This is a genomic window from Streptomyces lacaronensis, from assembly GCF_047337785.1.
GTDB classification, from domain to species: domain Bacteria; phylum Actinomycetota; class Actinomycetes; order Streptomycetales; family Streptomycetaceae; genus Streptomyces; species Streptomyces lycopersici.
In genome coordinates, this window is sequence record NZ_JBLHDK010000003.1 from 792,926 (window position 1) to 848,542 (window position 55,617).

General features: G+C 71.7%; 53 protein-coding genes (1 of these 53 running past the window's edge). 21 read left to right on the forward strand and 32 right to left on the reverse strand.

The features are described from left to right. From ACMTAK_RS04690 to ssuE, 6 genes are all read left to right on the forward strand, one after another. Positions 1–762, forward strand: partial view of an ABC transporter substrate-binding protein gene (locus tag ACMTAK_RS04690; protein ID WP_413804951.1) — the 3' portion only. The gene continues 267 nt to the left of window position 1, outside the view; only the last 762 of its 1,029 coding nucleotides appear in the window; its start codon lies beyond the left edge, outside the window; it ends in the stop codon at positions 760–762. An 8-nt stretch (positions 763–770) separates the two neighbouring features. Next, a complete protein-coding gene (locus ACMTAK_RS04695) occupies positions 771–1,871 on the forward strand; it encodes an LLM class flavin-dependent oxidoreductase (RefSeq protein WP_413804952.1) in 1,101 nt (366 codons plus the stop codon). A 50-nt stretch (positions 1,872–1,921) separates the two neighbouring features. Further along, on the forward strand, positions 1,922–2,962 hold the full coding sequence (locus ACMTAK_RS04700; protein ID WP_413804953.1) for a PhnD/SsuA/transferrin family substrate-binding protein: 1,041 nt from the start codon (positions 1,922–1,924) through the stop codon (positions 2,960–2,962). Further along, positions 2,959–4,134, forward strand: coding sequence for an acyl-CoA dehydrogenase family protein (locus tag ACMTAK_RS04705; protein WP_413804954.1), 1,176 nt, complete (start codon positions 2,959–2,961; stop codon positions 4,132–4,134). Before ACMTAK_RS04700 ends, ACMTAK_RS04705 begins: the two co-directional genes overlap by 4 nt. Next, positions 4,131–5,570, forward strand: coding sequence for an FAD-binding oxidoreductase (locus ACMTAK_RS04710; protein WP_413804955.1), 1,440 nt, complete (start codon positions 4,131–4,133; stop codon positions 5,568–5,570). The genes ACMTAK_RS04705 and ACMTAK_RS04710 overlap by 4 nt, the downstream gene beginning before the upstream one ends. An 86-nt stretch (positions 5,571–5,656) precedes the next feature. Then, complete coding sequence (gene ssuE, locus ACMTAK_RS04715; RefSeq protein ID WP_413804956.1) at positions 5,657–6,214, forward strand: NADPH-dependent FMN reductase; 558 nt, start codon at positions 5,657–5,659, stop codon at positions 6,212–6,214. 63 nt (positions 6,215–6,277) lie between these two features. On the opposite strand, the gene ACMTAK_RS04720 is transcribed toward ssuE, so the two are convergent. The 10 genes from ACMTAK_RS04720 to ACMTAK_RS04765 all read right to left on the reverse strand — a co-directional run bounded on the left by ACMTAK_RS04720 (position 6,278) and on the right by ACMTAK_RS04765 (position 15,116). Then, positions 6,278–7,198 (reverse strand): NAD-dependent epimerase/dehydratase family protein, encoded by a 921-nt coding sequence (locus ACMTAK_RS04720; RefSeq protein WP_413804957.1) that lies wholly within the window; start codon positions 7,196–7,198, stop codon positions 6,278–6,280. Further along, on the reverse strand, positions 7,195–7,758 hold the full coding sequence (locus ACMTAK_RS04725) for a hypothetical protein (RefSeq protein WP_413804958.1): 564 nt from the start codon (positions 7,756–7,758) through the stop codon (positions 7,195–7,197). Before ACMTAK_RS04725 ends, ACMTAK_RS04720 begins: the two co-directional genes overlap by 4 nt. Next, on the reverse strand, positions 7,755–9,461 hold the full coding sequence (locus ACMTAK_RS04730) for a class I adenylate-forming enzyme family protein (RefSeq protein WP_413804959.1): 1,707 nt from the start codon (positions 9,459–9,461) through the stop codon (positions 7,755–7,757). The genes ACMTAK_RS04725 and ACMTAK_RS04730 overlap by 4 nt, the downstream gene beginning before the upstream one ends. After that, positions 9,458–10,060, reverse strand: a complete 603-nt coding sequence (locus tag ACMTAK_RS04735; RefSeq protein ID WP_413804960.1) for a hypothetical protein — start codon at positions 10,058–10,060, stop codon at positions 9,458–9,460. The genes ACMTAK_RS04730 and ACMTAK_RS04735 overlap by 4 nt, the downstream gene beginning before the upstream one ends. After that, entirely contained in the window at positions 10,057–11,268 is a 1,212-nt protein-coding gene (locus ACMTAK_RS04740; protein ID WP_413804961.1) for a beta-ketoacyl-[acyl-carrier-protein] synthase family protein, read from the reverse strand. The genes ACMTAK_RS04735 and ACMTAK_RS04740 overlap by 4 nt, the downstream gene beginning before the upstream one ends. Further along, on the reverse strand, positions 11,258–11,521 hold the full coding sequence (locus tag ACMTAK_RS04745; RefSeq protein WP_191063597.1) for a phosphopantetheine-binding protein: 264 nt from the start codon (positions 11,519–11,521) through the stop codon (positions 11,258–11,260). The genes ACMTAK_RS04740 and ACMTAK_RS04745 overlap by 11 nt, the downstream gene beginning before the upstream one ends. Beyond that, positions 11,518–11,796: a phosphopantetheine-binding protein gene (locus tag ACMTAK_RS04750; protein WP_413804962.1), complete on the reverse strand. Its 279-nt coding sequence runs from the start codon at positions 11,794–11,796 to the stop codon at positions 11,518–11,520. Before ACMTAK_RS04750 ends, ACMTAK_RS04745 begins: the two co-directional genes overlap by 4 nt. A 94-nt stretch (positions 11,797–11,890) precedes the next feature. Further along, a complete protein-coding gene (locus tag ACMTAK_RS04755) occupies positions 11,891–13,276 on the reverse strand; it encodes a class I adenylate-forming enzyme family protein (protein ID WP_413804963.1) in 1,386 nt (461 codons plus the stop codon). Next, entirely contained in the window at positions 13,276–14,313 is a 1,038-nt protein-coding gene (locus ACMTAK_RS04760; protein WP_413804964.1) for a 3-dehydroquinate synthase II family protein, read from the reverse strand. Before ACMTAK_RS04760 ends, ACMTAK_RS04755 begins: the two co-directional genes overlap by 1 nt. Continuing rightward, positions 14,310–15,116 carry a 2-amino-3,7-dideoxy-D-threo-hept-6-ulosonate synthase gene (locus ACMTAK_RS04765; RefSeq protein ID WP_413804965.1) on the reverse strand — a complete coding sequence of 269 codons (807 nt, stop codon included), beginning with the start codon at positions 15,114–15,116 and terminating at the stop codon, positions 14,310–14,312. The genes ACMTAK_RS04760 and ACMTAK_RS04765 overlap by 4 nt, the downstream gene beginning before the upstream one ends. Before the next feature lie 210 nt (positions 15,117–15,326). Here ACMTAK_RS04765 and ACMTAK_RS04770 point away from each other — a divergent pair, with 210 nt between their 5' ends. The 3 genes from ACMTAK_RS04770 to ACMTAK_RS04780 are packed head-to-tail and all read left to right on the forward strand — an operon-like array spanning position 15,327 to position 18,389. Then, a complete protein-coding gene (locus tag ACMTAK_RS04770; RefSeq protein WP_413812800.1) occupies positions 15,327–15,923 on the forward strand; it encodes a flavodoxin family protein in 597 nt (198 codons plus the stop codon). Then, a complete protein-coding gene (locus ACMTAK_RS04775; RefSeq protein WP_413804966.1) occupies positions 15,920–17,527 on the forward strand; it encodes an MFS transporter in 1,608 nt (535 codons plus the stop codon). Before ACMTAK_RS04770 ends, ACMTAK_RS04775 begins: the two co-directional genes overlap by 4 nt. Then, the gene (locus tag ACMTAK_RS04780) at positions 17,520–18,389 is read left to right on the forward strand and encodes a LysR family transcriptional regulator (RefSeq protein WP_209469120.1); all 870 of its coding nucleotides are present in this window, start codon (positions 17,520–17,522) and stop codon (positions 18,387–18,389) included. Before ACMTAK_RS04775 ends, ACMTAK_RS04780 begins: the two co-directional genes overlap by 8 nt. A 23-nt stretch (positions 18,390–18,412) precedes the next feature. Here ACMTAK_RS04780 and ACMTAK_RS04785 read toward each other — a convergent pair whose 3' ends face one another. The 4 genes from ACMTAK_RS04785 to ACMTAK_RS04800 all read right to left on the reverse strand — a co-directional run bounded on the left by ACMTAK_RS04785 (position 18,413) and on the right by ACMTAK_RS04800 (position 21,447). Beyond that, positions 18,413–19,723, reverse strand: coding sequence for a sensor histidine kinase (locus tag ACMTAK_RS04785; RefSeq protein ID WP_413804967.1), 1,311 nt, complete (start codon positions 19,721–19,723; stop codon positions 18,413–18,415). 5 nt (positions 19,724–19,728) lie between these two features. Then, positions 19,729–20,424 carry a response regulator transcription factor gene (locus ACMTAK_RS04790; protein WP_413804968.1) on the reverse strand — a complete coding sequence of 232 codons (696 nt, stop codon included), beginning with the start codon at positions 20,422–20,424 and terminating at the stop codon, positions 19,729–19,731. After that, positions 20,421–20,747 (reverse strand): hypothetical protein, encoded by a 327-nt coding sequence (locus ACMTAK_RS04795; RefSeq protein WP_413804969.1) that lies wholly within the window; start codon positions 20,745–20,747, stop codon positions 20,421–20,423. The genes ACMTAK_RS04790 and ACMTAK_RS04795 overlap by 4 nt, the downstream gene beginning before the upstream one ends. A gap of 115 nt (positions 20,748–20,862) precedes the next feature. Beyond that, positions 20,863–21,447, reverse strand: a complete 585-nt coding sequence (locus ACMTAK_RS04800; RefSeq protein WP_413804970.1) for a TetR/AcrR family transcriptional regulator — start codon at positions 21,445–21,447, stop codon at positions 20,863–20,865. A gap of 161 nt (positions 21,448–21,608) precedes the next feature. Here ACMTAK_RS04800 and ACMTAK_RS04805 point away from each other — a divergent pair, with 161 nt between their 5' ends. Next, positions 21,609–22,559: an SDR family NAD(P)-dependent oxidoreductase gene (locus ACMTAK_RS04805; protein ID WP_413804971.1), complete on the forward strand. Its 951-nt coding sequence runs from the start codon at positions 21,609–21,611 to the stop codon at positions 22,557–22,559. A gap of 36 nt (positions 22,560–22,595) precedes the next feature. Here ACMTAK_RS04805 and ACMTAK_RS04810 read toward each other — a convergent pair whose 3' ends face one another. The 5 genes from ACMTAK_RS04810 to ACMTAK_RS04830 form a co-directional block, all read right to left on the reverse strand. After that, positions 22,596–23,519 (reverse strand): LysR family transcriptional regulator, encoded by a 924-nt coding sequence (locus tag ACMTAK_RS04810; RefSeq protein WP_413804972.1) that lies wholly within the window; start codon positions 23,517–23,519, stop codon positions 22,596–22,598. 55 nt (positions 23,520–23,574) lie between these two features. Further along, positions 23,575–24,192: a TetR/AcrR family transcriptional regulator gene (locus ACMTAK_RS04815; RefSeq protein ID WP_413804973.1), complete on the reverse strand. Its 618-nt coding sequence runs from the start codon at positions 24,190–24,192 to the stop codon at positions 23,575–23,577. 139 nt (positions 24,193–24,331) lie between these two features. Next, a complete protein-coding gene (locus ACMTAK_RS04820) occupies positions 24,332–25,045 on the reverse strand; it encodes an SDR family NAD(P)-dependent oxidoreductase (RefSeq protein WP_413804974.1) in 714 nt (237 codons plus the stop codon). A gap of 142 nt (positions 25,046–25,187) precedes the next feature. Next, complete coding sequence (locus tag ACMTAK_RS04825; protein ID WP_413812801.1) at positions 25,188–25,565, reverse strand: mycothiol-dependent nitroreductase Rv2466c family protein; 378 nt, start codon at positions 25,563–25,565, stop codon at positions 25,188–25,190. Between the two features lie 191 nt (positions 25,566–25,756). After that, positions 25,757–26,470, reverse strand: a complete 714-nt coding sequence (locus ACMTAK_RS04830) for an SDR family NAD(P)-dependent oxidoreductase (RefSeq protein WP_413804975.1) — start codon at positions 26,468–26,470, stop codon at positions 25,757–25,759. A gap of 487 nt (positions 26,471–26,957) precedes the next feature. Between ACMTAK_RS04830 and ACMTAK_RS04835 the strand changes: the two genes are divergently transcribed. Further along, positions 26,958–28,145, forward strand: coding sequence for a YbfB/YjiJ family MFS transporter (locus ACMTAK_RS04835; protein ID WP_413812802.1), 1,188 nt, complete (start codon positions 26,958–26,960; stop codon positions 28,143–28,145). Between the two features lie 8 nt (positions 28,146–28,153). Here ACMTAK_RS04835 and ACMTAK_RS04840 read toward each other — a convergent pair whose 3' ends face one another. Continuing rightward, positions 28,154–30,505, reverse strand: coding sequence for a transketolase-like TK C-terminal-containing protein (locus tag ACMTAK_RS04840; protein ID WP_413804976.1), 2,352 nt, complete (start codon positions 30,503–30,505; stop codon positions 28,154–28,156). Between the two features lie 152 nt (positions 30,506–30,657). Between ACMTAK_RS04840 and ACMTAK_RS04845 the strand changes: the two genes are divergently transcribed. Further along, positions 30,658–31,137, forward strand: coding sequence for an Lrp/AsnC family transcriptional regulator (locus tag ACMTAK_RS04845; protein WP_413804977.1), 480 nt, complete (start codon positions 30,658–30,660; stop codon positions 31,135–31,137). 4 nt (positions 31,138–31,141) lie between these two features. Here the strand turns inward: ACMTAK_RS04845 and ACMTAK_RS04850 are convergent, their stop codons facing one another. After that, the gene (locus ACMTAK_RS04850; protein WP_413804978.1) at positions 31,142–33,997 is read right to left on the reverse strand and encodes a helix-turn-helix transcriptional regulator; all 2,856 of its coding nucleotides are present in this window, start codon (positions 33,995–33,997) and stop codon (positions 31,142–31,144) included. A 158-nt stretch (positions 33,998–34,155) separates the two neighbouring features. On the opposite strand from ACMTAK_RS04850, the gene ACMTAK_RS04855 reads away from it, so the two are divergent. After that, positions 34,156–35,670, forward strand: coding sequence for a 4-hydroxyphenylacetate 3-hydroxylase family protein (locus tag ACMTAK_RS04855; protein ID WP_413804979.1), 1,515 nt, complete (start codon positions 34,156–34,158; stop codon positions 35,668–35,670). An 18-nt stretch (positions 35,671–35,688) separates the two neighbouring features. Here ACMTAK_RS04855 and ACMTAK_RS04860 read toward each other — a convergent pair whose 3' ends face one another. The 7 genes from ACMTAK_RS04860 to ACMTAK_RS04890 all read right to left on the reverse strand — a co-directional run bounded on the left by ACMTAK_RS04860 (position 35,689) and on the right by ACMTAK_RS04890 (position 44,929). Further along, positions 35,689–37,908 (reverse strand): helix-turn-helix transcriptional regulator, encoded by a 2,220-nt coding sequence (locus ACMTAK_RS04860; RefSeq protein ID WP_413804980.1) that lies wholly within the window; start codon positions 37,906–37,908, stop codon positions 35,689–35,691. Between the two features lie 132 nt (positions 37,909–38,040). Continuing rightward, positions 38,041–38,523, reverse strand: a complete 483-nt coding sequence (locus tag ACMTAK_RS04865; protein ID WP_413804981.1) for a flavin reductase family protein — start codon at positions 38,521–38,523, stop codon at positions 38,041–38,043. Between the two features lie 127 nt (positions 38,524–38,650). Beyond that, positions 38,651–41,656, reverse strand: a complete 3,006-nt coding sequence (locus ACMTAK_RS04870; protein ID WP_413804982.1) for a BTAD domain-containing putative transcriptional regulator — start codon at positions 41,654–41,656, stop codon at positions 38,651–38,653. A 36-nt stretch (positions 41,657–41,692) separates the two neighbouring features. Then, positions 41,693–42,562: a dioxygenase family protein gene (locus tag ACMTAK_RS04875; RefSeq protein WP_413804983.1), complete on the reverse strand. Its 870-nt coding sequence runs from the start codon at positions 42,560–42,562 to the stop codon at positions 41,693–41,695. A gap of 68 nt (positions 42,563–42,630) precedes the next feature. Then, positions 42,631–43,686: a maleylacetate reductase gene (locus ACMTAK_RS04880; RefSeq protein WP_413804984.1), complete on the reverse strand. Its 1,056-nt coding sequence runs from the start codon at positions 43,684–43,686 to the stop codon at positions 42,631–42,633. A 214-nt stretch (positions 43,687–43,900) separates the two neighbouring features. Next, a complete protein-coding gene (locus ACMTAK_RS04885) occupies positions 43,901–44,302 on the reverse strand; it encodes a cupin domain-containing protein (protein WP_413804985.1) in 402 nt (133 codons plus the stop codon). Between the two features lie 153 nt (positions 44,303–44,455). Continuing rightward, entirely contained in the window at positions 44,456–44,929 is a 474-nt protein-coding gene (locus ACMTAK_RS04890; RefSeq protein WP_413804986.1) for a carboxymuconolactone decarboxylase family protein, read from the reverse strand. Between the two features lie 157 nt (positions 44,930–45,086). Here ACMTAK_RS04890 and ACMTAK_RS04895 point away from each other — a divergent pair, with 157 nt between their 5' ends. The 3 genes from ACMTAK_RS04895 to ACMTAK_RS04905 all read left to right on the forward strand — a co-directional run bounded on the left by ACMTAK_RS04895 (position 45,087) and on the right by ACMTAK_RS04905 (position 48,661). Continuing rightward, positions 45,087–45,743, forward strand: a complete 657-nt coding sequence (locus ACMTAK_RS04895; protein WP_413804987.1) for a hypothetical protein — start codon at positions 45,087–45,089, stop codon at positions 45,741–45,743. 79 nt (positions 45,744–45,822) lie between these two features. Beyond that, on the forward strand, positions 45,823–47,196 hold the full coding sequence (locus ACMTAK_RS04900; RefSeq protein WP_413804988.1) for a WD40 repeat domain-containing protein: 1,374 nt from the start codon (positions 45,823–45,825) through the stop codon (positions 47,194–47,196). 70 nt (positions 47,197–47,266) lie between these two features. Further along, positions 47,267–48,661, forward strand: coding sequence for a WD40 repeat domain-containing protein (locus ACMTAK_RS04905; protein WP_413804989.1), 1,395 nt, complete (start codon positions 47,267–47,269; stop codon positions 48,659–48,661). Positions 48,662–48,747: 86 nt separating this feature from the next. Here ACMTAK_RS04905 and ACMTAK_RS04910 read toward each other — a convergent pair whose 3' ends face one another. Continuing rightward, the gene (locus ACMTAK_RS04910) at positions 48,748–49,155 is read right to left on the reverse strand and encodes an ester cyclase (RefSeq protein WP_413804990.1); all 408 of its coding nucleotides are present in this window, start codon (positions 49,153–49,155) and stop codon (positions 48,748–48,750) included. A gap of 58 nt (positions 49,156–49,213) precedes the next feature. Further along, the gene (locus ACMTAK_RS04915) at positions 49,214–49,804 is read right to left on the reverse strand and encodes a TetR/AcrR family transcriptional regulator (protein ID WP_413804991.1); all 591 of its coding nucleotides are present in this window, start codon (positions 49,802–49,804) and stop codon (positions 49,214–49,216) included. Between the two features lie 161 nt (positions 49,805–49,965). On the opposite strand from ACMTAK_RS04915, the gene ACMTAK_RS04920 reads away from it, so the two are divergent. From ACMTAK_RS04920 to ACMTAK_RS04930, 3 genes are read left to right on the forward strand one after another with little or no spacing between them, the layout of a single operon-like run. Continuing rightward, entirely contained in the window at positions 49,966–51,003 is a 1,038-nt protein-coding gene (locus tag ACMTAK_RS04920) for a zinc-dependent alcohol dehydrogenase (RefSeq protein WP_413804992.1), read from the forward strand. A gap of 36 nt (positions 51,004–51,039) precedes the next feature. Next, positions 51,040–52,173, forward strand: coding sequence for a sensor histidine kinase (locus ACMTAK_RS04925; RefSeq protein ID WP_413812803.1), 1,134 nt, complete (start codon positions 51,040–51,042; stop codon positions 52,171–52,173). Further along, complete coding sequence (locus ACMTAK_RS04930; RefSeq protein WP_413804993.1) at positions 52,170–52,829, forward strand: response regulator; 660 nt, start codon at positions 52,170–52,172, stop codon at positions 52,827–52,829. The genes ACMTAK_RS04925 and ACMTAK_RS04930 overlap by 4 nt, the downstream gene beginning before the upstream one ends. Positions 52,830–52,855: 26 nt before the next feature. Here the strand turns inward: ACMTAK_RS04930 and ACMTAK_RS04935 are convergent, their stop codons facing one another. Then, complete coding sequence (locus tag ACMTAK_RS04935) at positions 52,856–53,137, reverse strand: hypothetical protein (RefSeq protein WP_413804994.1); 282 nt, start codon at positions 53,135–53,137, stop codon at positions 52,856–52,858. Between ACMTAK_RS04935 and ACMTAK_RS04940 the strand changes: the two genes are divergently transcribed. Further along, complete coding sequence (locus tag ACMTAK_RS04940) at positions 53,117–53,512, forward strand: helix-turn-helix transcriptional regulator (RefSeq protein WP_413804995.1); 396 nt, start codon at positions 53,117–53,119, stop codon at positions 53,510–53,512. The two genes, ACMTAK_RS04935 and ACMTAK_RS04940, sit on opposite strands and share 21 nt — an antisense overlap. Positions 53,513–53,614: 102 nt before the next feature. Here ACMTAK_RS04940 and ACMTAK_RS04945 read toward each other — a convergent pair whose 3' ends face one another. After that, entirely contained in the window at positions 53,615–54,478 is an 864-nt protein-coding gene (locus ACMTAK_RS04945; protein WP_413804996.1) for a LysR family transcriptional regulator, read from the reverse strand. A gap of 211 nt (positions 54,479–54,689) precedes the next feature. On the opposite strand from ACMTAK_RS04945, the gene ACMTAK_RS04950 reads away from it, so the two are divergent. Next, on the forward strand, positions 54,690–55,562 hold the full coding sequence (locus ACMTAK_RS04950; RefSeq protein ID WP_413804997.1) for an aldo/keto reductase family oxidoreductase: 873 nt from the start codon (positions 54,690–54,692) through the stop codon (positions 55,560–55,562). Positions 55,563–55,617: the final 55 nt, after the last annotated feature.

Here is a 55,617-nt window from a genome sequence, read left to right on the forward strand (position 1 = left end):
GCCGCACCGCTGTTCCAGGCCGTGCAGGCCGGGGCCGCCGACACCTCGTACGCCGCCGATCTGCCCACGCTCCAGGCGCTGTCCGGCGGAGTGCGGGTAAAGGCCGTCGGGGCGCTGCACAACGACGGCACCCACACCGGGATCGTGGTCCGGAAGAACTCACCGGTGCGCAGCGTCAAGGACCTCAAGGGAAAGCAGGTTGTCGTCTCCTCGGCCAAGGGGTCCATCGCCGAGTATCTGCTGGCGCACGCTCTGGAGCAGGCGGGGCTGAGCTACTCGGACGTCCATGTGCGGTATCTGCTGCCCACCGACGCCCAGGCCGCCTTCACCTCCGGCAAGGTCGAGGTCTGGGCCACGTTCGGCGTGTACAAGACCGTGGCCGAGCAGCACGGGGGCCGTCTCCTGATCAACGGGGCCAACGGGCGGGTGAGCGGCTACGGCTTCATCGGAGCCTCCGAGAAGGCCCTTGAGGTCCCGGCGAAGAAGAAGGCCATCACCGACTATCTGCGCCGCCTCGACAAGGCACTGGCCTGGTCCCGCCGGCACCCCGCGGAATACGCCAAGGCCATCCAGCACGACAACGGAGCCTCGGCCACGGTTGCCAAGGCCCTGGTCGACCAGTCCAACAGCGAACTGCTGCCGGTGCGTGAGCCGGTGATCCGGTCCGTACAGAAGGTCGGCGACACCATGCACGACATCGGTGTTCTCACCCCCAACCCGACCCTCGCCGACCACGTCGACACCAGCCTCGTCAAGGAGTGACCGCAGCCATGCCCGTGGAATTCATCAGCGCCGTCCACCCCAACCCCGCCGCCGAGGGCGACCCCACCGCGGGTTCCGGAATCGATGTGGACTACGCCCGCCGCTACGCCCGAGCCCTGGACGACGGCGGCTTCGACTACACCCTGGTCACCTACCACTCGGCCGCGCCGGACGCGCTGCAACTGGCCCAGTTCGTCGCGCATCACACCGAGCGCATCAAGCCGGTCCTCGCCCATCGCCCCGGGGTGGTCTTCCCCACCCACGCGGCCCGCGCACTGGCCACGTTGGACCGGATCAGCGCCGGACGGCTGGTGGTGCACATCATCTCCGGCGGCAACGACGAGGAGCAGCGCCGCGAGGGCGACTATCTGAGCAAGAGCGAGCGGTACGCCCGCTCGGACGAGTACATCCGGATCCTGCGCGGAGTGTGGGAGGCCGACGGCCCGCTCTCCCACGAGGGCCCGTACTACCGCTTCGAGGGCTTCCGCTCCGATGTCACCCCGTACCACGGCACCATCCCCATCTCGGTGGGCGGTTCCTCAGAGGACGCCTACCGGGTGGGCGGGCAGCAGGGCGACATCTTCGGGCTGTGGGGCGAACCGCTGAAGGAGACCGCCGAGCAGATCGCCTCGGTGAACGCGTACGCGGACGCCGCGGGGCGGCCCCGGCCGCGCATCTGGGTGTCCTTCCGGCCGATCATCGCCCCCACCGACGAGCTGGCCTGGGAGAAAGCCCACCGCACCCTGGGTGCGGTCAAGGCCAACCACGCCGAGCGGGCCAAGCGCCGCCACTACCCGGCGGTCGGCCGGGGCACCCCGGCCAACGTCGGATCACAGCGGCTGCTGGCCGTCGCCGAGCGCGGCGAGGTGCACGACCGCTGCCTGTGGACCGCGCCCGCCGCGGCCACCAACGCCGCCGGTGCCTCCACGGCGCTGGTCGGCTCCCCGGAGACGGTCGCCAAGGCGCTGCTCGACTACGTGGACATCGGCTGCGAGCTGCTGTCCATGCGCGGCTACGACCCGCTCAACGATGCCATCGACTACGGGCGTCACGTACTGCCGCTGGTCCGTCAGGAACTGGCGCACCGCGCCGCCACCTCGGCCGCCTGACGCACCCGCCGCCGTCTCCTTCTCGTTCCCTCATGAAAGGCATTCCCCGCATGTCCAGGCCACCGGCCCGCTCCCGTTTCCGGCGCGCCCGCGCCCGTACCGCTCTCGCCACCGTCGTGGCGCTGGCCGCCGGTGCGCTGAGCGCCTGTGGGGGCTCCGCGGGAGCGGACGGCGGCGGGAAAGGCTCCTCGGTCACTCTGCGGGTCGGTGCGACCGGCTGGAAGAAGGAGGAGGCGCTGCTGAAGTTCGCACATCTGGACGACACTCCGTATCAGGTGAAGTGGAGCCTGTTCCAGGGCGGCGACAGGCAACTGGAGGCGGTGCGCGCCGGTGCGCTGGACGTGGCGAGCTCCAGCGAGATCCCGCCGGTCTTCGCGGCGGCCGACGGAAAGCCGAACTTCAAGGTCGTCGCCGTGGAGCGCGGCAACACCCTCAACCAGGAGGTCGTGACCCCCAAGGGGTCCGCCGTCAACTCGATGTCGCAGCTGCGGGGCAAGAAGGTCGGCTACGTCAAGAACACCACCGCCCACTACTTCCTGTACGAGCTGCTGAAGCGAGCCGGGCTCGGCTGGGACGACATCGAGGCCGCCGCGCTGGATCCCGACAAGGGGATCGCCGCGCTGAACGGCGGTTCCATCGACGCGTTCGCCGGATACGGCAACGCGGTCATCACCGCCCACCAGCGGGGCGCCCGCACCATCGGTTCCGGCAAGGACATTCTCTCCGGCAACTTCCTGTGGACCGCCTCCGCGGACACCCTCGGCAGCGCGGCCGAGCGCAGGGCACTGGCGGATCTGCTGGCCCGTATCGACAAGGCGTACGCCTATGTGCGCGACGAACGCCAGAAGGAGTATGCGAAAGTCATCGCCGCCGCCACCCACCAGCCGGTGGATCAGGCACTGGAGGAGTTCACGGCAGGAGAGGCCCAGCGCAGGACCGGGATCCGGCCGGTGAGCGCCCGGGCCGCCGCCTCCGAGCAGAAGGTCGCCGACGCCTTCGGCGCGCTCGGGGCGGTGAAGCGGAAGCTGACGGTGACCGATTTCTGGAGCGACCGGCTGAGCCCGCGACTGCGCACGGAACTCGCCTCATGACCACCGCCTTTCCGCTTCCCGCCCCGGACCTGACCTCGCTGGCCTCCGTGACGCGACGGCTCGCCGCCACCGCGGCCGCGTACGACCGCGACGGCACGTTTCCGGCCGAGGGGATCCGCACCGCACACGAGGCCGGACTGCTCACCGCCACCGTCGGCGAGCGGTACGGGGGTCCCGCCCTCGGAGTGGCGGCCACCGCGCGCATCCTGCACGCGCTCGGCGAAGGCGATCCGTCGGTGGCGCTGATCGCCGCCATGAGCCTCTCCGTCCACCGCCGCCAGGCCGTGCGGCCGCACTGGCCGGAAGAGCTCTACGGGCAGGTGCTGGCCGACGCCGCTTCGCGGCCGGTGCTGCTCAACCACATCCGTGTCGAGCCCGAACTCGGCTCGCCCGCGCGGGGAGGGCTGCCCTCGACGGTGGCCCGGCACACCCCGGACGGCTGGTCGCTCAGCGGCCACAAGCGCTTCGCGACCGGAGTGGAAGGGCTGGACTGGCTGCTGGTGTGGGCCACCACGGACGAGCCCACGCCGCGGGTCGGCACCTTCCTGGTACCCGGCACCGCACCCGGAATCGAGATCACCCACCGCTGGAACCATCTGGGGCTGCGCGCCAGCGGAAGCCATGACATCGCGCTGCACGACGTCGGGATTCCCAAGGGCAACGTCATCGACCTGGCCGAGCACGGCGCCGCGGCGGAGCAGGACAACCGCGCGGGCGCGGCCCTCCACCTGCCGCTCGCCGCCCTCTACCTGGGCGTGGCGCGGGCCGCCCAGGGTTACGTCCACCGCTTCGCCCTTGAGCGGATCCCCGCCAACCTCGGCCATCCGGTGGCCCGTACCGAGCGCTTCCGGCGCGTGGCCGGTGAGATCGCGCTGCGGCTGGACTCCGCCGAACATCTGGTGTTCACGGGTGCGGAGCGGGTCGATGCGGCCGACGGCTCGTACTCCCCTGAACACGCGCTGGGCGCCCGTGTCCTGGCGGACCGGCATGCCACCGAGGCGGTCGCCCTGGGGTTGCGGCTGCTGGGGAATCCGGGGCTGTCCCGCGACAACCCCCTGGAGCGCCACTTCCGGGACGTCCAGTGCGCCCCGGTACACGCCCCGCAGGAAGACACGGCGCTGCTCGCCATCGGCACGGCCGCGCTCGGCACACAGAGTGAGAGGCCGACATGACCGTCCCGCTCTCCGATCCGGTTACGGCCGACCGCACCGACTCCGCACCCGTGCACGCCACCGATACGGATACCGCCGCCACGCTGCTGGCGGCGCTGCGCCGCGACCTGCCCAACGGGACAGTGGGCACCGGCCCCGAAGCCACCGGCCCGTACGCCACCGACCGCTCCGGCAGCCAGCCGGACGGCGTCCCGCTCGCGGTCGTCCACGCCACGCACACCGCGCACGTCCAGACGGCACTGCGGCACGCCCACGACCTGCGGGTGCCGGTCGTGCCGCGCGGGGCGGGGACGGGGCTGTCCGGAGGGGCGAGCGCGGGGGCGGGCAGTGTCGTACTCGACCTCTCACGGATGAACCGGGTCCTGGAGCTGAGCCCCGAGGAGCAGATCGCCGTCGTCGAACCGGGGGTCATCACGGCCGACCTGGACCGCGCGGCGGGCGAGTTCGGGCTGCGCTACGCGCCCGACCCGGCGAGCGCGGCGATCTCGACCGTCGGCGGGAACATCGCGACCAACGCCGGCGGGCTCCGCTGCGCCAAGTACGGGGTGACCAGGGACGCCGTCCTGGGCCTTGACGCGGTGCTCGCGGACGGGACGCTCGTACGGACCGGGCGGCGCACGGTCAAGGGCGTCACCGGCTATGACCTGACCGGCCTGCTCACCGGCTCCGAAGGCACCCTCGGGGTGATCACCGCAGCGACCGTGCGGCTGCGCCCGGTACCGGAGGAGACCGTCACGGTCGCCGCGTACTTCGCCACCTTCGCCGAAGGGGCCGAGGCCGTCTCCGCGCTCACCACCGCCCGGGTCGAGCCCGCCATGGCCGAACTGCTCGACGGCCCCGTGCTGGGCGCGGTGGACGACGCCCAGGGCACGGATCTGCGGTCGCGCGGCGGCGCCCTGCTGCTCTTGCAGTGCGACGGGCGGGGCGCGGCCGCCGAGGCCGACGCGGCCGTACGGCGCTTGCGCGGACGGGCCGACTCGGTCGAGGTCACCGAGGATCCGGCCGAGGCGGAACGGCTGCTCGCGGCCCGTCGGCTCGCCCTGCCCTCGCTGGAGCGGCTGGGCCGTCCGCTGATCGAGGACATCGCCGTCCCCAGGAGTCAACTGGCGGCCGCCGTACGGGAGATCGACACCGCTGCGGACCGGCACGGCGTGCGGATCTTCACCTTCGCCCATGCCGCCGACGGCAACCTCCACCCCATTCTCGTCCTCGACCCGGCCCTCCCCGCCGTCCCGGAGGCGGCCTGGCGGGCGGCGGGCGACATTTTCACGGCCGCGCTCCGCCTCGGTGGCACGCTCACCGGCGAACACGGCGTGGGCACCCTCAAGCGGCGCTGGCTCGGCGACGAACTCGGTCCGGACCAGCACGCGCTCCAGCGTCGCCTCAAGGCGGCCTTCGATCCGCACGGCATCCTCAACCCGGGCAAGGCGCTGTGAGTTCAGCCGCGGCCGAGGCCATCGTGTCAATCTCTCGCCCTTTGTCTCAACTCTTTCCGTACCGACGATTTCGAGGTGAACCCACCATGCCCACCATCCTCTCCATCTCCGGCAGCCCCTCCCCCACCTCCCGCACCGCCCGGCTCCTGCGCGGTCTGGACTCCCGGCTCACCGCTCAGGGACACCAGGTGATCCCGCTGGACGTCCGCACGCTTCCGGCCGAGGCCCTGCTGCACGCGGACTTCGGGCATCCGGAGATCGTGCGCGCCACGGAGCTCGTCGCCCGGGCCGACGGTGTGGTCATCGGCACCCCGGTCTACAAGGCCGCGTATTCCGGACTGCTGAAGTCGTTGCTCGACCTCCTGCCCCAGTTCGCGCTGGAGGGCAAGACCGTGCTGCCGCTGGCGACCGGCGGCAGCACCGCGCATGTGCTGGCCATCGACTACGGGCTGCGCCCCGTGCTCGCCTCCATGGGCCCCGCGCACATCACACCGGGCTGGTTCGTGCTGGACAAGCACATCGAGGTGGGGAAGGACGGGGGCGTGGTGGTGGACCCCACCACACGGGAAGCGCTCGAACGGCTCGTCGACCAGTTCTCAGCGGCGCTGAGCGGCCCGTACTCCGCGGGCGTGGTCGCCGCATGACCGCGGGCCGGGGTTCCTCCACCGCCGCGCGGCCGGGCCCGTGGTGGGCCCGGCCGCGTCCGGTCAGTCGGCGGCCAGGCGGGTCCGCCAGCTGGGTATCGAGGGCTTCCAGTCGAGCGCCTGCCGTACGCGGTCGTTGGACGCACCGCGCATGGCGGTCAGCTGGTGGGCGGTGAGCCAGCCCAGCATCCGCTCGGCCAGTGACGCCGGCACCGTACGGGGCGGGGGCGCTCCGAGCAGCCGGGCGTACTCGGGCAGCCAGACCGCGGCCTCCGCCGGGTCGTCATCGGCCACGTTGAACACACCGTCGGTATCCGCCTCGACGGCACGGACCGCGGCCCGTGCGGCGTCCTCGACATGGAGGAACGAGGTGACGCCGGTGGCGGGCTCGGGCAGTGGCAGCCTGCCGCGCGCCACCGCACCGCGGATCGCACCGCCGTGGTGGTAGAGGGTGCCCGGCCCGTACAGGGTCCCGTAGCGCAGCACGATGCCGGAGAGGTTCGCGGCGCCCAGTACCCGGCGCTCCAGTTCGGTGATCGCGCGGACGGTGAGCGCCCAGCCCGGATCCGGTGCGTCGACATGGAGCGGTGCGTCCTCGGTGAGCACCGGCCCGCCGCGGGGGGCCGTGGCGAACGCGATGCTCTGGGCCACCATCCGTCGCGCTCCGGCCGCCTCGGCCGCCGCGATCAGATGTGCGGTGCCTTCGGTGCGCAGCCGGGCGGTGTGCTCCAGGCCCTCCGCCGTGGGCCCGCGCAACGCGGTGAGCTGATGCACCACCACCTCGGGCCGGGCCGAGCGCACCGCCGCGTCCACCGCCTCGGCGTCCAGCGCGTCGGCCACCACGACGCCGTCCACGCCCGGCCCGGCCGCCCCGGACGGCTCCCGCACCAGCGCGGTCACATGGTGGCCGCGGGCGCTCAGCAGCGGGACCAGGGTTCGGCCGATCACCCCTGTGGCCCCGGCGACAAGGACCCGCGCCGTCATACCGGGCCTCCCTGAGCCCGCATCAGCAGGCGGCACGCGGGATCGCCGTCCCGCAGACACGCCGTGGCGCAGTTACGGGTGAGTTCGACCCCGAGCCCCTCCGACCAGCCGGCGTGGATGTCGGTGCACGGGCACTCGTAGCCGTCGAGCGAACCGGCCATCCGGACCATGGTCACGGCGAAGTTCTGCCGCATGGTCAGCTCGATGTCGCCGTCCGGGAGCACCGCGGTGCCGCCGTCGCGCAGTTCGTTCGGGAACATCCACTCGGAGCAGGCGTCGTACCGGCGGCGGAGTTCCTCGAGGTCGGCGGCCGGTTTCCCGCCGAACTGGCGGCGGATCCGCTTGCCCACCTGGACGGCCACATACCGCAGCGCCTCGGCGTTGATCTCATTCGCCACGTCGTGTCCGAACCTCTTCGCCACGCCCTGGTACCAGCGCGCGTCGTGCAGCCACCACTGCCGGTACACGTCCATGGTCCTCAAACGGGGGCCCGTGTCGGGGCCCGTACCGGGACTCGTGCCGGGGCTCGTGCCGGGGCTCGTATGGTCGAGCGCGGTCATCGCACCTTCCCGTCCAGCTCGCCGTCGGCCACCCGGGCCCGGAACCGCTCGCGCATCTCCCGCTTGAGCACCTTGCCGGTGGCGCCCTTCACCACTTCGCTCGCGTCCATCCGGAGCGCTCCGGTCAGTTGCGGGAAGCCTTCGGCGGCCAGCACCCGGTTGACGTCGGCCGTCCATCGGGCGTCGTCCCTGTCCGGGTCCCCCACGTTCCCCGCCCCCGCGCGCACCTGAAGCAGGGCGTAGGCGTCGGCGGTCCCGTCGCCGTCCCAGTCCGCGCGTACGCCCTCGGGCGCGACCGCCACCACCGTGCAGTCCTCGAGCTCGGGCAGCTCGCGCAGCAGCAACTCCTCGGTGCGGGTGCTGAACACGATGCCCGCGGGGGTGCGGATCGCGTCCGGCGCGCGGTCCAGGTGGTAGAAGTTTCCTTCCTCGTCCCGATAGGACAGATCGCCGGTGAGCCAGTAGCCACCGAGCCGCAGCCGGTGGAAGGTCAGCGAGTCGTTCCAGTATCCGGGGGTGAGCGTGGGTGAGCGCACACCGAGGCGGCCGATTTCGCCGGGCGGCAGTGGTGTGCCGTCCTCGGAGAGCACCGCCGCCTCGGCGAAGCTCATCGGCTTGCCGACGCAGCGGGAGAACGACGACTTGCCGGGCCGGTGGCCGTTGTGGAAGAGCGAGTAGCCGGTCTCGGAGGAGCCGAGTCCGTCGGTGAAGACGGATCCGGAGACCCGGCGGCGCTTCAGGTCCTGGCCGACCGTCTCATGGCTGCCCTGCTCGATCAGCGCCCTGATGTGGGTCTCGTGCGCCGCGTCCCCGGTGTTGTACCACGCCTCCACGCTGGACAGATCGCGCACGGAGAGATCCTGGGCCGCCATCTCCGCGTAGGTTCCGGCGAACGCGAACACCGTGGTGGGGCGGAACGACTCCATGGCGTCCAGGACGTCGACCCCGCGCTGGCTGGACAGCATGCGGACGGGCGAGCGCAGCAGGAAGCCGAACAGCATGACCGAGACGGCGGCGTTGTGCGAGCCGGGCAGCGCGACCAGCAGTCTGCCCATGGCGGAGCCGACCGACAGCTTCAGCCGGTGCAACTGCGCGTACAGCAGGGTTTCGTGGGTGTGCGGTACGGCCTTGGGCATACCGGTGGTGCCCGAGGAGTGGGAGATGATGATCGGGTCGGTGGCGTGGTGGGCGTACGGGTAGGCCGCGGGGAGGGGCTCGCGGTGCTCCGCGCGGATGTCGGCCGCCGTGACGCAGAAACCGAGGCCCAGTCCGCCCCGGTCGCGGGCCAGGACCGCGTGGTGGGCCTGGTCGGTGATGGCGCCGACCGCGCCCTGGCGCCGTACGTACTCGCGGGCGATCTCCGGGCGGAGGTTGCCGTTGACGAAGGAGGGGATCGCGCCGAGGGAGGTGAGGGCGAGGAAGTTGACGGCGAACTCGGTGCTGGACCAGGTCTGGATCGCCACCGGGTCGCGGGGCCCGACGCCCTGGGCGTGGTACCAGCTCGCGTAGATCTCCACGGCCTCGTGCAGCTCGCCCAGGGTCAGTACCTCGGGGTGGCCGCCGTCCGGGGCCTGCCAGGTGGCGTCGGTCCACAGGACCTGCTCGTCGAGCGATCTGCCGTACGCCTTCAGCCGGTGGATCACATTCCCGGCCCCCAGGGCGGCGTCCTCGCTGATCCGCGCGCGTTCCTGCTTGGTGATCATGGCGTGGCTCCTTGGATGAGGGCGGCCAGCTCGACCAGGCCGCGAAGGGTGCCGTACTCCCCCGAGGGGGCGGGCGGGATGTCGGACGGCGGGCGCGGGAGCGGATCGTCCCGGTCCAGCACGATGGCCACCGCCAGGTCCGCGGCGGGTGGGCCGGTATGAAGCTCGCGGTACGCCGCCGTGGTGCGCTCGGAGCCGGTCAGCTCGACCCCGATCAGCACGACGCGGTCCAGCTCCTCGTCCTCCAGCAGCAGTTCCGCGGCGGCCAGCAGCTCATCGGCCGGGTCCGCCACGGTGGACAGGCAGAGCAGCGGCCCGGTGATGGCGAACTCGCGGCTGAGCTGCCCCAGGACCGCGTTGGCGGTGGACTGCATGAACAGCAGCGGATTGTGCACCTGCCCGGCCACGAGCAGACGGCTGCCGAGGTCGAGGGTGGCGGCGTCCCCCATCGTGCTGGCCAGGGCCATGGCGGTCCTGGAGCCGTCGCCCGGCCGGGCGGTCAGGCATCGCTCGACGGCCTGGTACACCATCGGGTTGAAGGCGGACTCCACGAAACCGGCGACCGGCGGCGCGGAGGGGCCGGACATCGCGGCGATCATGCTCGCTCCAGTACCAGCGCGGTGTTGGCGCCGCCGAACGCGGCGTTGATGGTGAGGGCACGCCGGAGCTCGGCCTTGTGGGGCCGGTTGGGCACATAGTCGAGATCGCAGTGCGGATCCGGTTCGGTGAACCCGGCCGTGGGCGGCAGCACCCCGTCCCGCAGCGCGAGCAGGGTGATCACGAGTTCCACGACTCCGGACGCCTCCAGCAGATGTCCCGTGGTGCTCTTCGTCGAGCTCACCGGCGTCCGGGCGGCCGCCGCGCCGAAGAGCGTGCGCAAGCCCCGAGTCTCGGCGGGGTCGTTGTACCGGGTGGCGGTACCATGCGCGTTCACATAGTCGATCCGCGGGCCGCCCGCACGCCGCAGGGCCCGGCCGGCGGCCATGACCAGCCCGGCACCGTCCGGATGGGGCCGGGCGACGTGGTGGGCGTCGCCGGCGGCGCCCCAGCCGGTCAGCGCGCCGAGCGCGCGCGCTCCCCGGCGCCGGGCGCTCTCTGCGGACTCGAGCACGACGGCGGCGGCTCCGTCCCCGAGCAGCAGACCGCTGCGGTCGGCGCAGAACGGACGCACCATCCCGTCCCGGGAAAGGGCGAATCCCGAGTCGAACTTGGCCAGGTTCTCCTCCTCCACCAGATACGCCCCGGCGCAGATCGCGGTGTCGGCCCGGCCGGAGGCGATGAGCCGGCAGGCGTGTGTGATCGCGGTGGCCGAGGCGACGCACGCGCTGGTGAACGCCAGCCGGGGGCCGCGCAGGCCGAGGGTGTCCGCGAGGGCCTCGGCCTGCCACGCGGGCACGGTCTCCGCGGCGCCGCCGGAGTCCACCGCGCCGGGAGAACCGGGAGAATCGGGTGACCCGGAAGAGCCGGAAGCCCCGGGAGCGCCAGGTGCCCCGGGAGCGTCCGCGGCGCGCCAGAAGCGGGTCAGGCCGGTGAAGTCGCCCGCGGTCCCCACCAGGACGGCGGCCTCGGCACCCGTCGGCAGCCCGGCCATGGCGACCGCCGCCCCGGCGACTTCGGCCAGCACCTCCCGCATCGGGGCTGCCTGGCCGCCGGTGGCGGCCACGCTCGTCCGGTACGGGCCGGTGTCGAAGCGGGTGATCGGCGCGAAGGCGGGCCGCCCGTCGAACACGCCCTCCCGCACGGCGTCCGCCCCGGTGCCGAAGGCCGTGCGCACCCCGAATCCGGTCAGCAGCACCTCACGGCCCATGGACGCCCACCAGGTAGTCGGTGATCCGGCGTATCGAGGTGAATTCGGCGAGGAAGGCGTCGGCCGGCTCGATCTCCAGGCCGTAGCGCAGCTCCAGTTGGTGCAGGAACCACACCAGCCCCAGCGAGTCCAGGGCGAGTTCGGCGTCGTCGTCCAGGCCGGGTGGCAGATCGGCGAAGATCTTGGGGTCGGACAGCAGTTCCCGGACGGCGTCGGTGGTGATCCTCGGCCGGGCTTCGGATTCCGCGGTCATGCCGTGGCGCCCCGCTCCACGACATCGCTGATCAGGTCGCCCAGGTTCATCGCACCGGCCTGCTCGATGTCGCTGTCGGGGAACTTCACATCGAACCGGCGCTCCAGGCGCAGGAGCAGCTCGATCAGGCCCAGTGAGTCGATGTCGATGCCACCGGTGCCCATGGGGCTGTCATCGCTGATCTCGTCCGCGACGAGCGGATGGTTCATCTCCTCACTGATCGTGCTGAGCACGAAATCGCGGATCTCCTTCTGCAAGGCCGTCTGCGTCTCCATGGTGCGCAACCTTTCTGTGCCACAGGGGGTCGATGCGGGGTGGTCGGCAAGGGGTGGTCGGCCAGGGGTGGCCGGCAAGGGGCGATCAGCCGGGTCAGTGGTCGGGAGCGCGGGCGAGCAGGGCATCGCGGCGCCTGACCAGCTTGCCGTTGGAGGTGCGGGGCAGATCCGCCAGGACGTGGACGACGCGGGGCACCTTGTAGTCGGCCAGCCGGTCCCGGCACCAGCGCAGCAACTCCCCCGCCGAGGGGCCGTCCGCCGCGACCGAGACATAGGCTTCGGTGGCACCGGCGTGCACGACCACGGCCCCGCTGACCCCGGGGTGCCGGCGCAGTACGGCCTCCACCTCGGTCAGGTCGACCTTGAGGCCGCCGATGACCACCAGGGAGTCGCCACGGCCCAGCAGCCGCACGGCGCCTGAGGGATCGAGCTCGGCCCGGTCGTGGGTGCGCAGCCAGCCGTCGGCGAACCGGTCGCCGCCGGAGGCGTGCAGATACGGTGAGCCGTCCGGCAGCCAGACGTCCAGCTCGCCCTCGCGGATCCGCAAGCGCACACCCGGCGCCGCCCGGCCGACCGAGGGCCGCGAGGCGCCGCTCACCTCCATCGCGATGACGCCCGTCTCGGTGGTTCCGTACGACTCGCCGACCCCGGTGCCGAACCGTTCGGCGAACCGCGCGGCGGTCTGTGGCGGCATGATCTCGCCACCGGAGACCGCGGCGCGCAGGGCGGGCAGGGCGGGCAGGTCCCGGGCGGTGCTCAGCAGTTCGTAGTGGAACGGGGTACCGAAGATCACGTGGACGTCGTGGCCCCCGGCGGCGGCGAGGATGTCCTTGGCCGACACCCGTCGCGCGAAGACCGCGGAGACGCCCGCGGCGAGGGAGTGCAGCACCCCGGCGATCAGACCGAAACTGTGCGCGGTCGAGCTCAGCAGCAGCATCCGCTCGCCCAGGACCGGCATCCCCTCGATCCGGGTGAACCGCTCGATCTCGGCCGACAGGGAGGCCGCGGTCCGTCCGATCACCTTGGGGAGCCCGGTGGAACCCGAGCTGAACTGCACCAGCCGGTGCTCGGTCGTCGCCGGGCGGCCGTCCGGGTACCGGGAGGTGACCACCTCGTACCTGGGCTCGAACTTGAGCGGTGAGCGGCCCGCCGTACCCGCGCCGACCAGGAACTGCGGGTGGCACAGCGAGCGCAGGGCGTCCACTTCGGACGGTTTGAGCCGGTGGTCGACCAGCATCACCTGGGCGCCCAGCCGCCACAGCGCGAGCAGCACCTCTATCTGGGTGCAGCTCGGCGGGCTCTGGAGCATCACCGTATGCCCCTCGCCGATGCCGTGCCCGGCGAAGACCGCCGCCTCCATGTCCACGGCGGCCCGGACCTCGCCACGGCTCACCGGGTGGTCGCCGTGGACGAGGTAGGGCAGCTCGTCGGGATGGGCGTCGAACAGCGTGTCGAGGAGCTCCCGCATCGGTGCGCTCATCAGTGTTCCTTGCAGAACTCGCCGATGGGGAAGCCCACATGGCGCTGGTCCGTGGCCAGATAGCCGAGCAGCTCGTCGCCGCGCCGCAGCTCGGTGACGTTGTGGACCTTGCCGCCGGGCCCGAGCACCCGCACATGCCAGTCGTCCTGGACGGTCAGGCTCACCACGGTGTCGTCGGCGGCCCGCGCGGTGATGGTCAGCAGCGGACGGGACTCCAGCTTGGCCCGGCCGACCGTGACCGGCCGGGTCCGGCCCTCGGAGTTGACGGCCAGGGTCGTGCTGCCCGAGCCCAGCTCGCTCAGGTAGTTGGTCCGGTTCTCCGGGCCGAGCACATAGGAGTGCAGGGCGCCGGCGTTGACCCGGAACGGACGGGTCGGCATGTACGGCAGCGGATGGGTCTCGCTGCAGCACAGGATGAAGCCGGTCGAGTACGAGCCGACCAGGATGCCCTCGTCCTCGGCGAAGTGGGTGCAGGTGTCCACGCACACCCGGTCGCCGAGCCCGTGGTGCTCGATGCGGTCGACGGTCAGCGTGGTCAGCTCCAGCGGAGAGGTTCCGGCCTCCAGCAGCCGGGCCAGCGCAAACACCTCGCCGGCGTCGGAGGGCGCCAACAGGACTCCGTCCGAGCCGCGTTCGAGGACATCCAGCACGGTGGCGGCCTCGTCCAGGTCCGCGCAGACGGTGATCAGCTTTCCGGCGGAGCGGTCCGCCGCGGCCAGCACGATTTCCAGGGGGATCTTGGTCGGGTCGGCGAAGCGGACCACGGTGTGGGGCAGCGCGACCGCGGCGGCGCACGCCAGCCGCAGCGACGGTTCGTCGTGCACCTCGACCCAGGCCGCGTCGGCGTCGAGGCCGTACAGCTGCTTCTCCTCGGTCACCGCCGCGGTGGTGACGGCGGTGACGGTGGGGGGCAGCGCCTTGAGGACGGATTCGTCATCGCAGAGCACACCCTGCATCCGGGTGTGGATGGCGGCGTCCACGACGGACTCGAGCCGGGCCTGCGGAACGGTGCGGAGGTCGATCCATGCGAACTTCATGCGGCTCCTGTCGCGATCGTCGAGGGGTGGGGGGTCGTTCCGGCTTCGGCGGCGTGCACAACGGCGGCGAGCCGTGCCACCAGCGAGGAGGGTGAGGGCGAGGAGAAGATCCGGCGGCCCACCGCGAGGCCGCGGCAGCCCGCGAGCATCAACGAGGTCCCGTGGCTGACCAGGTCCGAGCCGTCGGGCGGGCCGCCCGCGGCGAGGATCGGCAGCGGACAGCTGTTCACCACCTCGGCCATCCGCTCCATCGGCAGGGCGATCGAGGTCTTCACGAGGTCGGCACCGAGATCCGCGGCGATGTTGACGGCATGGGCGAGCAGCGCCGGGTCGTGCGGATCGGCGATCCGCGGCCCCCTCGGGTAGATCATCACGAGCAGCGGCATGTTCCAGAGGTCGCACGAGGCCGCGACGGTCCCGAGATCCTTGAGTTGCCGGTGCTCGGTGTCCGAGCCGAGGTTCACATGCACGCTCACCGCGTCCGCGCCCAGCCGTACGGCCTCTTCCACGTCGCCGACGAGCACCTTGGCGTCGGTGTCGGCGGCGTGCACTGTTCCCGCGCTCAAGTGGACCACCAGGGCGCAGTGGCGCAGGATGTCCGGTGCGATCGCCCGCGCCCGGCCCTTGTGGACGACGACCGCGTCCGCGCCGCCGTCCACCAGTGCCCTGAGCAGCCCGTTCCAGCGGGCCTGGGACACCACCGGGCCATCGGACACACTGTGGTCGAGCGGGACGAAAAGATATCTTCCGTCCCCCGCGACCGAGAGCCTCCGCATCCGGAATGATTTACCAATATCGGTCATGTGCCAGGCACACCTCTCCCAAGGGGGCGAACCACGCAGAGGATTGCGGAGACAGAATGGCACGGCTATGCGATAGCGAGCGGATATCGAATCTCCATAACTCTGCGGTTATGCGGCTCTGAGGAATTTCTGAGAATGCTCTGACAGGCTGTCCGACGCCTATTCCGCCGGAGCCGAAACCGCGTTTTCCAGGAGGCTGGTTTGACCGCCTTGACCGACCCGGTTCGCATCTCGATCGCCTGTCACGGCGGACGTGGTCACACCGCCAGGCTGGGTGAGGCCGTACGAGCCGGCGCCAGCCGGGTTCCGCACACCGAGGTCACCTCTGTCCAGGTCGACCGGATCACCGATCAGGAATGGCATCGGCTCGACGACGCCGACGCGATCATCTTCGGGGCCCCGACCTATATGGGCACGGCCTCATCGGCCTTCCACACCTTCGCGGAGGCGAGCGCCAGGCGCTGGCTCACCCGCCGCTGGCAGGACAAACTGGCTGCCGGATTCACCAACTCCGGCTCGATGGCCGGGGACAAGGCCGGCACCCTGGGTTATTTCGCCACCCTCGCCGCGCAGCATGGCATGCTCTGGGTCAGCCTCGGGCTGGCCCCCGGCTGGAACTCCTCCTCCGGCAGCGAGTTCGACCTGAACCGGCTCGGTTTCTACCAGGGCGCCGCCGCACAGTCCCCCGTGGACGACAGAACGGGGACGGTGCACAAGTCCGATCTCGCCACCGCGGAACATCTCGGGCACCGGGTCGCGGAGCTCACCCGGACCGTGGTCGCGGGTCGACGAGCGCTGGAGTCGTGAGCCACCGGCCCGCCGCGTCGGCCGCGGCCGGGGACGAGGACCGTGCCGTGGCGGCCCCCGCCCGGCAGTGGTGGACCGTGGCCGTGGCGGTCCTGGCACAGACGCTGGTCCTGCTGGACAACACGGTCCTCAACGTGGCGATGGAAACCCTCGCCGATCCGGTCCACGGGCTCGGCGCGAGCGCGGCGGACCTGGCGTGGGCCAACGCCTCGTACTCGCTGGTCTTCGCCGCGGGCAGCTTCGCCGGTGGCGCTCTCGCCGACCGCTACGGGCCGCGCCGCACCCTGGTCGCCGGGCTGATGCTGCTGGCCTGTGCCTCCTCGCTGGCCGCGTTCTCGGACGGGGCCACGGAGCTGATCGTCACCCGCGGTTTCATGGGCGCGGGCGGGGCGCTGATCACACCGGCGACGCTGGCGATCGTCACCCGAGGTACCGCGCCGGCCGACCGGACCCGGGCGATCGCGGTCTGGGCTTCCGCGGGCGGCGCCGCCGTCGCGCTCGGACCGGTGGTGGGCGGTGCGCTGCTCACCCGGTTCTGGTGGGGCTCGGTGTTCCTGGTCAACCTTCCGGTGGTGGCGGTGTGCCTGGCCGGCGCGGCTCTCCTGGTGCCCGAGCTGCGCTACGCCGAGCGCAGGGTGCTCGACCCCCTGGGCCTGGCGCTCTCCGTACTGGGGCTGGGCCTCGTGGTGTACGGCGTCATCCAGGGTGGCCGCCCGTCCGGCTGGACGAGCCCGGCCGCACTGCTGCCCATGGCGCTCGGCCTCGTCCTGCTGGCGGCGTTCGTGGTGTCGCAGAGCCGCCGGGCGGTACCGGGCTTCGATGTGCGCCTGTTCACCGAGGCGCGCTTCGCGGGCGGCAGCGTGACCCTGTTGCTGCTCTTCTTCGGCCTGGCGGGGCAGCTCTTCTACTGCGCCTTCTATCTGCAGGGGGTGCACGGACTGTCGACGCTGGCCGCGGGGGCCGTGATGTCGGCCGCCGCGGGCGGCATCGTCCTCGGCAACCAGGTCTCCCCCGCGCTGTCCCGGCTGTTGACCGTCCGTTGGTGCGCGGTCGCCGGGATACTCCTGTCGAGCGCCACCTTCGGCGGCTATCTGCTCTTCGACGCGGAGACCCCGGTGGCCTGGATCGCCGGGACGCTGTTCGCGCAGGGCGTCGGGATCGGGCTGGTGGTCGCGCCGATGACGGCGGAGATGATGGCCGCTCTGCCACCGCGGTACACCGGCGCCGGCGCGGCGATCAACGCCGCGGCCCGGCCGGTGGGCAGCACGCTCGGGGTCGCGGTGCTCGGCTCGGTCCTCGCCACCGCCTATCGCGGGGCCGTCCGGCCCGCGCTCACCGATCTGCCTCCCGGGCCACGGGGCCGGGCCCTGGACTCCGCGGAGGCCGCCCGTGCGGTGGCGAGGTCGCTGAACCGGCCCGAGCTCCTCGCCGCGGCGGACCGGGCCTATCTGCACGCCATGTACGTCACCGCCGCGTGGACGGCGCTGCTGTCCCTGGCCGGTGCCGTCCTCGTCATCGGATATTTCCGGCCGCGACCATCAACGACGGAGGCAGGAAGTGGATATGGGGCTGCGCCATCTTCGAATCGTGCTCACCGTGGCTGAATCGGGCAGCATCAGCCATGCGGCCGCCACCTTGAAGATCGCCCAATCCGGCCTGTCCACACAGCTCAGACGCATCGAGCAGGAATTCGGCGGGCCGCTGTTCCGCCGCCGCCCGAACGGCGTGGTGCCGACCGAGCTCGGCGTCCATGTTCTGGGGAGGGCCAGGCAGTTGCTCGACGAGTTCGGCGATCTGCTCTCCACGGCGCGGGCACTGGCCCAGCCGGCCGAACCGCCGCGGGCCGTCGGGCTGGGCGGAGTGGACAACCCCTGGGTGCCTCTGATCGCCGCGCTCGTCCGGGAGCGGCTGCCGCACCATGAGCAGCTGACCTATCTGGAGCCGTCGTCCCAGGCCGTGCTGGAGCTGCTGCGCACCGAGAAGATCGCGCTCGCGGTCATCAGCGAGTTCCCGGACGTCGTGCCGCCCGCGGTCCGCGAGTTCGCCGTCCGCGACCTCGACACCGAGCCGGTGCTGATCGGGCTGTCCCCCGGCCACCGGCTGGCCCACCGGCAGCTGATCACCCTCGAGGAACTGGCCGAGGACACCTGGGTCGCGCCCGGCGACCGCTCCGACGGTCTCGGCCTGAGTCTGAGGATCGCCTGCGAGCGTGCGGGGTTCACCCCCCGGTTCCGCTACTTCGGCGCCGACCAGACGACCGCGGCGGCCATCGTGAGCGCGGGGAACGCGATCGGGGCCTTCTTCGCACCGGGCGACCACTGCCCGGGGGTCTCGTTGAAGCGGCTGGCGAACGGCCGGCTGTGGCGCCGGACACGGCTGGTGTGGGACGCCGAGTCGCCGCTTGCCGGGCTCGCCGAGGATCTCGACGGCGGAGCGCTCGACTGGCGCCGGCCGTACGCCTCGTGAGCCCGGCCGCGGACCCGGCCGGCTCAGCCCCTGGGTACGTCGGGCCGTCTGCCTCCGACGGAGAGACACGACGCGATCGTCCGCTCGCGCGGAACCGTCTCCCCCACCCGCGCCGCCGGCAGCTCCACGGTGAACAGCGCACCGTGCCCCGGCCGCCCCTCGGCGGTGATCCGCCCCCCATGGCTTTCGACCACCTCGCGGGCCAGCGCCAGTCCGAGCCCGAACCGTCTGCCGCGGCCGGCGGAACCCCTGGCGAACCGCTCGAAGAGGCGCGCGGCCTCCTTCGGCGCGAACCCCACTCCGGTGTCGCGTACGGACAGCGACACGATGCCGGGAAGCGGGGTGTCCACGGACACCGTCACCTCCCCGCCGGGCGGGGTGTGCCCCATCGCGTTGTCGACCAGCGCGGCGATCACCCGCCGCAGGGCGGGAGCGGTGCCCACCACCACATGCCGCCCCGGCCCTGGCCGCAGCCGCACGGCCAGCCCCATCTCCTGGGCCCGGGCGTCCTCGGCGGAGACCGCCTCCTCGGCGAGCGCGGTCAGGTCGACCGGATCGCGGGACCCCGGCGACTGGGACAGCCGCGCGGACAGCAGCAGGTCGTCGATGACGTCACCGAGCTGCCGGGTGCCGGTTACCAGGCGCTGAAGGTCGGTGGCCAGCTGCTGGGGGGTCTCCGAGCCGGAGCGCCGGGCCAGCAGTTGGGCGCGGGTGTGCAGCTGGGTCAGCGGGGTGCGCAGCTCATGGCTGGCGTCCGCGACGAACCGCCGCTGCCGGTCCAGTGCCTCGGAGAGCGGCTCCATCGACCGTCGCGCGAGCATGCCGCTGGCGGCCGCGACGAGCAGCAGACCCAACGCCTCGGCCGCCGCGAAGGCGAGCAGCAGATGGTTGCGGTCGGCGCGCTGGAACCGTTCCCCGTACGCCGCCTGGACGAGCTCCGAGCCACGCCGGGCGGTGCGCACGGTGTACTGTTCACCGCCCCGCTCCACCCGCTCCAGCACCGGAGGAGCACCCGCGCGGACCGCGGCCAGGCTGGATCTCACGGGCAGTCCGGCGGGGGTGCCGGGGGTGCTGCTGACCGCTCCGTCCCGCTCCACGGTCATCCACACACAGACCGGCGGGCTCTCGACGGTGTTGTGGTCGATGCCCCACTGGGTTTCCCGCTCCGCGTCGGCGCGCTGGGCGAACAGCACGACGGTGTAGACGATGCCCCCGACGATCAGCATGATCACCGACATCACCAGCGAGATCCGCCAGGTGATCGTCCACTGGGCGGCGGCGAGCCTGCGCTGCTCGGGGCTCCGTGCCGTGCGGCGCGGGAAACGGATCGGCATCGCGTTCACAGGGCCCCCAGCTGGTAGCCGCGTCCCCGCACGGTGCGGACGACATCACGGCCCAGTTTCCGCCGCAGGTAGTAGACATAGGTGTCGACGATGGACTCCGCCGAGGTGTCGGGGAAGACACGCTCACGGAGGTGCGCGCGTTCGTGCACCATCCGGGGGCCTTCGGCGAGCGCGTGGAGCAGTCCGAATTCCCGCAAGGACAGTTCGACGCCCGTGCCGTCGGCCAGGCGCACCTCGCGGCGCCGGAGGTCCAGCTCTCCGTCGCCGAGCGGAAGGACTTCGGCGTCGACGAGGTCGCGCCGGTGCAGCGCCCGCACCCTCGCCAGCAGCTCGTCCACTTCGAAGGGCTTGACCAGATAGTCGTCCGCGCCGGAGTCGAGGCCGGTGACACGCTCGTCGAGTGCGCCCAGCGCGGTCAGCACCAGCACCCGGGTAGTGACACCGACCCTTCGTAATCGTTTTACCAGGTCCAGGCCCTCGATGCCCGGAAGCATCCGGTCGATGACCATCACCTGATGTCGTCGCCCCAGAGCGAGATGAAGCCCCCGTTGGCCATCGAATGCCACATCGACGTCGTAACCCTCTGAGCTGAACAACTCGACCAGCATGTCTGCGGTTTCCCGGTCGTCCTCGACCAGTAACAGCCGTGTCTGATCCGCAGTCGACCGGTCTCTATCGGCTGGGTAGATCATTCGCTCATCTTGGCCCAATCCGCGTCGATACGACGTCCGGGGTGCGGAACAGGGTCGTGAAGGCGCCAGAAGTGGCTCTCGGGGAGTACCCGCTTCGCGGGTACGGGCCGGGCGCCGACGCGGCTCAGGATGCTGTCGAGAACAGCTTCCAGACCAGGGAGACGACCCTCGACGGACCGCAGATCGACGGGGGCCTCCGCGGCGAACTCCGCCATCCGTTCCGCGGTGAGCGGCTGGGCGTCCGGCGCCTCCGTGTCATGCCGCGTGCGTGCGACGCCGATCCTGGAGGTGAGCTGGGTCCGGAGAACCCGTTGGGTAAACATACGCAACGTCTCTCTGGCGCGGGACCGTCGCGCGATGGCGCCATTCCTTTGACCATCCGGTGCGGGTCCACCGAGTGTTCAAAGGACCTCTGTCGTCTCGATGGCGCGGACCGTGTCAGCTCCTCACGACGCCGCGCAGGAGCAGGTCGATGAGCCGGGTGGCCAGGTCGCGCCGGTCCTCTCCGGCGGCCATGAGGCTGATCCCGCCGAGGGCCATCAGCACGTCCTGGGCGTCGGCCTCCGGCCGCGCCGCCGGCCCGCCCTCCCCGGACGACAGCAGGTGGTCGATCGCCCCGGCCAGCAGAGCCCGGGTCTGCAGCCGTTCGCTGTCGTCGGTCAGCACCACTCTCAGCGCCTCGGCCATCCCGCTCTTGGCGGCCATGAAGTCGATGAAGCGCTCCATCCAGGTTCGCAGCGCCTCCACCGGTGGCAGAGTGTCGGCGAGGTGCGGCGCCGCCTCGCACAGGCGCCGCACTTCCTGCCGGTAGACCGCCTCGACCAGGAGTTCCTTGGACGGGAACCGGCGGTAGAGCGTGCCGACGCCGACACCGGCCTCGCGGGCGATGTCCTTGACCGAGGCCCCCGATCCCTCACGGGCGAACACGGCCGCCGCCGTCTCCAGCAGCCGGTCCTCGTTGCGTTGCGCGTCGGCGCGCAGCGGCCTGCGCTGCCGCGCCGCGTTCCCCTCGGTGCCGGTCAATCCGGGTCCCCTCTCGCCACCACTTGCAACCGGAACCGGTTCCGCTTACGGTCGAGAAGCGATCCGGAACCGGTTCCGGATATGAGCGTACGACGGCCTGCCGCCACCGCGCCACCGGCCGCGCGCTCGCCCCCCATGCCACCATCTCCCTGGAGCGCGTCATGACCGACCACCTCATCACCACCCCCTTCGGGGCCAGGACGACCGCCGCCGAGGTTCTCGACGGCGTCGACCTCACCGGCAAGCGCGCCCTCGTCACCGGAGCGGCCTCCGGCATCGGACGCGAAACCGCACGCGTGCTGGCCGCCGCCGGTGCCGAGGTCACCATCGGCGTCCGCGACCCGGCGGCGGGTGGGCGGGCCGCCGGGGAGATCTCCCCGGCGAGCGGCCCGGGAACGGTGCACGCCGCGCTGCTCGACCTCGCCGACCAGAGTTCGGTGCGCGCCTTCGTCGGTGCTTGGCGCGGGCCGCTGCACATCCTGGTCCTCAACGCCGGTGTGATGGCCTCGCCACTTCAGCGGACGAGGGAGGGCTGGGAGATCCAGTTCGCCACCAATCACCTCGGCCACTTCGCCCTCGCCACCGGTCTGCACGGCGCCCTGGCGGCGGCCCGTGGCGCACGTGTGGCCGCGGTCAGCTCGGTCGGCCACGTCAACGGCGATGTGCTCTTCGACGACATCAACTTCGAGCGGCACCCCTACGACCCGTGGGCGGCCTACAGCCAGTCCAAGACCGCCAATGTGCTGTTCGCGGTCGAGGCGAGCCGCCGCTGGGCATCAGATCTGATCGCCGTCAACGCCCTCAACCCCGGCCGTATCACGAGCACCCGGCTCGGCCGCCACATCGGGGACGTCTCCCACAGCCCCGCCTCCTTCGACCCCACCAGCACCGATGTGTCCTGGAAGAACATCGAGCAGGGGGCCGCGACCTCCGTACTGCTCGCCGCCTCCCCGCTGACCGAGGGCGTGACCGGCCGGTACTTCGAGGACTGCGAGGAGGCCGGACCCCATCGACCCGGTGTCCGGCGCGGAGTGGCCGCCCACGCGCTGGACGCCCGCCACGCGGCCCGCCTGTGGCGGATCTCCTGCGACATGCTCGCGACCACCGCCTGACCACGGCACGCCCCACGGGGTCCGACGGGACGAGGACTACCGCTTGTACGGATCCCCGTCAGGGAGCCATGCGTCCGGCGCGTGGATGCCGAAGTCGCCGACACCTTCCGTCAGAACGTCCACGGTGCTCAGAACGGCCGGGCGGAGCTCTTCCCGGCGCCAGACGAGTGACCAGGTCCAATAGACCTTCGGCTCGACCACGGGACGCATCACCAGATCAGGCGGCAGTGACGTGGTCTGGCCCTTGGGCGAGTTCAGGATGGGCCGCCCGCGGCGGCGTACGTGGTCGAAGAACACGGGGCCGGTGACACCGCCGTCCGTGATGCGTACGGCGGGCGCGCCGGTGTCGGCGGCCAGCCGCTCCGCGTAGTCGTTCCAGGACACCCATGTGGTGGCGTCGTCGTCCAGCAGAACGACGGTGTCCTGGGCGCGGACCTCGCCGGTGTCCTGCCCGGTCGAGACGGCGTAGAGCCGGTCCGCGCCGATCAGCCGGGCACTGAGTCCGCGCTTCTCCAGGTCGTCCGTGCGGATCCAGCACACCGCGAGGTCGAGGCCGCCGTCCGCGACGCGGGCGGCCTGGGCGTGGGAGGGCGCCACCCATGCGTCGATGTGCAGGCGCGCCACGGACGAGGCGCGGGCGGTCAGGTCCGAGGGCAGCCAATTCACGTATCCGAGCCGGACCGGTTCCGAGCCCGCGATCCTCGCGGCGCGGTTGCGGAGATCGTCGGCGCGGTCGAGCAGGTCCCGGGTGTGCGGGAGCAGGGCCGCTCCCGCCGGAGTGAGGGCCACCGAACGGCGGTCGCGGTCGAAGAGCCGGACTCCGAGGTCCCGTTCCAGCGCCTTGATCTGCTGGGACAGGGAGGGACCGGCGACAAGGAGCCGCTCCGCGGCCCGGCCGAAGTTCAGCTCCTCGGCCACAGCGACGAAATACCGCAACTGACGCAGCTCCACGATCGCCATGCTACCCGCGGTGGGAGGCGCCACCCATGAGCCCATCACCGGCCGCCGCCGCGCCTCAGGCGCCGACCGGCGCCTGCGGTGTGCGAGCTCCCAGCAACGCCAGACAGTTCGGCCACACCGCGCCGAGCCGGGAAGCGTTGTTGTAGAGCTTGGCGAACAACACCTGGCCCTCGAGCTGCGCGACCACGGACCGAGCGGCTTCGCGGGTGTCGGCGACGGTGACCTCGTCACGCTCGACGGCATCGGCGATGACCGAGTCGACCATCTCGACCTGGATCTCGAAGATCTCCTGGAGCCGCTTGCGGACGGCTTCGGTCTGATTGCTCATCTCCAGGGTGAGGTTGCCGAACATGCAACCCGAAACGGTCCCGCAACTCCGCTGCCCGGCGCGCTGGGCGGCCTCCGTCTCCTCGAACAGCTTCCGCAGCCGTTGCAGCGGCCGCGCGCCGCTGTTCAGGATGCGGGTCCAGTCGTGCCGCTGGGCGGTCCAGTGCTCGTCGATCACGGCCAGCGCGAGGGCCTCCTTGGACTCGAAGAAGTAGTAGAAACTGCCCTTGGGCACTCCGGCCGTCTTACAGATCTCGGCCACCCCCAGAGCCGAGTAGCCGCGCAGCTCGATGAGCGACCGCGCAGCGCTGAGGATCTTTTCCCGGGCATCACTCGTCCGTCCCATCCTGTCAGTATACGACCGATCGACTACCTTTTACTGGACCGGTCATCTACTCATGGGTCGCTGATCCCTGAGGCCCGTGACGATCCACGCAGTGCGGGGCCGGGCACGCCGCACGGCCCCGCCCGCGTCACCGTCCGACTCAGTGTCCGGCGTTCTGGCCGCCGTCCACGTGCACGATCTCGCCGGTGACGAACGGGGCGTTCTCCAGGTAGACGATCGCGTTGACCACATCGTCGACCTCCCCCATCCTGCCGAGCGGATGCATCGCGGCGAGGGCCTCCTGCGCCTCGGCCGCATGCATGGGGGTGCGGATGGCGCCCAGTGCGACGGTGTTGACCCGGATGCCACGGGCCGCGTACTCGATCGCCAGCGCCCTGGTGACCGCGTTCAGTCCGCCTTTGGTCAGCGAGGCGAGCGCTGAGGGCGTCTGTGAGTTGGCGTGGTCGACCAGGCTCGTGGAAAGGTTCACCACGTGGCCGCCGCCGTCCCGGGAGAGCATCGCGGCGACGGCGCTGCGGGACGTTTCGAAGAAACCGCGCAGGTTGACCCCGGTCACGAGGTCGTAGTCCTCATCGGTGAAGTCGGTGAACGGCTTGGAGACGAAGACCCCGGCGTTGTTGACGAGCGTGTCGATCCGCCCGAACCGGGCCAGGGTCGCGTCGACGATACGGGCGCCCACGCCCGGCTCGGACACATCACCACTGACGGCCAGCACGCCGGGATCACTCGACTCGTCCAGGGAGCGGGCGGTCGCGGTAACCGCGTAGCCGAGCTCGCGGTAGGCGGAGACCAGGGCGGCGCCGATTCCCCGGGAAGCCCCGGTGACGATGGCGACCTTCTGCACGGTGTTCATTCGACCACCGCTCTCTCCGGTTCAGACGGTAGTTGCGATCCGGGCCGCGGCGCCGGGCAGGTGCGCTGTGGGAGTGCGCCCACTTTGCCGAGGGCCGCTCGGTGGATTCAGGTCCCAGGCGCGGTCGCTCCCGTTGTCTCCATCATGCGCCCGACAGCGGCGCACCCGCACGCCGGGCCGCCGGTACCGGATCCCCCCGGTGCCGGCGCCTCGGCGTGTCACGCCAGGTGGCGGGGCTCAGCCGAAGAGCGGGCCGACGGCCCAGGGTGATGCCCTCGCATCGCGTGCCGAGAGCGGTGTGGAGGGGCTCCAGCGCGTCGGCGCCGAAAGCGATCTTCGCCGCGATCACGGTGCGGACCGGCGCCCAGGCCCGGTCCATGAGGTCGCGGATGTGTTCCGGCAACCCGGCCAGGCGCGTCTCGTTGAGGACCGCCGGGCTTATGACGTGCCAGGTGATGTCGAGTCGTTTGTGACGTCCGGCTCCATCCCGGTCGCGCGGCCGGGCCCGAGCGCCTCGAATTCACGGATCTGGTCCGGCTTGCGGACGGTGCCGACGACCCGGTGCCCGGCGGCCGGCGCCTCCTGGGCGAAGGCGCGTCAGAGACCGCCACTGACACCGGCGATGAGGAAAATCTTGCTCATGGAAGCTTCCGTGTGAGGGCAAGGGCGTGCCCGGGCGCCCGTACCGGCGCCCGGGCAGGCGGTCCGGGGTCAGTGGCCGGCGCTCTGACCGCCGTCGACGTGGAGGATCTCGCCGGTGACGAACGGGGCGTTCTCCAGGTAGAGGACGGCGTCGACGATGTCGCCGATCTCGCCCATCCGGCCGACCGGGTGGAGGGCGGCGAGTGTGTCGTGGTACTCCGCAGGGTGCATCGGCGTCCTGATGATGCCGAGGGACACGGCGTTGCTGCGTATGCCGCGGGTGGCGTATTCGATGGCCAGGGCCTTGGTGGCCGACTGGAGTCCGCCCTTGGTGAGGGAGGCCAGTACGGAGGTGACCGCGGAGTGGGCGTGGTCGACCAGGCTGGTGGTGATCTGGACGATGTGTCCGCCGCTTTGGCGGAGCATCTGCTCGGTGGCGAGCTGGGTGATGCGGAAGAAACCGCCGAGGTTGACGCCGGTGACCGCGTCGTAGTCCGCCCGCGTGTACTCGGTGAAGGGCTTGGCGACGAAGATGCCGGCGTTGTTGACCAGGGTGTCGATGCGGCCGAAGCGCTCGATGGCGGCACCGGCCACGCGCTCGGCGGTGGCGGGGTCGGCGATGTCGCCCTGGACGGTCAGGATCTCGGGATCGGAAGAGGGGGCGATCCCGCGCGAGGTGGCGACGACGGCATGGCCGAGCTTGCGGTACGCCTCGACCAGGCCCGCGCCGATGCCCTGGGACGCGCCGGTGATGACGGCGACCTTCTGACCGGAAGTGCTCATGGTGACTGTCTCCAGTGGGGTGGGGTGTCCGGACCGGCGCTGATCACCGGCCCTCCATGAACATAGACGACCGGTCGACAAACAGCCAGGAACGCCCAGCGCGCCCCACCTCCCCCGCACGGCTGTGACCTGCGGTGGGAGGCGGCGCCTACCAGACGGGAGGAAGCCGGTCACAGGGATGCCCTGGTCAGGCCGATCCGTCCGAGGCACCGAGGCCGAGGAGAGAAGGGTCCGCACCCGCGCGTGCGTGGTGTCCGTAAGAGGCCGGGCCTACCAGGAGGGAGGAAGCCGGTCGTGGCATTCGCCCTGGTGGCGGGCGCAGCCTGAGGCCATGGGAGCGCGACGCCCCAGGCTTCCGTACCGCGAAACCGTCGAGGACCACATCGTGACCGCAGCAGCTCCGCGCCCCCACACCACTGGCTCCCGGAGCGTCCGCCACTCGCCCTGGACCCATGTGGCGCGGGCAGCCGCCGCGCTGGGGGCGGGCATGGGTGTCGGCCGTTTCGTCTACACGCCGATTCTTCCCCTGATGCACACTCAGGCCGGGCTGTCCGCGGCGACGGGTGCGAATCTCGCCACCGCCAACTATGTCGGCTATCTGATCGGCGCACTCGCCGGAACCTTCCTGTCACGTCTGACGCGCTCCCCCACCGTGCTGCGGAGTTGTCTGGTGGTGCTGGCGGTGTCACTGGCAGGGATGCCACTGACCCACGCCACCGGTGTATGGCTGCTGCTCCGGCTGTGCGCGGGAGTGGCCAGTGCGGTGATCTTCGTCATCGCCGTCAGCTCGTTGCTCAGCCATCTGCGCGACCATCCCGCCCACTTGCCCGGGTGGGCCTTCGGCGGAGTCGGGGCCGGTATCGCCCTGTCCGGATCGCTCGTCCTCGCCCTGCGCACCATCGCGGACTGGCAGGCCGCGTGGTGGGCCTCCGCCGGGCTGACCGCGCTGCTCGCCCTTCCCGCATGGTTCCTGCGGCCGGAACCCGCGCCCGCGTCGGTGCCCGTCACTTCCCGGTCCGGAGCGGAACGGCAGGCGAGCGGCCCGCGCACCCATCGCTGGTTCACCGCGCTCTTCGCCTCGTACACGCTGGAGGGCGTCGGCTACATCATCGCCGGTACCTTCCTGGTGGCCGCGATCGAGCAGAGTTCCCCCGGCTGGATCGGCAGCGGTGCCTGGGTGCTGGTGGGCCTCGCGGCCGTTCCGTCCTCCGCGCTGTGGGCGGGGCTGGGCCGGCGCTGGTCCCGCCCCAGCCTCCTGCTGGCCGCGCTGGGCGTCCAGGCCGTCGGCATCGCCCTGCCCGCGCTGATCGGTGGCGTCGCCGCGGCGCTGATCTCCGCGGTGCTCTTCGGCGCCACCTTCATCGGCGTCAGCACCCTCGCGCTCGCGACCGGCGCGCATCTGCGCTTCCCCCGCGCGGTCGCGCTGCTGACGGCCGGATACTCGGTGGGCCAGATTCTCGGCCCGCTGGTCGCCACCCCGCTACTGCGCCACGGGTACCACCAGGCCCTGCTCCTCGCGGCCGTGGTCGTGCTGGCGTCCGCCGTCGCGGCCGCCCTCCTCCGGATCGGGTTCCCCCACCACATGCCCGCGCCCGGCCACCCGGCGGTCCGCGCGGAGCCCGCGCCCGGCCGGCGGTCCACGGGCCTCGGCACCGCCGAGGCCCGGGCGGACTGACCTCGTCTTCAGTCGACGAGGTCCAGCGCGGCGGTGACGATGCTGTCCGTGTCGATGCCGTGGTAGCGGTAGACGTCCTCGATCGAACCGCTCTGGCCGAACCGCGACACACCGAGGGTGGTGACGGGCGTGTTCTGGATCGTGCTCAGGAAGGCCAGCGTGTGCGGATGGCCGTCCAGCACGGTGACCAGTGGTGTGGTCCGGTCGGCGGGGAAGACCTGGTCGAGGATCCAGCTCGGGTCCCGCGACAGGCCGCGGCGGGCCTGGAGCGCGCGGAAGAGCAGGTCCGGGCTGGTCACGCAGACCACGTCGGCGCCGTGGCCGAGGGCGGCGAGCCGGTCGGCGGCGGCCAGGGCCTCCGGGACCACGGCGCCCATCGCGGCGAGGGTCACCACGGGCCTCTCGTGCCGGCGCAGCCGGTAGGCGCCCGCGGTCACCTGCCGTCGGCGGCGCTCACGGGCTGCCGGGTCGCCGGGCACGTCGGCCGCGGACTGGTCGACGGGCCGGGTGGACAGCCGAAGATAGGCCGAACTCCCGTCCGGCCGGCCGAGGTTGCCGAGTGCGGCCAGCAGACACCATTCGGTGTCGATCGCGAACGCGGGCTCAAAGGTGACACAGCCGGGCTGTTCGATGCCCAGCGAGGGTGTGGTGATCGACTGATGGGCGCCGCCCTCCGGGGCGAGCGTGACCCCGGACGGCGTGCCGACCAGGATCGACTGGCCGCCCGCGTAGACGCCGAACGACCACGGCTCCAGGGCCCGGTTGACGAAGGGGTCGTAGACGACGCCGATCGGCAGCAGCGGCTGGCCCCAGCGGCTCCAGGTGGCACCCAGCTCGCCGAGCAGGCCGACCAGGTTGGTCTCCGCGATGCCCAGCTCCACATGCTGGCCCGTGGGCCGCTCCCGCCAGTGCAGGATCGTCTCGGCGTCATCGGCGAACCAGTTGGGGCGCTCGGTCGGGGACCACACACCGACCTTGTTGAGCCAGCCGCCGAGGTTGGTGGTGGAGCTGACGTCCGGGCTGACGGTCACGATACGGGCGGCCGCCTCCGGCGCCCGCCGGGTGAGGTCCAGCAGGACGCGTCCGAGGGCCTGCTGGGTGCTGCCGGAGCCGGTCGGTGCCGGGCGGGCGAGGTCGGCGGGAACCGCGGGGGCCTGCCGCGACGGGTGCCCGGGGCGGCGCAGCCGCCTGGCGGCCGCCGCGCACCGGGCCGCCTCCGGCGATCCACCGGCGAAGGCCGCCCACGGCCGGTCGGGGTCCGTTCCCAGGCGGTCGGCCAGGGTCCTCATCTGGTCGGCGGTCAGCAGGGAGGAGTGGTTCTGCGGATGACCCTCGGTGGGCAGCCCGTAGCCCTTCACCGTGTACGCGAAGATGACGGTCGGGCGGGTGTCGTCGACGCTGTCGAACGCGTCCATCAGCGCGCCGATGTCGTGCCCTCCCAGGTTGCGCAGCGCCGTCAGCAGCGAGGCGTCGTCCAAGGGGGCGATCAGGTCCGCGATCGGCCCGGCGGTGGAGCCGGTGCCGGGCAGGCGCTCGCGCAACTCGTCGGCGGAGCAGCGCAGCAGACGCTGGTACTCGGGGTTGTCCATGGCGTCGATACGGGCGTGCAGGGCCTCGCCGCCCGGCCGCGCGAACAACTCCCGCAGCGCGTGCCCGTACTTGAGGGTGATGACCTGCCAGCCGGCCGCGGCGAACATGCCCTGCAGCCGGTCCGCGGCGATGCCGGGGACGACCCGGTCCAGGGACTGCCGGTTCAGGTCGACGACCCACACCGCCTCGCCCAGACCCGGCACCATCGGGTCCTGGATCGCCTCCCAGATGGCGCCCTCGTCCAGCTCCGCGTCGCCCAGCAGGGAGTACTGCCGTCCCCTCCCGGCCCCGCCGAAGTGGCCCTCCACATAGCGCCGGGCGAGGGCGCCCCACAGGGGGGCGGTGGCGCCGATGCCGACCGAGCCCGTGGAGTAGTCGACCGGGTCGGGGTCCTTGGCCCGGCTGGGGTAGCTCTGGAGGCCGCCGAAGGCGCGCAGGGTGGTCAGGTAGGACTCGTCCAGCTCGCCCAGCAGGTAGTTGATGGCGTGCAGCACGGGTGAGGCGTGCGGTTTGACCGCCACCCGGTCCTCAGGGTCAAGCGCGTGGAACCACAGCGCCGTCATGATCGAGGACATCGAGGCGCTGGACGCCTGGTGACCGCCGACCTTCAGCCCCGAGGGGTTCGGCCGCACCCGGTTGGCGTGGTCGATGATCGCGGTGGACAGCCACAGCACCCGCTGTCCGACCGCCTCCAGCACGGCGAGCTCCTCCTCCCGGGCACGGCCCGAGCCATTGCCGCCGATCGCTCTCAGCTCCGGGTCCAGGACCATCACCGACCGCCTCCGCTGTCCGCACCACGCCGTGGAAACTGATTTTGTGCTCCGTCAGTAGACAGATAGCTCTTCAACTGCACAAGATGCTTCTCTTTCATTGAGCATTCTGCTCATGCTCCGGGTCGAATGAGGGACGTCGATTGAGCACTATGAACAGCGAGCGAGGGGTGGACGCCACCGACGCGCGGATCCTGCTCGCCCTCGCCGCCCGGCCACGGGCCACCGTCGTCGCCCTGGCCGAGCAGTTGGGGTTGTCCCGCAACACCGTCCAGGCGCGGGTGACCAGAATGGAGCAGGGCGGCGCGCTGGGCTCCTTCGAACGCCGGATCACCCCGAACGCACTGGGCCATCCGCTCACCGCGTTCGTCACCGCGCGGGTCGATCAGCGCCGGCTGGCCGAGGTGTCCGAGGCACTGGCGGGCATCGACGAAGTCGTGGAGGTCTTCGGCCTCAGCGGCGAGACGGATCTGCTCGTACGGGTGGTCGCCGCGGACGCGGAGGATCTGTACCGGATCGCGGGGCAGATCCTCGCCGTTCCCGGCATCGAGCGCACGGCGACGGCCCTGGCCATGCGCGAGCTGGTGCCGCACCGCCTCACCCCGCTGCTGCGCCGTGCCGCGGCGGAGTGAGCGTTCAGTTCGCCCCGTCGGCGATGCCACCCCGTTCGAGCGCCAGCCGGGTCAGTTCGACGCGCGTGTTGATGCCGAGCTTGGTGAAGATATGCCTCATGTGGGTGTTGACGGTGTGAATGGACACGTAGAGCCGGTCGGCGATGGCCCGGTTGGTGAGACCGTCCACGACGAGCGGGATCAGTTTGCGCTCGGATTCGGTCAGGTTCCCCCACCCCGGAGGGCCGGTGGTGTGGTTCCGTGGGGCGCCGGTGCGCACACCGAGCCGCCGAAGGCGCCGTCTGATCCGTTCGTGGTCGCGCAGGGCTCCTGAGGCCGCAGCCAGCTCACCCGCTTCTTCCAGGTACGGGATCGCCGGGGCCGTATCGGCGGAAGTGGCCAGGAGTTCGCCGAGGTCCTCGCAGGCCGCGGCCAGGCCCAGCGGTCTGCCACCGCTCCGGTAGGCGCTGATCGCGGACTCCAGTCCACGCGGATCGCTGTGGAGCAGGCCGTCCACATGGGCGCGGACCGCCCGGATGATCCGCTGGCTGTCGTCCCGCGCGGTCAGGGCGCGCAGGGCGCCGGACACGGCCTCCGCGACCGACCGGTCCCCGCCGCGGAGCGCGATGCGTACGATCCCGGGCCAGTGGGACGGCGTCACCGCCAGCAGCCGCGTCGGCTCACGGTCCCCGAAGCCGGCCGCGAGTGCCGCTGCCACCGGGGCGTCCAAGCCGCCCTCCGCGTCCGCCAGACAGGCGCGCGCGAGCGTCACCCACCGGCCGTACCGCTGCGCGGCCGGGTCGGGACCGGCTGCGGCGGCGCGGAGATGGTCCCTCGCCCTGGCGAGGTCACCGCGTCTGATCTCCACCAATGCCAGCACGGACCGGGCCCGCGCGTTCGGTCGAGTGATCTCGAGTTCGTCCGCCACCGTCAGACTGGCCTCGGCCTCCACGGCCGCGTCGTCCAGCGCTCCCTGTTCGAGGAGGGCGCAAGCGCGAGTGGCGTGCCAGTGGGGAAGTGACCAGCCGAGGCCCAGCGCCTCCGCCTCACGCTGTCCGTCCCGCAGGATCCGCTCGGTGTCCGCGATCCGGTCGGTGGCGAGCAGCGCCATGGCCAGCCACAGCGCCGGGATCCGCGGGGGCCGCAGATAGAGCGCGCCGGACTCCGTGCCGGCGCGCCCGGCGGCCTCCTCGGCCAGCTCGACGGCGCGGGCGAGGCGCCCGCGGTAGAAGGACGTCTGCGACTGGAACACCATGGCGCTGACGACGACGGCCGGATCGTCGCCGCGGTAGGCGGCCGCGACCAGCCCGGTGTCGGTCTGCTCGGCGGCGGTGATGTCCCCGAGGTACACATGGCCCGTCCCCTTGGTCTTCAACAGCCGTACGCGCACATCGGGCGGCAGCGCGGGAAGATCCAGAGCCCGCTGGAGGTGTGTCATCGCGGCGGCGTCGTCGCCCGCGGCCTGGTGGATCTCGGCCGCCACCAGGCGCAGACGCGCCTCCGGCAGCGGTTCGAGGCGGTCCGACAGGGTGGCGTCGACCAGGTCGAGCGCTTCGTGCACCCGGCGGGTCCGGCCGAGGTACTCGGCGGCGTCAGTCAGCAGCGTGATGCGACGCCGGTCCCGCGGGGGCAGCAGTCCGGCGATCCGCTGAGCCAGGTCCGCGGCCGCGTCGGGGGCCGACGCCGACAGTTCGCGTACGGCGGTGGTCAGCGTGGTCACGGCCTCCTCGTCAACCGGGCCGCCCGACATGACGACATGCCAGGCCACCTCGGCGGACCGGGCCCCGATGCCCCGCAGACTGTCGGCCGCCTCCCGGTGCAGAGCGATCCGTACGGCCTGCGGCAGGTTCTCGTGGACGGCCTGCCGAATGAGGTCGTGGCGGAAGGCGAGTCGGGGGCCGTCGGCCGAGAGCAGACCGGCGTTCAGGGCGGCCTCGACGCCCGACAGCAGGCTGCCGACCCGTCTGCCGAGCATCCGGGCGGCCGTGCCGAGGTCGAATTCGCGGCCGAGGACGGAGCCCATCTGGAGCAGGCGCACGGCATCCTCCGGGAGCCGGTCCAGCCGTGCGGCTACACTCCGCCGGAAACCGGCGGGAATGCCGTCGTGCACAAGGCTCGCCACGCCCGCCTCCACCTTGACGGCGTCCGTGTCGGCGAAGGCGCGCACCAATTCGATCGCCAGGAACGGATTGCCCGCGACGCCTCGCAGCTGCCGGGCCAGACCGGGTGACGGCGTCGCCCCGATGACATCGGCCGCGATCTGCCCCAGCTCCTCCCGCGGCAGGGGGCCGAGGGGCAGCCACCGGGCTCCGAGGCGTTCGAGGTCCTCCCGCACCATGGTCACGGTCGGCCGCTCGGCTTCCGTCCGTACCGCCAGCGCCCACAGGATCCGTGAGCCGGCCAGCCGTCCGGGCAGGGTGCGGAGCACGAAGAGGGTGGCCGGATCGGCCCACTGCGCGTCGTCCACCAGCACCGCCACCGGGCCGCGCTGGGCCCGCGTCTCCAGGGCGTCCGCGATGCCGTCCAGCAGCCAGAGCCGCTGGTCGTCGGTGGCCACGGCGGCCCGGTGGGGACCGGCGGAGGACCCCAGGGCGGACTGTAGGGCCGCTCCCGCCGCGTACTGGTCGAGCTCGTCGGCCCGTACGGACACCACATCGAAGCCGGATCGCCGCGCCATCCCGTCCAGCTCCGCGAGCAGCCGGCTCTTCCCGACGCCGGGCGCGCCTTCCACGACGACGCGGGCGCCCCGCCCAGCGAGCACCGCTTCCAGATCCTCACGGACAGCGGCGATCTCGCGGTCCCGTCCTCTGAGGGGCAGCCCGGCCACGGCCCGGTCCCCGCGCCCCCGGGTCCGGTCGCCCGCGGGGTCTGTGCTGCGCATGGGGCCAGCATGCCGCACGGCCACATCACCCTCAACGCCGGTTCCCCCGCGCTGGACGCTTTCACCCGGGTGATTTCCGGTGCCGCGCCGTCCGCTCACCCCGCCGCGACGCATGCTCCGAGCCGTCCAGATCTCTTGCCCCCGGAAAGGAGCACGACGTGCGTACAGGCAAGGAATACCTGGCGGCGCTGAACGACGGCCGCACGGTGTGGGTGGGCGACGAGCTCGTCGACAACGTGGCCACACACCCCACGACCCGGGCGTACGCCCGCAGGCTCGCCGACTTCTACGACCTGCACCACCGCCCGGACCTCCAGGACGTCATGACGTTCGTGGACGAGGAGGGCGTCCGGCGGTCCATGACGTGGTTCCAGCACCGCTCCAAGGACGACCTGCGGCGCAAGCGGCGCTACATGGAGACGGTGCTGCGGGAGCTCGGCGCCGGGGCCGTCCCGCGCACCCCGGACGTCAACAACTACGTCCTGCTGACCTACGTCGACGACCCCGAGCCCTGGAGCAGCCAGTCCGTCGGCACCGACGGGAGGGACCTCACCGAGGGCATCATCGGCTTCTGGAACGTGGCACGGGAGGGCGACCTCAACACGACACCGGCCTTCGTCGACCCGCAGACGGACCGCTCGCGCGATTCCGCACAGGCCGAGTCCCCCGCCCTTCAGGTGGTCGGCACCTCGGACGAGGGCATCACCGTGCGGGGGGTGAAGGCGATCAGCACCGGCGCGGCCTTCGGGGACTGGATCCACATCGGCGTCTTCTACCGCCCCGGCATCCTGCCGGAGCAGATCATCTTCGGGGCGGTGAAGCCCAACACCCCGGGGGTCACCATCATCTGCCGGCAGAGCAACGTCCGGGACGGCGAGGACGTCGAGCACCCGCTGGCCTCCCAGGGTGACGAACTGGACAGCGTCATCGTGTTCGAGGATGTACTCATCCCCTGGGACCGGGTGTTCCACATCGGCAACCCGAAGCACACGTCGCTGTACCCGCAGCGCGTCTTCGACTGGCTGCACTACCAGGCCCTGGTCCGGCAGATGGTGCGCGCCGAGCTGATGCTCGGCCTGACCCTGCTGATCACCGAGCACATCGGCACCTACCAGCTGCCGCCGGTGCAGACCCGGATCGCCCGGTTCGCGGGCTTCCACCAGACGCTCAAGGCGCATGTGATCGCTTCGGAGGACGAGGGGTTCACCACCCCAGGCGGCCTCTACAAGCCGAACGTCCTGATGTTCGACTTCGGGCGGGCGTACTACCTCGAGAACATCGCCGGGATGGTCCACGAGGTGATCGACCTCGCCGGTCGTGCCTCGCTCATCTTCCCCACCGAGGGGCAGTGGCAACGGCCCGAACTGCGGCCCTGGCTGGAGGCGTTGCAGACGGGACCGGTCGGGAGGCCGCACGACCGGCTGAAGATCAGCCGGGTGATCCGCGATCTGTTCCTGTCCGACTGGGGTGACCGCATCAGCACCTTCGAGAACTTCAACGGCACGCCCCTGCTGGCCATCCGCACCCTCACCATGAAGCGCGCCGAGCTGTCCCCGAGCGGGGGCATGGCAGACCTCGCGCGTAAGGTCTGCGGCATCGAGGGCGTCGACGAGCGGGAGGCGACCGCGTACACGGCCCAGGCGGACTACGCACGGCGCCAGGACGCCTCGTAGCGCGATGCGGGGCCCGGGTCAGAGCACACCGCACTCCCGGGCCCTGGCCACCGCACCGCTTCTGTCGTGCGCGTCGAGTTTGCGGTAGACGGCCCGTACCTGTGTCTTGACGGTGTTGTGGGACACATAGAGCTCGGCGGCGATCTCACGTAGGGTCAGCGGACCGCACAGGGCGCGGAGCACTCGGCGCTCCCCCGGCGACAGGTCCTGGGGCCCGGGCGCGGAAGGCGCCACGGCCGTGTCCTCACCGGCCGGGCCGAGCAGGTCCGTCAGTACCCCGCGCGATTCGCACCCGAACGCCGCCCGCTCGGCCGCCTCGCGGGCCTCCCGCGCCGCGTCCGCGTTGCGCCGCGCGCTCTCCAGCCGCGCGCGTGTGGCGTGGCACAGGGCGCGGATGTGGGGTTCGTGCGACGTCCGGGGCGGGCCCGCCAGAGCCGCTTCCGCGTCGGCCAGAGCCCGCTCGGCCTCCTCGGCCGGGCCCTCTTCGAGGAGCAGACCGGCCCGGGCGATGTAGCCGGACACAGAGACGAAGTGCCCGCTCAGTCCGGTCGTCGCGGCCGCTTCGAGGGCCTCGTCGCTCAGCATGCGCGCCGGCTCGTGCCGTCCGGCCAGCAGCGCGCACAGCGCCCGCAAACCCAGGGCGCGGACGAGCACCAGGCTGTGCCCGGCGGCGTGTGCGTCACGGGTCGCCTCGCCGAGCAGCGCCTCCGCCTCCTCGTACCGGGAGGTCCACAGGGCGGCGGCGCCGCGGGCCATACAGACCAGGGCGCGCCAGGACGTCAACGGCCGGGTGCCGCCGACGGCGGACGCGCCGAGCCGGTCGGCGGTCAGGACCTCCCCCTTCAGACAGCAGGCCACGGCCTGCGCCACGGCTGCCGCATCGGACACCGTGCTGCCCTCGCCGACCGTCTCGGGTCCCGTCTGTCTGAGCCGGGCCACGTCCAGCCAGCGCCGGGCCGTCTGAGGGGCGCCCCCGGAGAGAGCCGCCATCGCCGCCACGACGCACAAGCGCGCGTCGGCGGCGACCGTGCGGCGCGGCAGGAGGTCCAGCCACCGCGCGATCAGCGCACCACCGCCCGCCGAGATCGCCTTCTCCCAGGCGCCGAGGATCGAGGCGACGGCCGCCGGCTCATCGACGCCGAGCACCCAGTGCCGTACGGCGGCGGTCGTCTCGCCCTGCCGCGAGTACCACTGCGCCGCTGCCCGGTGCAGGGACGCGACGGTGTCCGGCCCTTCGGAGGTGAGGACGTCGGAGAGCAGCGTGGCCAGTGCCCGGTGATGCCGGTACGCCGGCGGATCGGCCGCGACGGGTACGAGCAGTCGTACGGTCCGTGCGAGCTCCCGCAGCAGTACGCCCGCCCGGTCCCCGGCGAGGGCCTGGCACGGCCCGGTACTCAGCTCGTCGAGCACACTGGTGCGCAGCAGGAACCGGCGCTGTTCCGTGGTGAGCCGGAACAGCACCTCGGTGGCCAGATACTCGGAGACCGCTTGCCTGCCACGGGCCACGTTCCGTTCGGTGTCGGCCTGGTCGGCCGAGCGGGCGAGGACGCGCCCCATGACGCACAGCCCCGCCGCCCATCCCTCGGTGGCCTCGTACAGCGCGCCCGAAGTGTCCGCGGCCGGAGGGGCGCCGAGCAGATCGGTGAGCACGGCCTGTGCCTCCTCTGGGGTGAAGGCCAGGTCGTGCTGGTCGAGTTCGGCGACGAGACCCCGGGCGCGGAGGGTCGGTATGGGCCTTCCGGGGACGTGCCGGGTCGACGCCACGGCGCGGAAGCCCCGGGGAAGCCGGGTCAGGAAGTCCGCCAGGCTGCGGACCGCGTCGGCGTCGGTGATCGAGTCCAGTCCGTCGAGGATCAGGGTGAGCGGCTCCTGTTCACCCAGTCCGGTCACCAGGCTCGGCAGGATCTCCTCGAGCCATGCGTCGAGCGTCCACTCATCGCTGTCGAGGCGGACGGGCAGTTCCGGCCGTACGTGGCGCAACGCCCGCAGGATGCCGGCCCAGAGCCGGCCCGGGGCGTTGTCGCCCCCGTCCAAACTGAGCCAGGCGTACTCTCCACGGGCCGCCGTGGCTTGCGCCCACTCGGCCAGGAGCACGGTCTTCCCGGCACCGGCCGGTGCGGAGACCACCACCACGGGCTCGGTCGCCGCGTCGAGCCGGCGCAACAGCCGCGGGCGGGTCAGAAGGTGTGGGGGCTGGGCCGGAGGACGCAGCTTGAAGGCCGGCACGGAGCGGGACATGGCACCTTCAGTGGAGTCGTCGGGACGGGCGGAGCCCCCGACGGCCGTGGCTCGCCTCGCGAGATCCGGCATCGGGGGCGGTGGTGGTGAGCCGGTCGCCGCGGCGGCCTCCTTCGGGCCGCCGCGCCCGGCCTAGTGCCTGAGCCCGCCGAACCCTCCCGCGAAGTAGAGCAGCGGCCGGCCGTCCACCCGGTGTGCGCATCGGCGGACGTCACCTACGAAGATGGTGTGATCGCCGCCGGGGAGAGCCTCGGCGACATCGCACACGACGGCCGCGATGGCGTCCTTCAGGACCGGCACACCGTGGTCGTCGACGGTCTCGACGTCCGCGAACTTGTCCGGTTTGGAGGCGCCGAAGTTCCGCGCCAGGTGCTCGCCGTCCTCGCCGAGAACATTGACGGCGAAGCGGCCGTGCTCCGCGATCGCGGTCCGCGTGTACAGGTGGTTGCCGACGCACACGATCAGCTGGAGCGGGTCCATGGACAGGGCGCACACGGCGCTCGCCGCCATGCCGATGGGCGTGGATCCGGAGCGGGTGGTGATCACGCTGACGCCCGTGGCGAGCCGGCTCATCGCGCCTCGGAAATCGAGTGTCGTGTCAACGGTTTCCATCATCGGAGGACCTCCGTGAAAGGGGAGCTGAACCCTGGTTGGCTGGTGTGAAGCGTGCGACTCCGGCTGTTAACGCGGGAGAAATCACGGCCCGGGCGCGACACCGCCCGAGTTCACCCGGCCCGTCCGCTCATCGGCGCAGTCGGTCGACCAGACGTCTCAGGTCCGGGGACGGCGGCACTCCCAGCTCCTTCATGACGCCCAGATAGCCCCGGTACAGGTCGAGCAGTTCATCGTCCGAGCCGGCAGCCTCCGCGGCGCACAGGGCGAGCCGCCACGCCTGCTCCCGGTAGGGATCGCTGTCCAGCACGGCACGCGCGAGCCGGCGGGCCTCCCGGACGCGGCCGAGGTGCAGCGCCACGGCCGCCGCGTCCACTCGGGCCCGCAAGAGGGCGGAGTCGAGTTCGGCGCGCCTGGTGTCGAGCCAGTGGGTCGAGAGGGCGTCGAAGTACGAGCCGCGTTCGGCGATGGCCAGGGCGCGCCGCAGGGTGTCCCACCGGTGCTCGCCGTCCTGCCGAGCGGCTTCCGCCAGCAGTCGCCGCAGGGTCCCGGAGGCGCTCACGACGGCGGACGCCGGTGTCAGGCGGTACACATCACCGTCCTGGAGCAGCGACAGCCCGTCGGGCAGTACCTCGCGCAGCCGGTAGACGGCCTGCCGAAGGTAGCTGCGCCCCGTGGTGTCGCTCCGGTCGGGGAACAGCGCCTCCAAGAGGGCCTGGCGCCTGGCGCTCGCCGAGGGTTGGTCCAGCAGATAGGCGAGCAACTCCACGCTCTTGGCCAGACGCGGGTGGACCTCCCGCCCGTCGGCGGCCAGCCGCACCGGGCCGAAGTCGTCCAGCGTCAATCGGGGTTCGGCGCACCCGGTCACCGGCCTCGCGGTGGCGAGCGCGGACACGAGTTCGTGCCAGCGTGAGAAGTGGGTGGGTTCCGCGTCGGCCCGGCGCACGGCGACGGAGGGCACGTCCTCCAGGGCCTGCAACAGCAGATTGCGGGGGCCCTGGGCCGTCGCGACCTCCAGGGCCAGATCGGCGGCGGCGTCCGCGCCGTCCTCGTCGCCGGTGCGCCACAGCGCCTCGCTCAAGTAGACGGCGGCCGTGGGGAGTTCCAGATGTCTGTCGCCCGAGCGCATGGCGGAGACCGCGGTGGTGAGGTGGGGCACGGCGTCGTGGTCGCGGCCGGCCAGCAGCAGTTCCAGGCCCCGCCAGGTGTCCGCCAGTTCCGCGGTGAACGCGTAGCGCGCGCACCCTCTGCGCTCCGCCTCGGCGAGCGCCCGAGCCGCTCGTGGCGGGTCGCGATCCAGGCGCAGGGCCAGTTTCGCCTCCAGGAGCAGGCTGAGGATCTCGTACACGCGGGAGCCGGTCGACGCGATCCGCTGCCGCCCGGCCAGCAGAGCGGACCACGCGTCGTCCCGGCGTCCGAGGTCCGCCATCAGCTCCGCGGCCTCGAAGGCCGCCAGCCAGACGGGCCCCGGACCGTCTCCGACCGCCGCGTACGCCTCCTCCGCCCGGGAGATACGCCCCTCGGCGCGCAGCGCCGCGACCCTCCAGGGCGTCCCCGCCACCCTCCGCCAGGTACCGGCGGTGCTGTCCCGCAGCTCGCGCAGGTGGCCGGACCGGTAGGCGATGCGCATCACCATGGCTTCGAGGGGGCCCGCGACCCGGTCGAGTACGTCCGGGGCGAGCTGTGGTGTGCTGTCGTCCGCCAGAGCCAGCACGGCCGCCGCGATGTCGCGGGGGTGCCCGGGCGGCATGACGCCCAGGATCTCGCGCGCCCCGTCGATCCTCCCCGCGTGCCAGAGACACCACACCAGCAGGGCCAAGTCCTCCTCGCCGCCCGGCTGTTCGGCGAGGCGGCTCCACCACGCACGGCCATGGTGGTCGGCCAACCGCACGCCCCGCCAGCACTGTTCGCGACCGAAGGCGACGCGGAGCGCCGCAGAGGCCAGGCTCGGGGTGGGCGCCGGGCGCATCCGGTCGAGCCAGCTCTCGGCGGTCGTCAGGTCGAATCGCCCGAGTACATCGGGCAGCGCATGTTCGGCGACGTGTCGGGCGGCGGCGGTGTCCCCGCTCATGAGCAGCTCGGCCACGGCGTCCTCGTGGCGCCCCCGGCCCTGGAGCAACGTCGCGTAGCCCCGGCGCAGCACCCGCAGGGTGTCTGCGTCCAGGCATTCGATCTCCCGTTGGAGATGGTGGCGGAACCGCGGCAGGGCGACCATCCGGCTGCCGTCGGCGGACCAGTCGAGCGGCAGCCGTCGGCCGCGGAGGGCGGCCATCGTCCGGTCCGGCGACACCAGTCCGAGGGCGTTGGCCCGCTCGGCCGTCACCCCGTCGTCGAGCAGGCTCGTACGGACGAGCAGTGCCGCCTCCGCGGGTGTGAGCTGGGTCAGCAGCTCGGCCGCGAGGCACTCGTGCTGTGCGGCGGAGGCGGTGGCGTCGACACCCCACCAGTCGTACAGGACTCCGGTGACCCAGCCGCCCGTCGCCGCCACCAGGCGGGACGGGTCGTCGCCCCGGTCGTCGCCCCGCAGGGCCTCGGCGACCTCGGCCACGTCGAAGGCCAGCTCCCCGTCCTCGATGAAGGCGACGCGATGGATATCGCCGAGACCACCGAGCCCTGGGGGCAGCTCCACGCGGGAGATCAGTACCAGCCGCGGCTCTTCCGGCAGACTTCCGACAAGTGCGTCGAGCAGCCCCTCGGCACCGGCGCACCCGCCGATCGTCTCCACGCGGTCGAGCACCAGCACCAGGTCCGTCCCGGCGAGCGCCCTGGCGAGCAGAACGCCGATCTCCGACGCCGAGAGCCCACGCGCCAGTGCATTCGTCAGCGCCGTCGCCACGGCCGGCGCATGCGGCTCGACGGCCGCCGTGAGAAGGCGCGTCAGCGCCGGCCCGTCGGCACCGGGACCGGCGTTGCCGGGCATCCCGGCGAGCGATACCCAGGCGACGGGTCCGGACCGCGCCTGGGCGGCCTGGACCGCGGCGGTCGTCTTGCCCGACCCCGCCGAAGCGGCCACGACGAGCACCGGGTACTGGTCCAGCAGCCGATGGATCCTGCGGACCAGCCTCGGCCGGGGTATGACATGGCCGGGCAACCGAGGCAGGGCGCCACCCCTCCCGCCCGGATCGCCGCCGCTCATGGAGGACCGCCTCTCGATGGTGTGCGGCCGTCGGGATCAGTCCGCGGGGCGGGGTTCGAGGACGAAGGTGTGCCGCAGCACGGTGTACGGCTCGTCGGTCAGCTCACGGCAGGGCCCGGTGTCGGCCTCGTAGGTGTCATAGGACGTGATCAACGACTCCTTCACCCCGAACACCGGATCCGTGTCCAGGTACGAGTCGTCCGACGGGAACAGCATGGTGGTCACGCGCTGGAATCCCTCAGCCTCGATCAGCAGGTGCACATGGGCGGGACGCATGAGCGACCTGCTGGTGGCGCCCAGGAGTTCGCCGACCGGGCCGTCGCCGGGGATCGGGTAGCTGGACGGGCGGATGGAACGGAAGCCGAAGTGTCCCGTCTCGTCGGTGCGGAACAGCGCGCGCATGGCCGGGTCGACCTGGCCGGGCACATCCACGTCGTAGTGGCCGTCCCCGTCACTGTGCCAGACGTCCACCGCCGCGCCGGCCACCGGCGCTCCCGCACGGTTCACGACGCGCCCCTCGAAGAACAGCGGGGTGCCGGGCAGACCTCCGGAGATGTCGGCGGCGTCGGCGTGCCGCGGCCTGTCCTCCCTGAAGAAGGGGCCCAGGACGCTGTTCTGGGTGGTTTCCGTGGGTCGTCGGTTGCTGAGGGAGTCGACCAGCATGGTGATGCCCAGCACATCGGACAGCAGGATGAACTCCTGGCGCGTCGATGTGCACATCTGCCCGGTGCGCGTCAGGAAGTCCACTCCCCGGGCCCACTCCTCCTCCGTCAGTTCGACATCGCGGACGAAGGCGTGGAGGTGCCGCACCAGCGATTCCAGGATCTCCGCGACGCGGGCGTCCTTGGTGTCCCGCATGGTGGAGATCACGGCGTCGGTGATGGTGTCGCTGGTCAGATCACGCATGGCGCGCTCCCGTGGTGATTGGTGTCGAAGGCGGAGTCGGTCCGGGGATGTTCGTCGCCGGATGACGTTCACGGTGCCTCGCCGGCCCAGGCGCGGGTCAAGAGGGCGCGCACCGCGGTCCGTTCCACTGGCCGCGGATTCCAGTAGCCGTCCCGCACGACGAGTTCGGCCGCCTGCTCGATGCCCGATTCCGGCATGCCGAGGTCCCGCAGTGCCCTGGGGGCGCCGAGCCTCCCGGCGAAGTCGAAGAGACCGCTCGCGGCGTCGTCCCGGGCCAGCGCGCACGCGATGCGTGCCATGGCCTCGGGGGCCGCCGACCCGTTGTAGGCGACGACATGCGGCAGGACGACCGTGTGGGTTTCGGCGTGCGAAAGCCCGAAGGTGCCGCCGAGCACATGGCACACCTTGTGGTGCAGGGCCATGCCGACCGTGCCGAGGCAGGTGGCCGCCAGCCACGCCCCGTACAGCGCGTCAGCCCGCGCCTCGCCGTCGCCCGGGTGCCGCGCGATGACTGGAAGGGACCGGGTGAGGGCGTCGATCGCCTCACCGGCCATCAGGTAGGCCACCGGGTCCCGGTCCTGTGCGTAGAGGGCCTCCACCGCGTGCGCCATCGCGTTGACGCCACTGACCGCCGATATCCCCACGGGTAGCGTGAGCGTCAGGTCGACGTCGTACACCACCGTCTTGAGCAGCGCTTCCGGCAGTCGGCGGGTCGTCTTCCTGCCGCCTTCGGTCTCTCCGAGGATCGGCGTCATCTCCGAACCGGCGTAGGTGGTGGGCAGCGCCAGCTGCGGAAGACCGGTGCGCACGGCGATCGCCTTGCCGAGGCCGATGGTCGATCCACCGCCGATGGCGAGCACGGAGTCCGCTTCCACGCTTCCGGCGTACGCGACCGCCTTCTCCGTGACCTCGACAGGGGTGTGCGGCACCGCTTCGGCGAACGTGCCCGCTGCCGTGGCACCGAGCAGGTCGCGTATCTCCGCTGCCTGGTCCCATTGGCCGGGGGTGCACAGGATGAGCACCCGACGGCATCCGAGAGCATCGGCCTCCTCAGGGATACGGCTGCGCGTCCCGCTGCCGAAAACCACCTTGGTGATCTGCCCCCGGTGCACGAAAGTCCTCATCAGAATGTCCTCGGTCCCGCCGGTGCTCTGTTTATGGAAGAAAGCTTTGGCATTGAGGTGATCTCCGTCAACGGAATCGGCGCGCGATGACGGGTATAGGCGCGGAAATACCGCGTTCATGCGACCGGCACCGCCATGGCCGGGGCCATGGCGGTGGGTGTGTGCATGTGCGTGTGCGGGAGACGATCGGCTCCGCTGCGGCAGCTTCGGCAGGTCAGTCCGTGGGCCGCGGGTGGCGCAGATGAGCCCGCTTCTCCAGCTCCTCGTCGTCGACCAGCGTGAGCATCGGCTGGCCCGGCGCACACAGCATGAACACCACGAACTTGCTCGGGGCATCCGACAGGGCGTTGCCGTTCTGGTAGTGGATCACGTCACCGCCCGGCTCGAACAGCGTCTCACCGGCCTTGATCACACGCTCCGGCTCACCTTCGAGCTCGAACCGGATCGCGCCCTCGGTCACATAGCCGTAACACGGCCCCGAGTGGCGGTGCGGAGGAGTCCCCGGGTCGCCGGGAGGCCACTCGACGAGGACGGTCATCCCCGAAGCACCCTCGGGAATGAAAGGCGGCTTGACGTCCGCCAGCATCTTGGGTCCGGTCCCATCCGCTGAGTCCATCTCGTGCACTGTGCTACACCTCCGTGGGCCGGCCCGGAACGGGCGGTCGATCCGCGTCGGGGATTCCGGGCTCGAACAACTCGAATCACAGGGAAGAAAGGCACGGCCCGCATCTGTGACACGCCGTGCGCCATCAGGGAAAACGCGGTTGGCTCAGCCGAACTGGCCGACCTGGTAGTCGCCGGCCGGCTGCTGGTTGATGATGTTGATGCGGTTATAGCTGTTGATGACGGCGATGAGGGAGATCAGGGCGACGAGCTGGTCGTCATCGAAGTGCTTGGCGGCGTTCGCCCAGACCTCGTCCGTGACCCCACCGGCCGCGTCCGCCACCCGGGTGCCCTGCTCGGTCAGCTCCAGCGCGGCGCGCTCGGCCTCGGTGAATACGGTCGCCTCCCGCCAGGCGGCGACCAGGTTGAGCCGTACCGAGGTCTCCCCGGCGTGGGCCGCGTCCTTGGTGTGCATGTCGGTGCAGAAGCCGCAGCCGTTGATCTGGCTGGCGCGGATCTCCACCAGACACTGAACGGATTCCGGCAGCGTCGAGTCCGACACCGCCTTGCTGGCCGAGTAGAGGTGCTTCAGCACCTTGGTCGCGAGGGCATTGCCGAAGTAGTTGAGACGTGGATCCATGGGTCCTCCCAGCGGATGTGCCGTTATGCATTCCTCCCTGGCCACACTGGATCAGCGCGGCACTGAGGCGCATCGCATAAACGAGTGATTCGGGACCGGCCGCCTAACGCGTGAGGATGGGGACCGGTCCCGACGTGGCGTCCTTACCGTGACGGGCATGGTTCGAATGACGCGCCGCGGCGCGCTGGTCGGGGTGGTGGCCGCGGTGCTCGCGGTGGCCGGGCTCGGCGCGTATCTGCTGTGGCCCGCCCCCACGCTGGACGCCGCGGACATGGACGCGGCACTGCCGACCAAGCGGGACCTGCCCGGGTTCGTCCCGCACGACGGGCTCACCGGTGCCCTGTCGGTACCGGCCGGCAACAAGGAGGGGAGATCCGTGCTGGCCGGCACCGACCTGGACAAGCAGTGCCGGAAATGGCGCAAGGAGGGCGACGGCTGGGCGTGCCGACACCTGCATGGGGCGGGCATGGTCGTGCTCGAGCGGTCGGAGAACGTGTTCTTCCGGGTCAAGTCCGATGTCCTCGCCTACGACGACGAGGACGCCGCGGAGGCGGCCTGGGACGGACTGGTGGCCGACAACCGCGAGAAGATCCACAAGATCCGGGGCGCCAAGGAGCACTCGTCCGACCTGGGGGACGCGGCCCTGTCCTTCGAAGCGCCGGGCGTCACGGTCCTGGCGATCCGGACCGGGACGGTCGTCGTGGAGGCCATCGTCTGGGACGGGAGCGACCAGGTGAGCGAGGCGGACGAGGACGCGATGGTGGACAAGTGGCCCGCACTCCAGCTCTCGAAGATCGAGAAGCAGCTCGGCTGATCAGGGGTGGGGTATGCGGTGGCAGCGGCATACCCCACCGGCCGCCGACACGATGAGGCCTGACGGGGAGAGTGGCGATATGGACGACGAGGGCGAGCGGCTACGGGCCGAGTGTGAACGCCTCCGGGAGGAGGTCGGGGGGCTCAGGTCCCAAGTGGAGCAGCGACGGGCCGCCGCCGTCTCGGCCGATGTGCCCGGCCCCACGTCCGAGGGGGCGGCCGGGGACGCGAGGAAGGGAACGGATGGCGCACCAGCACCCGTAGCCCGCGCATCCCAGGAGCCGCCGCCCGCGCCCGATCCGTACGCCCCTACGGGCGCGGACACCTCCGCTGCTCATCCACGCGTCGCGGGGGTCTCCCGCCGGGGTCTGCTCGTCGCCGGTGGCGCCGTCGTGGTCGCCGGGGGCGGGGCCGCCGCCGCTGTCCTCGCCCAGGACGACGGCTCGTCCTCCTCCCCTCACTCCCGGCCGTCGCGCCCGCGCCCCGTGACGAGCATTCCCGCACACCCCACGATCCGCCGCCTCGCCACTCTCAAAGGCCACTCCGGCACTCTCGGCGGAGTGTGGTTCAGCCCGGACGGGCGGACGCTGGTCTCCACCGAGGCCGAGGTGGGCAACCTGCGGCTGTGGGACGTCCCTGAGCACCAGCGGATCGGCGCGCCGCTGACCTCCGCTCTCGTCGTCTTCCAGTCCGTGGCGATCAGCCCGGACGGCAGGACGCTCGCCACCGGTGGCGCGGACAGGGCGCAGTTCTGGCAGATCCCCTCGCTCCACCGCAGTGGCAGGTCGCTGAGTCTGCCGGACCGCACACAGCGGCCGTTCGAGGTGGTCGCCTTCAGCCCGGACGGCAGGACGCTGGCCGCGGGCGGCACTGACGACCCGGACGGTGACGCCGTGCGGCTGTGGGACGTCGCGTCCCGCGGACAGCGGGGCGAGCCACTGACCGGCCACAAGGGCGGTGTCGAGGGGCTGCTGTTCAGCCCGGACGGCAAGACCCTGGCCGTGAGCAGCCATGTCGGCGACGGAGTCGTGCGGCTGTGGGACGTGGCGTCCCGCAGGCGACGGGGCGAGCCACTGACCGGCCACGAGGGCGGGGTCGGCGCCATGGCGTTCAGCCCGGACAGCAGGACCCTGGCGGTGAGCGCGAGTGTGGGTGGCGACGGCCTCGTACGGCTGTGGGACACGGCCACCGCCACCCAGCGCGGCAAGCCGTTGCGCGCCCGCACCGTCGGCGTCAGCGCGCTGGCCTACAGCGGGGACGGGAAGACCATCGTCACGCTCGGCTTCTACAGCGGGCTCGTGCTGCGCTTCTGGGACGCGGCCACGCACAAGGAACGTGCGAAGCCCTTGGAGCTCGCCTCCCTGTCCCAGCCGACGGCCTTCACGGCGGACGGGCTGACGCTGGCTACCGGCAGCTACGACGACAACGCCATACGGCTCTGGCGGATCGAGTAGCCACCAGGCCGGCCGGTCTCCCGGTCGGTGCATCACACGAAGCGGAACAGGGGAAGGGTGGGAGCGGGGCATGGACGAGCGAGGAACCTCGCCGGAGGACGTGCGCGACACCTCATCCGGTGCGGGGAACACCGGGCCGGACGGCGGGAAGACGACACCGGAAGCGGACGCGGCGGCCGAGGAGCTCGGCCAACTCCGCGCCGAGCGCGCCCGGTTGCTGGCCGAACGCGAACGCCTCCGCCACGAGCTGAGCGGACCGCCCCCGCACCCACCGCGGATGCCACCGGAGCCCCTGGCCCAGGTATCCGCGAAGCCCCTGCCCCGGACACCCGCGAAGCCCCTCCCGCCCTCGCGGCGCCGTCTCCTCATCGGCGCGGGCGCGGCCGTCGCGGTCGCCGCCGTGGCCGTGCCCACCGGCATCGCCCTCTTCGGCGGCGACTCGGACGGCGGGAAGGACACCGCCCACGGCAAGCCCGGCAAGGACACCTCCGGCAGCCCCTCCCCCACTCCCCTGCGTACGCCGCCGCCCATCGCCATCCCCGCCCGTCCCAGGCTGCGCCCGCTGGCGACCCTCAAGGGACACAAGGGCGAGATCGGCACGCTGCGCTTCAGCCCGGACGGGAAGACCCTGGCCTCCAGCGAAGCCCAGGACGGAGTGCTGCGGCTGTGGGACGTGGCCACCCACAAACAGCGCGCCAAAGCCCTGCTCTCCTCGCTCGTCATCTTCAAGGGAGTGGCCTTCAGCCCGGACGGCCGGACGGTGGCGACCGGCCACGAGAGCAGAGCCCAGTTCTGGGACGCGGCCACCCTGCGCGCGCACGGCAAGGAGATCGCCCAGCACGACGATCCCTTGCAGTCCTTCGAGACGATCGCCTTCAGCCCGGACGGCAGGCTCTTCGCCACCAGCGGATTCATCGACCAGGAGATCCGGCTCTATGACGTGGCGACTCATCGGCAAAAGGGCGCGTCACTCGAGTCGGCGGGCGCCCACCAGCTGGTGTTCAGCCCGAACGGGAAGACCCTGGCCGGCGCGGACGAGTCCGGCATGGACGGCGTACGGCTGTGGGACGTGGCCACCCGGAAACAACGGCCTCAACCATCGAACGACTCCTTCGGGGGTGCTGCTAGCCACATGGTGTTCAGCCCGGACAGCGGAACCCTGGCCGTCGCCAACGACTCCACGGAAGTCCACTTCTTCGACGCGATCACCGGCAAGGAGCGCGGCAAGCCGCTCGCCGGCCACTCCGGCTCCGTCACCGGCCTGGCCTACGGCACGGACGGCAAGACCGTCCTCACCACCGACTACTCGGGCCTGCACCTGTGGGATGCCGCCGACCATGAACACCGAGCCGCCATCGGCAACCCCGGCTCCTCCATCGCCCAGCTCGCCTTCAGCCCCGACGGCCGCACCCTGGCCACCCTTGGCTTCCAGGACAAGACGATCCACCTGTGGCGCCTGGAGTAGTGGTCCCGTGTGCTGCCGAACGCACGTCCTCGGCGATCCGGGCCGTGGTGGCCTGCCTTCCGCACTGGTTGTGAACGCGGCCGGGCCTACGCGTCGGGGCCGCTGCCAGTGAGCTGTTCGCGGATCGCCTCCATGTCGATCAGCGACCAGATCTCCGCGATCCTGCCGTCCCGGTAACGGTAGAAGACATGCTCGACGAACGAGATCGACCGGCCGGTGGGCGGTATGCCACGGAAGCTCGCCGTGGGGGTGCAGTCGAACCGGATGCGGCACGCCACCTCCTCGCCCTGGACCACGAGCCGCTCGACCGCGTAGTGCAGGTCGGGGATCTCCGTCGCGTCGCGGCGCAGCAGATCCTGGAACTCGGCGATGGTGAGGGTCCGGCCGTTGTGCACCACGGGGTCGTGGACGAACTCGGGAAGGTCGTGGAAGCGCCGCTCGTTCAGGCAGGTGAGGTACCCGCGATAGCGGTCCTCAAGAGCGAGTTCAGCCATGGGATGTGTGCTCTCGGTTTCGTGGGCGCGGTGCGGTGCGGCACCGCCGGTCGAGCCGTCAGGCCGGGTGGCCGAGTGCGTCGGCGATCAGTGTCTCCAGTTGTTGCGCGATCTGGTCGAGGGGCTCCATGCCGCGCTTGGCGCGGCACATGGCGATGGCGCCCTCGACGGACGCCACGATGAGCGCCGCCAATCCGGGCGCCCGGTCGGGGACGGCTCCATGCGCCGTCAGCGCCTCGGCCAGCAGCCGCTCCCAGTCCTCGAACGCCTCGGCGGCGGCCACCAGGGCCGGCGGGATCTCGTCGGCCGGTGGTTCCTCGACGGAGACGGCGAGGACGGGGCAGCCGGCCCGGAAGTCGCTGTTGACGACTATGCCGCGCCACAGGGTCAGGAAGGCACGCACACCGGCGACCGGGCCCTCGTCCAGCTCCTTGCGCAGGATGCGGGTGACCGCACCTCCCGCGTACCGCACCGCCTCGGTGGCCAACTGCTGCTTGCCCTCGGGGAAGAAGTGGTAGGTCGAGCCGAGTGGCGCCTTGGCGTGTTTGGCCAGCTCCCGGATGCTGGTCGCCTTCAGGCCACGTCTGCTGATCATGTCGGCGGCGCCGACCAGGATGCGCTCGCGCGACGGCGCGCTGGGCTTGGCCACGACCGTGCTCCCCTCTGGCTATAACGGCCGTCATAGTCTAGCGTGAGCGGCGCTATAACGATCGTTATAGACCCATCACCGCAGACGTGCGCGGAGCACGAGGGGAGACTTCGTCATGCCGATGACCCGACCTGGTCACGTTCGCGAAGGGCGGCGAGACGATGCGTGAACTGACCTACGTCGCCCGCGACACCGTCGAATGGCGCGAGGCGCCCGACCCAGAGCCGTGGTCGGACCAGGAGGCGATCGTCGCCCCGGTGGCCGCCACCTCCTGCGACGTCGACACCGCGATCCTTGCCGGGCACGGCTTCATCGACCCGCCCTTCGCCCTCGGCCACGAGTGCGTGGCCCGGGTCATGGAGACCGGCGACGCCGTGACCAGCGTGGCCCCCGGCGACCTGGTCGTCGTCCCCTGGTCGCTCAACTGCGGCAGCTGCGGCAACTGCCGTGCCGGACTGACCGCGCACTGCACGGCCGTACCGCACATGGCCATGTACGGCGCGCCCATCGGCGGCGACTGGGGCGGCCTCTTCTCCGACCTGGTGCGCGTCCCATGGGCGGACGCCATGCTCGTCTCCCTGCCCGCCGACCTCGACCCGGTCGCCATGGCCTCGGCCGGTGACAACTGGTCCCTGTCCTGGCGCCTGGTGGCCCCCCATCTGACGGCCAGGCCCGGGGCCCGCGTCCTGGTCGTCGCGCGCGGCAGCATCGGCCTGTACGTGTGCGACATCGCCCGCGCGCTCGGCGCCTCCGAGGTGCTCTACGTCGACCCCGATCCGATCCACCGTGAGATCGCCCGCGGCTACGGCGCCACCACCGCCGAGGCGCTCGAGCCCGTCCGCCACCGCTTCGACATCGCCGTGGAGGCCACCGGCCGCGTCGACCAGCTCGCCCTGGCCGTCAAGTCCCTCGCGCCGGAAGGCATGTGCGAGTCGGCGGGCAACCACTTCCGCCCCGGTGAGCTGCCCCTGCTCGACATGTACCTCACCGGCGTCACACTGCGCATCGCGCGCGACAACGTCCGGGGCCACATCCCCGAGGCGCTCGACCTCGCCCGCTCCGGAAAGGTCGACCCGGCACGGGTCGTCTCCCACGTCCTGGACTGGGAGCAACTACCGGAGGCACTGCCGGAGAAACACCTCAAGCCGGTCTTCGTCCGCGCCGACGCCCTCACACGTCATGGCGTCCCTCCGGGCTAGACTCGCCCGGTGATCAGTGTTCGACGTGTCCCGGAGATGTGGCACCGGCTCGATGTCACGGTCCGGGACCTCCCGCTCGGGCTGCTGATCCTCGCCGGGTCGCTCATCCCGGAGTTCCACAACCACGGGACGCAGCTGGGCGGCCTGCCCGCCCGCCCCTTCGACGCGCTGGCCATCGTGGCAGTCGCCCTCCAGTGCCTCCCGCTCGCCGTGCGGCGGCGGTGGCCGGTGGTCTGTCTCGCCCTGGTGACGCTCGGCTTCGCCGTCGACCAACTCCGCGGCTACCACTCGTTCGCGGGCACTTCGATGCCCGTCGCGCTGCTGAGCGTAGGGTCCCATCTGGACCGGCACCGGCGCGCCACCGCGCTCGGGTTCTCCGTGGCGTATGTGCCACTGGCGGTCGCGCTGCACCGGCTCGGTTCGGGCGCCGAGGCGCCGAGCGAGTTCGTGATGTACTACCTGGCACTGGCCCTGCCCTGGGGCATGGGGTCGTGGCTGCGCTCCACCCGGGCCGCGGAGGCCGAGCGCCGCCACCGCGTCGCCGAGGACACCCGCGCCGCGGAACGCGCCCGCATCGCCCGTGAGCTGCACGACGTGGTGACCCACCATGTGACGGCGATGGTCGTACAGGCCGAGGCGGCGCGCTACCTCACCGCCGCGCCCGAGCGCCTCGACCAGGCCCTGACCGCGGTCACCGAGACCGGCAGACGTGCCACCACCGATCTGCGGCACTTGCTCGACCTGATCAACCCCGACCACGGCGCCGAGGCCACGACACCGACTGTCGGCAGACTCCTCACGCTCGTGGAACAGACCCGACGGTCCGGGCAGCCGGTGGAGTTCAGCGAGGAGGGCACACCGGCGGAGTCGACCGGCAGCGCCGACCTGGTGGCCTACCGGGTCGTACAGGAGGCCCTGACCAACGCCCTCAAGTACGCCCACGGCAGCCGCACTTCGGTCCAAGTCCACCACGGGGAAAGGGAGATCACGGTGGAGGTCAGCACGGACGGCTCCGGCTCGCCGGCCCCCGCGTCGTCCGGTGGCAGCGGGCGGGGGCTGGCCGGTCTGCGCGAACGGGTCGACGTCCTCGGCGGCGACTTCAGCGCGGACGCCCGGACGAACGGTGGCTTCGTCGTCCGGGCGCGGATACCCGCGGGGAGCCCGTCGTGAGCGAGTCGATCCGGGTCCTGGTCTGCGACGACCAGGTGCTGGTCCGCACCGGGCTGGTGACGATCATCGACGCCCAGCCCGACCTCGAGGTGGTGGGCGAGTGCGAAGACGGCCGGACCGCGGTCGACCTCGCCGGCCGGCTGCACCCGGACGTCGTGGTGATGGATGTCCGCATGCCGGTGCTCGACGGTATCGAGGCCACCCGGCTGCTGGCCGGTGCGGGGGTGCGGCACCCGGTCAAGGTGCTCGTGGTGACCACGTTCAACCTGGACACATACGTCTACGAGGCGCTGCGCGCGGGGGCGAGCGGCTTCCTGCTCAAGGACGCACCGCCGTCCCAACTGCTGCACGGAATCCGGACCGTGGCCACGGGAGCGGCCCTGCTGGACCCCGACGTGACACGCCAGCTCGTGGGCAGGTACGCCGCCCGGATCCGGCCTCCCGAGGGCGCCCCGCACGACATCCCGCTGACCCCTCGCGAACTGGAGGTGCTCCGCCTCATCGCCAACGGCCTGTCCAACAGCGAGATCGCCGCGACTCTGGTGATCAGCCAGGAGACCGTCAAGACCTTCGTGTCACGCATCCTCACCAAACTCGGACTCCGCGACCGTGTGCAAGCGGTCGTCTACGCCTACCGCCAGGGCCTGGTGACCTGACCCGCCACGCGGCGGACCGCTGCGACTCACGCCTTGATCAGTTCCTCGCTCAGCTCCCAGAGCCGCCGGGCGGACCGCGGGTCGACGGCGTGCGGCACGACATCGGCGGGCGGGTCCTGGTCGGCGCCGAAGGCGATGGGGGCCGGGTCCTGGTCCAGCGGTGAGATGTCGTTGTCCCTGAGGTAGACACCGCCGATCCCGGCGAGCAGTGGGCTGGCCGCCGCGAACACGATGGCATCGGCTCGGCGTTCGCCATCCGGCAGCACGGCCAGCTCCTGCTGCCCGACGTGTTGCGCGCCTACGTCCACCAGGCCGAACTCCCCTCGGGGTGGCTACGGGCGCTGACCGACGACCGTCTGCATCCGGCGCTCAGCCTCATGCACGCCGAACCGGCGAGGCCCTGGCGGCTGGAGACGCTGGCGAGCGCGTCGGCGATGTCACTGACGTCCTTCGCAACCCACTTCAGGACCGTGGCGGGCATGCCGCCGCTCACCTATCTCAACCGCTGGCGGATGCTGTTGGCCCAGCGCGCACTGCGCGACGGCGACGATCCCATCGGGTCGCTGGCATCCGCCCTCGGCTACACGTCCGTGAGCGCCTTCAGCTCCGCGTTCAAACGGGAAGTGGGAGAGTCGCCGCTGCGCTACCGGCACCGGCTGCGTGACGAGGAACTCACGCGTTGACCCCCGGTCGCGTCGAGGTGGCGGTCGACTTCGGCGCCACCTCGGCGGGCCTGCCGGTCCTGGCGGCGCCGGAGTCGCTGCCGGGCCTGATGCGCGACCGGGTCATAGCCGTGTTGCTGTGCGGATCAGCCCGGCGAGGGCGAGGGAGCGGCTGTGCGCGGGCCAGGCGATGTGGGTGACCACGGGGGGTGCGTCGGTCAGGGGGACGGCGATGTGCTCGGCCCATAGCCAGGCGCGGGCGGACTCGGGGAAGACGGCCACGGTGCGTCCGAGGGCGATCAGCTGGGCCAGCTGCGTCTGGTCGTGGATCTCGGGGCCCGGGCCGGGTGGGTACGTGCCGTCCCGGGACCAACGAGCGAGCGGAAGATCGGGGACGTCGCTGACGTCGGCCAGGGACAGAGTCTTGTGCGCGGCGAGGGGGTGCCCGGCGGGCAGGATGGCGATCTGCCCCTCGGTCATCAGTTCCTCGCTGTCGAATCCGGCCAGGGAGTTGAACGGCGCGTGCATGAGCGCCACATCAGCGCGTCCGTCGCGCAGCATCTCGCCCTGCTCGCAGGTACCGCTCGGCAGCACCTCGATCTCGGCGGCGTCGGGCTCGGCCGCGTAGGCGTCGAGGAGCTTGTGCAGCAGCTCCTGGGACGCGGCGGCCTTCACTGCCAGCACCAGGCGGTTGCGGGGGCCGCCCACACTGTCGGCGCCACCGGCGCGGCGGGTACGGCGCGCGGCGGCGGTGGTCGCGTCGAGGGCCGCGCGGCCCTCGCTCAGCAGCATCTCCCCGGCACCGGTCAGGGCGACGCCGCGGCGGTCGCGTTCCAGCAGGCGGACGCCGAGGCGCCGCTCGAGCTGCTGGATCGCCCGGGACAGCGGTGGCTGGGCCATGCCGAGGCGCTCGGCGGCACGGCCGAAATGCAGCTCCTCGGCGACGGCTACGAAGTACCTCAGCTCGCGTGTCTCCAAGGTGTCCACGGCCACAGCATAGCCCGGTGATACCTGCCGGGTATGACAGGGCGCCGGGTCGGTATTGGATGCGCCGCTCGTCGGCGAGCGAACATCGACGGCATGGGCGAAGCGACGTCCGCGCCGGTGGTCGGCGCGGACAAGGGGTGCCGTTGACGAACGGCGCGCCACATGGCGGTCAGCCCTCTACAGCATCCGGCTCATCAGGAAAGACACCGACATGAACACACCCTCCGCGTCACTGCCCGGTGGCACCTGGACCCTGGGCGATCTGACCGTCACCCGCTTCGGTTACGGCGCCATGCAGCTCACCGGCCCCGGGGTCATGGGCTCGCCCGCCGACCACGACGGTGCGCTCGCCGTCCTGCGCGAGGCCGCCGCCCTCGGGATCACCCACATCGACACCGCCGGCGCATACGGACCACGCGTCACCAACCAGCTGATCCGTGAAGCACTGCACCCCTATCCCGCATCGCTGCGCATCGCGACCAAGGTCGGAGCGGTCCGCGATCAGCAAGGCGGCTGGCCCCCCGCACGGCGGCCCGAGGACCTGCGCCGGGCCGTCCAGGAGAATCTCGAGGATCTCGGCCTCGATTCGCTCGACGTGGTCAACCTCCGGCTCGGCGACGCCCAGGGCCCCCGGCCCGGCTCACTCGCCGAGCCCTTCGAAACCCTCGTCGAACTCCAGCAGCAGGGCCTGATCCGACACCTCGGAGTGAGCAACGCGACGGCGGAACAGGTCGCCGAGGCCCAGGCGATCGCGCCGATCGTATGCGTGCAGAACATGTACAACCTCGCCTACCGCCAGGACGACGAGCTGATCGACGATCTCGCCGGCAAGGGCATCGCCTACGTGCCCTTCTTCCCGCTCGGCGGCTTCACCCCGCTGCAGTCCACGGCGCTTTCCGCCGTGGCCACCCGGCTGGACGCGACACCGATGTCGGTCGCCCTGGCCTGGCTGCTGCGGCGGTCGCCGAACATCCTGCTCATTCCCGGCACCTCCTCGGTGGCGCACCTGCGCGAGAACGTCGCCGGCGCGGGACTCTCGCTCTCCGACGAGGAACTCGCCGAGTTGGACGAGATCGGCCAATAGCGGGGCCGGGCCCTCGGCAAGCTCGGTGGCGGTGGCCGGCCAAGGTGGGCCGACA

Bases quoted from the DNA above. Each gene is read 5' to 3' on its own strand.
- ACMTAK_RS04920 (WP_413804992.1), top strand. From the start codon at position 49,966: ATGCGTGAACTGACCTACGTCGCCCGCGACACCGTCGAATGGCGCGAG.
- ACMTAK_RS04750 (WP_413804962.1), bottom strand. From the start codon at position 11,796: ATGGAGACGCAGACGGCCTTGCAGAAGGAGATCCGCGATTTCGTGCTC.
- ACMTAK_RS04820 (WP_413804974.1), bottom strand. From the start codon at position 25,045: ATGAACACCGTGCAGAAGGTCGCCATCGTCACCGGGGCTTCCCGGGGA.
- ACMTAK_RS04925 (WP_413812803.1), top strand. From the start codon at position 51,040: ATGTGGCACCGGCTCGATGTCACGGTCCGGGACCTCCCGCTCGGGCTG.
- ACMTAK_RS04785 (WP_413804967.1), bottom strand. From the start codon at position 19,723: ATGCCGATCCGTTTCCCGCGCCGCACGGCACGGAGCCCCGAGCAGCGC.
- ACMTAK_RS04890 (WP_413804986.1), bottom strand. From the start codon at position 44,929: ATGGATCCACGTCTCAACTACTTCGGCAATGCCCTCGCGACCAAGGTG.
- ACMTAK_RS04850 (WP_413804978.1), bottom strand. From the start codon at position 33,997: ATGCGCAGCACAGACCCCGCGGGCGACCGGACCCGGGGGCGCGGGGAC.
- ACMTAK_RS04695 (WP_413804952.1), top strand. From the start codon at position 771: ATGCCCGTGGAATTCATCAGCGCCGTCCACCCCAACCCCGCCGCCGAG.
- ACMTAK_RS04860 (WP_413804980.1), bottom strand. From the start codon at position 37,908: ATGTCCCGCTCCGTGCCGGCCTTCAAGCTGCGTCCTCCGGCCCAGCCC.
- ACMTAK_RS04875 (WP_413804983.1), bottom strand. From the start codon at position 42,562: ATGCGTGATCTGACCAGCGACACCATCACCGACGCCGTGATCTCCACC.
- ACMTAK_RS04720 (WP_413804957.1), bottom strand. From the start codon at position 7,198: ATGACGGCGCGGGTCCTTGTCGCCGGGGCCACAGGGGTGATCGGCCGA.
- ACMTAK_RS04815 (WP_413804973.1), bottom strand. From the start codon at position 24,192: ATGGGACGGACGAGTGATGCCCGGGAAAAGATCCTCAGCGCTGCGCGG.
- ACMTAK_RS04795 (WP_413804969.1), bottom strand. From the start codon at position 20,747: ATGTTTACCCAACGGGTTCTCCGGACCCAGCTCACCTCCAGGATCGGC.
- ACMTAK_RS04845 (WP_413804977.1), top strand. From the start codon at position 30,658: ATGAACAGCGAGCGAGGGGTGGACGCCACCGACGCGCGGATCCTGCTC.
- ACMTAK_RS04700 (WP_413804953.1), top strand. From the start codon at position 1,922: ATGTCCAGGCCACCGGCCCGCTCCCGTTTCCGGCGCGCCCGCGCCCGT.
- ACMTAK_RS04745 (WP_191063597.1), bottom strand. From the start codon at position 11,521: ATGACCGCGGAATCCGAAGCCCGGCCGAGGATCACCACCGACGCCGTC.
- ACMTAK_RS04880 (WP_413804984.1), bottom strand. From the start codon at position 43,686: ATGAGGACTTTCGTGCACCGGGGGCAGATCACCAAGGTGGTTTTCGGC.
- ACMTAK_RS04895 (WP_413804987.1), top strand. From the start codon at position 45,087: ATGGTTCGAATGACGCGCCGCGGCGCGCTGGTCGGGGTGGTGGCCGCG.
- ACMTAK_RS04830 (WP_413804975.1), bottom strand. From the start codon at position 26,470: ATGAGCACTTCCGGTCAGAAGGTCGCCGTCATCACCGGCGCGTCCCAG.
- ACMTAK_RS04905 (WP_413804989.1), top strand. From the start codon at position 47,267: ATGGACGAGCGAGGAACCTCGCCGGAGGACGTGCGCGACACCTCATCC.
- ACMTAK_RS04755 (WP_413804963.1), bottom strand. From the start codon at position 13,276: ATGAGCGCACCGATGCGGGAGCTCCTCGACACGCTGTTCGACGCCCAT.
- ACMTAK_RS04730 (WP_413804959.1), bottom strand. From the start codon at position 9,461: ATGATCACCAAGCAGGAACGCGCGCGGATCAGCGAGGACGCCGCCCTG.
- ACMTAK_RS04740 (WP_413804961.1), bottom strand. From the start codon at position 11,268: ATGGGCCGTGAGGTGCTGCTGACCGGATTCGGGGTGCGCACGGCCTTC.
- ACMTAK_RS04840 (WP_413804976.1), bottom strand. From the start codon at position 30,505: ATGGTCCTGGACCCGGAGCTGAGAGCGATCGGCGGCAATGGCTCGGGC.
- ACMTAK_RS04705 (WP_413804954.1), top strand. From the start codon at position 2,959: ATGACCACCGCCTTTCCGCTTCCCGCCCCGGACCTGACCTCGCTGGCC.
- ACMTAK_RS04765 (WP_413804965.1), bottom strand. From the start codon at position 15,116: ATGACCGATATTGGTAAATCATTCCGGATGCGGAGGCTCTCGGTCGCG.
- ACMTAK_RS04885 (WP_413804985.1), bottom strand. From the start codon at position 44,302: ATGGACTCAGCGGATGGGACCGGACCCAAGATGCTGGCGGACGTCAAG.
- ACMTAK_RS04870 (WP_413804982.1), bottom strand. From the start codon at position 41,656: ATGAGCGGCGGCGATCCGGGCGGGAGGGGTGGCGCCCTGCCTCGGTTG.
- ACMTAK_RS04725 (WP_413804958.1), bottom strand. From the start codon at position 7,758: ATGACCGCGCTCGACCATACGAGCCCCGGCACGAGCCCCGGCACGAGT.
- ACMTAK_RS04790 (WP_413804968.1), bottom strand. From the start codon at position 20,424: ATGATCTACCCAGCCGATAGAGACCGGTCGACTGCGGATCAGACACGG.
- ACMTAK_RS04865 (WP_413804981.1), bottom strand. From the start codon at position 38,523: ATGATGGAAACCGTTGACACGACACTCGATTTCCGAGGCGCGATGAGC.
- ACMTAK_RS04910 (WP_413804990.1), bottom strand. From the start codon at position 49,155: ATGGCTGAACTCGCTCTTGAGGACCGCTATCGCGGGTACCTCACCTGC.
- ACMTAK_RS04760 (WP_413804964.1), bottom strand. From the start codon at position 14,313: ATGAAGTTCGCATGGATCGACCTCCGCACCGTTCCGCAGGCCCGGCTC.
- ACMTAK_RS04805 (WP_413804971.1), top strand. From the start codon at position 21,609: ATGACCGACCACCTCATCACCACCCCCTTCGGGGCCAGGACGACCGCC.
- ACMTAK_RS04710 (WP_413804955.1), top strand. From the start codon at position 4,131: ATGACCGTCCCGCTCTCCGATCCGGTTACGGCCGACCGCACCGACTCC.
- ACMTAK_RS04900 (WP_413804988.1), top strand. From the start codon at position 45,823: ATGGACGACGAGGGCGAGCGGCTACGGGCCGAGTGTGAACGCCTCCGG.
- ACMTAK_RS04735 (WP_413804960.1), bottom strand. From the start codon at position 10,060: ATGATCGCCGCGATGTCCGGCCCCTCCGCGCCGCCGGTCGCCGGTTTC.
- ACMTAK_RS04950 (WP_413804997.1), top strand. From the start codon at position 54,690: ATGAACACACCCTCCGCGTCACTGCCCGGTGGCACCTGGACCCTGGGC.
- ACMTAK_RS04835 (WP_413812802.1), top strand. From the start codon at position 26,958: ATGGGTGTCGGCCGTTTCGTCTACACGCCGATTCTTCCCCTGATGCAC.
- ACMTAK_RS04810 (WP_413804972.1), bottom strand. From the start codon at position 23,519: ATGGCGATCGTGGAGCTGCGTCAGTTGCGGTATTTCGTCGCTGTGGCC.
- ssuE (WP_413804956.1), top strand. From the start codon at position 5,657: ATGCCCACCATCCTCTCCATCTCCGGCAGCCCCTCCCCCACCTCCCGC.